This is a genomic window from Cupriavidus sp. 05N40 (assembly GCF_056397305.1).
Genome location: NZ_JBFTND010000062.1, coordinates 1 through 40,674, shown reverse-complemented (window position 1 = coordinate 40,674; position 40,674 = coordinate 1). Strand labels below are relative to the sequence as shown.

The window sequence follows — 40,674 nt, the reverse complement described above, 5'->3', positions numbered from 1 at the left end:
GGCTTGGTATAGCCTTGCTCGGTCAGCGCGCGCAGGATGCGCGCGTCGAGTCCAAAGCTGTCGAAGGTGATCTCGGGGGTGGTCTGGCCGGTGGTCGCGGCGGTCTCGGTGGTCGTAGTCGTCATGGTTTCCGTGTCTTGCAGGAGGCGAACCCGGCGCCAGCGGACACGCGTCTTGAACCGAGCGGGGAAGATCTGCGCGTGGATTTCGGGGCGCGGCCGGGCAGCGTGACTGCCGCCGCTTGCCGTGCACTGCCAGTGCCTTTCGCGGGGAATTCCGCCGCGAGATCAATAGCTCATGTAAATCAAAGACTTAGATTGTAGCATCAGAGCCGCTCCGATGGGTAGTACGGGTGTGGCGCCCAAGGCAGTTTAAGCGCGACTGATTTCAGGCTGATGTCAGGCGGGCCTGGCCGTGCGGGTGCACACGGCAGTACCGCAAACGCCCCACGCGCGCCGCGCCAGGCCGGCTCCCCGCCCTTCGCTCCGTTTCTTCGCCCCGTTTCCTCGCCTCGTCCGCCATTGTTTGCCATTGTTTGCCATTTTTAAATTTCAAACGTATACAAATGCTTACGCGTGTCCTATGCTGGGTTCAGCGCATCACTTCCAGGCCGCCCCCAATGCAAACCGTCTCCGTCCGCATTCCCGAAGAAGACCTCGCCTGGCTGGGAAACCTCCGGTTGCCCGGCACCAGCAGCCCCAGCGACAAGATCCGCGCGCTGCTGGCCGATGCGCGCCGGCGTGCCGAGGGATCGTCGGACTACATCGGCTGCCTGTCGCTGCTGCGCGACCAGGTGCGCCCGCTGCTCGACGCTGCGCAAGCCCTGGAACTGGATCACCAACTGCATTCGGAAATCGTCCCGACGCTGGCCATGCAACTGCCCGAACTGATGGCCAGCCTGATCGCCGGCGTGCCGGCCGGCGACCAGGCGCCCGCGCAGGCGCGCGAACTGGAAGCCCGCCTGACCGCGCGCGCCATGCGCATGCTGCTCGGCATGCTGCGCCTGGCCGTGACCCAGCGCACGCCGGCCTACGATCCGGCCGTACTGGACGCCTATATCCCGGAAGTGTTAGAACTGGCAACATTGATCAGGAGCGCGCGCCCGGCCGGCTAGAACCAGTCCGCCTCGACGCTCGCCGCGGCGAGGCGCCCAATCGATGCACCGAGGAACCACACCATGACGACAGAAGGCCTGGGTAACCGAGTGAAGCGACTGCTGACCGCCAATGTCCACGCGCTGGTCAGCTCGCTGGAAAGCCGCACGCCGCAAGCCGTGCTCGAGCAATACCTGCGCGAGTTCGACGAAGTCATCGCCCAGGCCCGCATCGGCCTCGGCCAGCACGAAGCGGCCAAGCACCAGGCCGCCAAGGCCATCGCGCGCGTCAACAACGAGATCGAGAAGCTCGACGAGCAGGTCAGCGTCGCGCTCGACCGCGGCGACGAAGCGGCCGCACGCGCAGGCACCTCGCGCCAGATCGACCTCGAAGACCAGCTCGGCACGCTCAACGCCGGCCTGCAGGAAGCCGTGGAAAAATCGGCAGCGACGGAATCCGACCTGCTCGGCCTGCGCGCCAAGCGCGCCGAGATGGAGCAGGCCCTGGCCGCGATGGTGGCCGCACGCGTCGCGGCCGGCGTCACGGCTGGCGGCGCGGCCGCCAACGCCGGCAGCAGCGCCGCCGGCAACGCGGCCGTCCGCGCCGGGCAGCTCGAACAAGGCTTCAACCGCACCATGACCAGCGCCACCGGCATCGCCGGGCTGGGCACCGGCGGCTCGGACGCAGACCCCTCGCTGCTCAAGCGGCTCGAGACCTTGCACAAGGAACAGCGCATCAGCGAAAGACTGGAGCGCCTCAAGGCGGCGACGGCCGGGCAGGCGGGGCGCGGCGGCAACCCCGCCTGAGCCGCGCGGCAGCCGCCGCCGCGCCCGCCGCCCCTGACCGATTCATCACAACAAGAAGCCAAAATGAATCAGCTGTTATTGCCGGGCAATGCCCCGTTCGTAGTAGCGATTGGCCTGATGGTGGTGATTGGCTTGCTGGAGGCCCTGGCCGTATTGCTGGGCCTGGGCCTGTCCGAGCACGCCGATAATTTCCTCGTCACCCATTTCGCGCTCGACCACGCCGATGCCACCGGCTCGGATGCAGGGGTCATCGGCCAGTTCCTCGGCTGGCTGCATGTGGGGCGGGTGCCGCTGCTGATGCTGGTCGTGCTGTTCCTGACGGGGTTCGCCATCGCCGGCCTGATCCTGCAGTGGATGCTGGCGGCCCTGGCCGGCCACATGCTGCCGGTACCGGTGGCGGTGGCGCTGGCCACGCTCGGCGCGCTGCCCTTCGTCAGGAAAGCCGGCAGCGTGGTGGCGCGCTATTTCCCGCAGGACGAATCCTCCGCGGTGTCCGAACTGGATTTCGTCGGCCGCATCGCGCAGATCACGGCCGGCGAGGCCTCCGCCGGCACGCCCGCCGAGGCGCGCCTGGTCGACGAATACGGACAACCCCACTACATCCGCGTGGAGCCGGACGAGCCCGCGCAGCGCCTGCCACGCGGCGAGAGCGTGCTGGTGGTGGCGCGCGTCTCGGCCACCTTGTACCGTGTCATCGCCAACCCGCGGCCGGACCTGCTCTAGCGCCGCGCAGCCCTCGCCTTCTCGCTGTCCCACGGTCTTTCCATGAACTAAGGGAGTGTCAAAACCAAAATGGATTCCATCATCTTCTGGGGTGTCATCGGGCTGGCCGGGGTGATCGGCCTGTGCATCGTCGGCCTGATCTTCTCGCGCCTGTACACGCGCGCTTCCGCGGAACGCGCCTTCGTGCGCACCGGCCTCGGCGGGCAGAAGGTCATCATGAGCGGCGGCGCCATCGTGCTGCCGGTGTTCCATGAAATCATCCCGATCAACATGAACACGCTCAAGCTCGAGGTCAGCCGCGCCTCGCGCGACAGCCTGATCACCAAGGACCGCATGCGGGTCGACGTGGTGGTGGCCTTCTTCGTGCGCGTCAAGCCCACCGTGGAAGGCGTCTCCACCGCCGCGCAGACCTTGGGCCAGCGCACGCTCGCGCCGGAGAGCCTGCGCGCGCTCGTGGACGACAAGTTCGTCGACGCGCTGCGCTCCACCGCCGCCCAGATGAGCATGCAGGACCTGCAGGATGCACGCGAGCAGTTCGTGCAGGGCGTGCAGAATACGGTGGCCGAAGACCTCACCAAGAACGGCCTGGAACTGGAGAGCGTGTCGCTCACCAACTTCAACCAGACCTCGAAGGAATTCTTCGATCCCAACAACGCCTTCGATGCCGAGGGCCTGACCAAGCTGACGCAGGAAACCGAGCGCCGCCGCAAGGAGCGCAACGAGGTGGAGCAGGACACCGAAGTCGCCGTGCGCGAGAAGAACCGCGACGCGCTGGCCAAGAAGCTGGCGATCGAGCAGCAGGAATCGTTCATGAAGCTCGAGCAGGAGCAGCAGGTCAAGACCCGCACCGCCGAGCAGAATGCGCGCATCGCATCGTATGAGGCCGAGCGGCGACAGGAAGCCGAGCAAAGCCGCATCACGGCCGAGCGCCAGGTCCAGGAATCCGAGATCCAGCGCGAGCAAGCCGTGCGCACGCGCAAGGTGGAAGCCGAGCGCGACGTGCGGGTCAAGGAGATCGAGCAGCAGCGCGTCACCCAGATGGCCGCCATCGAGCAGGCCAAGGTCACGGAAATCGCCGCGCAGGAAAAGGCCATCGTGATCGCCGCCAAGTCCGAAGCGCAATCGCAGGCGCAGTCGCGCGCCAACGAGGCGCTGGCCGAGGCGGTCAAGGCCGAGCAGATGGTGGAGACCACGCGCCGCACCGCCGAAGCCGACCGGGCCAAGCAGGTCGCGCTGATCGAAGCGGCACAGGAAGCCGAGACCCAGGCCGTGCACGTGACCACGCAGGCGCGCGCCGAGCGCGAAGCCGCGCAGATGCAGGCCACCGCCATCGTCGAACTCGCCGAGGCCGCGCGCAAGAAGGGGCTGGCCGAAGCCGAGGCGCAGCATGCGCTCAACGACGCCATCAACGCGCTGTCTTCGGACCAGACCAGCCTCAAGTTCAAGCTCGCGCTGCTGCAGGCACTGCCTGCCGTGATCGAGCAGAGCGTGGAGCCGATGAAGGCCATCGACGGCATCAAGATCATCCAGGTCGACGGCCTCAATCGGGGCGGCGTCGCAGTGCCGGGAGATGCCGGCAACGGCGGGGGCAATGCCGGCAACGGCGGCAGCAACCTTGCGGAGCAGGCGATGTCCGCGGCCCTCTCCTACCGCGCCCACGCGCCGCTGATCGATTCGCTGCTGAAGGAAGTCGGCTTGTCCGGCGGCACGCTGCAGGGCCTGGTGCCCGGCCTCGCCGCCGGCTCGCCGGATGGCGGGAACGCCCAGGTCTTCCCGCTCCCGCATGCCGCCGCGCATGCCAACGGCACGCCGCGCGCCGATTCCTGAGCGCGACCGCCTGGCAAGCGCCCACAGGCGAGAGAGGCCGCCGGACAAGACAGCCGGCGGCCTCCTTCACTCCCGGCCGGCAACCTTCCCGCCGGCCAGTCCAGGCATCGGCCCTCAGTCGCCCTTGATGCCGTTGTCCTGGATCACCTTGCCCCACTTCTTGTAGTCGTTGCGCATGCGCGTGGCCAGTTGCTCGGGCGGCATGTAGGCCGCGACCGTGCCCGCGCCCAGCATCTTCTCCTGCACCACCGGATCGGCCAGCGCCGCCTTGAGTTCGGCCGACAGCTTCGCGACCACGTCCTTGGGCGTGCCGGCGGGCGCCAGCAGGCCACCCCAGGCGGTGGCTTCGAAGCCGGGGAAGCCCTGCTCCGCCACCGTCTTCACATCGGGCGTGAAACTCACGCGCTTGGCCGAGCCGACTGCGATCGGGCGCAGCTTGCCGGCCTTGATATGCGGCAGCGCCGCGATCATGTCGGAGAACATCATCGGCACCTGGCCGGCCAGCAGGTCGGAGATCGCCGGCGCGCTGCCCTTGTACGGCACGTGCTGCACGTCGAAATGCCCGAGGCTCTTGAGCAGCTCGGTCGAGAGGTGGCCAAAGCTGCCGTTGCCCGCGCTGGTGTAGTTCATCGCACCGGGCCTGGCCTTGGCGCGCGCGATGTATTGCTGCAGGTCCGTCACGTCGGGCAAGGCTTGCGGGTTGACCACCATGACGATAGGCAGGTCATAGGCAGCGCCGATCGGCGTGAAGTCCTTGAAGATGTCGTAGCCCTTGCGCGCGATCAGGTGCGGCGCCAGCAGTGTCGGCGTGGCCAGCACCATCAGCGTGTAGCCGTCGGGCGCGCTCTTGGCTACCCCTTCCGCGCCGATCGTGCCGGATGCGCCCGGGCGGTTGTCCACCAGCACCGTCTGCTTGAGCGATTCGCCGATCTTCTGGCCGATGATGCGCGCGGCGGTGTCGGTGGGCCCGCCCGGCGGGAATGGCACCACCAGCCGGATCGGCTTGGACGGGTAGGCCTGGGCGAATGCCTGCGATGCGCACAGCGGCAAGGCGGCTGCCAGGATGATCGCGCCCGCGCGGCGCGTGAAAGTACGGCGGCTTGTCTTCTGCATGATGAGTATGAAACGTGATCCGGCAATGACGCGGCCGGCTCCACAGCCCGCGCACGCGTCGGCCACCCGGCAAACCAAGGGGAACGACAGGACAAGGCTTCGATGGTCTCCTCCGCGGCCGGTCATGGCCGGTCGCCATTCTTGATGGCCGGCGGGCGCATGCCTGCCCGTTTCCCCGGGGTGTGGCCGCCGGGAGCCTCAGGGAATCAGAGCGCCAGCGGACCGGCGCGGAACAGCCGTGCATCCATCACGCGCAGGTCGCTGGCCACCGCGATCTCGGTGGCGCACTGGTCGAGCACGTCGCGCTGCAGATCGATGCCGGGCGCAATCTCGATCAGCGTCAGGCACTCCGCGCCGATCGCGTCGGGCCGCATCTCGAACACCGCGCGCTCGGTGATGTAGAGCACGGGCACGCCCATCGACGCCACATAGGGCCCGTTGAAGCTCAGGTGGGAGACGTGGGGCACGATCTTCTTGACGCGCCCTTCGCGCACGATGCGCAGCGCCCCATTCTCGACGCTCACCTCGAGCCCGCCCGCCGTGAGCGTGCCGACGAAGACCACGGCCTTGGCGCTCTGCGTGATATTGATGAAGCCGCCGACGCCGGCGATCAGCGCTTCGGCACCTTCGCCGAACTTGCTCACGTTGACGTTGCCGTGCCCGTCCAGCTCGGCCAGGCCGAGGATGGCCAGATCGATGCCGCCGCCCTCGTAGAAATCGAATTGCGCGGGCTGGTCGATCACGGCCTCCGGATACGCCGATGCGCCGAAGCTCAGCCCGTCCGCCGGCGTGCCGCCGATCGGACCGGCTTCCACGGTGAGCGTGAAGCCATCGAGGCCGGCCCCGGATGCCAGCATGCCGACAGCCGCCGGCATGCCCACGCCGAGATTGACCACGCGCGGCTGGCGACGCGCCAGCTCCAGCGCAGCGCGCCGCTGCACGATGGTGCGCGCGTCGAGCGCGACATCGGCTTGCGCGGCATGCTCGCCGGCCGCTTCGGCTTCCTCGCCCCGCCACGGCGTCACGTAGGCGGGGTTGAACGCCTCCGCGAAGGTCATCTGGTGATGCGCGGGGTCCTGGCTGACGACGACGTAGTCCACCAGGATGCCGGGCACGTGGATGGCCTGCAGGTTGTCGTGATGGTCCACCAGCGACTCCACCTGCGCGATCACGATGCCGCCGGAGTTGTGGGCGGCCTGCGCCAGCGACAGCAGTTCGTGGTGAAAGGCCTCGCGATGCGTGCTCAGGTTGCCGCGGCTGTCCGCGGCCGTGCAGCGGATCAGGGCGCAGTCGATGCGAAAGCTCGGGTAGAAGAGATATTCGTCGCCGCGGAATTCGATCGCTTCGACCCAGTTCGCGCGGTTCTCCGCGATGGCCTGCTGCCCGCCGCGGTTGATGGCGCCGCCATGGTAGCGACTGTCCTGCGCCGTGCGCGGATCGACGAAGGTATGCAGGCCGATCTTGCTCATCACGCCGGGCTTGCCGCCCGCGATGGCGCGGTACAGGTGCGTCAGCACGCCCTGCGGCAGGTTGTAGCCCTCGCACTGCTCGGCCATGGCGAGCGCGGCCAGCCGCGTGGCGGAACGCCAGTGCCCGCCGACGATGCGGCCCGTCATGCCGGCATTGCCGAAGTGGTTGACGCCGCGCGCGCCGCGGTCGCCCTGCCCGGCCGAGTACACCAGCGTCAGGTCGCGCGGCAGCCCGCACTCCAGGAAACGCTGCTCGAGCGCGCTGGTCACAGCCTCCGCATGGCCCGCGCCCACGAAACCGGCGCTGGCCACGGTCCACTGCGATTGCACGAGCGCAGCAGCCTGCTGCGCGCTGATGACCTTCATGGCTGTCTCCGTCTGTTCTTCCAGTCCGTTCTGTGCCGGACCGCATTCCGCGAACAAATGTTCGCAAAACGCATATCATACGGAGGCATGTCCGTATCGCGCAAGTGCGCTCAGGGCAATAAAATCCCCCGTTTCGATCGTTCCCCATCCACAAGCAGCCCATGAACCGTGCAAGAGCGGCAGACGAGGTCCCCGCGGCCGACCCGCAAGAAAAGAGCGAGTTGCTCGATTCCCTGACCAAGGGCCTGGCGCTGCTGCGCCTGTTCGCCTCCGGCGCGGGCAGCCTCACCATGCAAGAGGTGGCCGAACAGCTCGATGTTACCCGTGCCGCCGCACGCCGCCTGTTGCTGACGCTGCAGCACAACGGATACCTGGCGCAGGACGGGCGTGAGTTCTCCATCACGCCGCGCGTGATGGACCTGGGCTACGCCTATTTCGCCTCGATGGACCTGCCGCGCCTGGCCGGACCCTATCTGAAGGCGCTCGCCGAGCAGGCCGGTGAAACCTGTTCGCTCGGCGTGCTCGATGGCGAATCGGTGGCGCTGGTGGCGCGCGAGGAGCCGCAGCAGATACTGCGCGTGGACATGGGAGTCGGGCGCCGCATGCCCGCCTATGCGCACTCGCTCGGGCGCGTGCTGCTAGGCGGCCTGGACGACGAGGCGCTCGATGCGTACCTCGCCACCGCCCAGCTGCGCAAGCTCACCCCGTTTACCGTCAGCTCGCGCACCGCGCTGGCGCGCACCCTCAGGCAGGTGCGCAGCCATGGCTACTGCACGCTGATCAGCGAGCTCGTGGATGGCTACGCCGGCATCTCCGTGCCGCTGCGCGCGGCCTCCGGCAAGGTGGTGGCGGGCGTGGGCTTCAGCATGGTGCTGGGCAGCCGCGACGAGGCCCATCTCGTGCGGCACTACCTGCCGGCGCTGCAGCGCGCGGCGCAGGAAATCGAAGCGGTGCTGCGCAGGAGCTGACCCGGCGAACCACGGCTGTCGTCGCGCACGATCCGGGCAGCAGCACCGCGCTGTCACCCGGCAAGCCCGCACACCGCATCGGGCGGGATCACCGCCCGCCCACATGGCGGCCGGGCACTACCGCCGCCGGACATGCGCCCTCGATGCGCCTTCACTGCTGGCGCTCCACCATTGCCGCCAGCACTGTCTGCAGCGGCACGGTGCCCTTGCGCGTGTCTGCCTGCGCCGCCTCGAAGTCGATCCAGCCGGCGTTGAAGCCATCGAGCATCTGCGCGCGCGGCACCGGGTTGTTCATGCCCTGCGCGCGGAACAGCGCTTCCCACGAGGCACGCGGAACAACCTGCGCCTTGACCTCACGGCCCAGGAGTGTCGAGAGCGCGGCGGCAATCTCCAGCGGAGCGATGCGGCGCGGCCCTTCCAGCTCCACGACCCGGCGCCCTTCCCAGGATTGCTGCAGCAACTCCGCCGCGACGCGGCCCACATCGGCCGTCGCCACCATCGGCACCGGCTTGTCCAGCGGCTGCAGGTAGCTGGCGAGCACACCGTGAGCAAGCGCCGGCTCGATGTCCCACAGTGTGTTTTCCATGAACCAGCCTGCGCGCACGAAGGCAACCGGCACCGGCAGCGTGCCCAGCTCGCGCTCCATGTGGGACAGCTGCTGCAACAGGTTCGGCTGGGTTGCCTGCGCGCCGATGGTCGACAGGCAGACCACGCGCCGCGGCCGGGCGGCCAGCAGCGCCTGGCGCAATGCCGTCACGATCGCACGCGACTCGGACAGGTCGGCGCAGGGATCGAAGTTCGGCGGCAGCAGCACGAACACCGCCTCGGTGCCCGTGAAGGCACGCTGCAGAGCCTGCGCATCACTCATCTCGGCGAGCGCGACCTCGCAGCCCTGCGCGGCCCATTCGGCACCCTTGTGCGCCGAGCGCACCACCGCGCGCACATCCCTGCCAGCGGACAACAGCGCACGCGCCACCACACCACCCACCTTCCCGGTAATCCCAGTCACAGCAAACATCGTCATCTCCAGTCGGTCGCGGCACGCGCCGCGGTGACCGAATTGTGGTTTCCGCCGGGGAATTTAGCGATAACATGCCTGTCACTTGATTGATGACTGCGAGGCATCGATGAGCTTCGACGAGCGGATCCTGGACGGCATCGGCGTGCTGCTGGCGGTGGTCGACAACGGCGGCTTCGCGCGCGCCTCCGAGGCGCTGGACATGACGCAATCCGGCGTCAGCCGCGCCATCGCGCGGCTCGAAGCCCGGCTCGGCATCCGCCTGTTCGACCGCACCACGCGCACCGTCGCGCTCACCGACGATGGCCGCCGCTTCTACGAAGACATGCTGCCGCTGCTCGCGCAACTCGAGGAAACCACCGCCTCCGCGGGCAAAGGCGTGAGCGTGGTGCGCGGCCGCTTGCGCGTCAACATGGACCCGCTCTTCTCGCGTCTCGTGATCGCCCCGCGCCTCGGCGCATTCGTCGAAGACCACCCCGACCTCACGCTCGACCTGGTCACGCGCGACAACCTCGGCGACATGATCGGCGACGGTTTCGACCTGGCCTTCCGCTTCGGCTTTCCGCGCGCCTCCACGCTGGTCGCGCGCAAGCTGCTCGACATCCCGGTGCTGACCGTGGCTGCGCCCTCGTACCTCAAGCGGCATGGCGCGCCGCAGACGCCGTCTGACCTCGAGAGCGGCGCCCACGCCTGCATCCACTTCCGGGATCCGGAGACAGGCCGGCCCTTCCAGTGGGAATTCCATCGCGGCGATGAACGCATCCTCATCCAGGCCAGGGGGCGGCTGACGGTCAACGATGTCGGCACCATGCACAGCGTCTGCATGGCCGGCCACGGCATCGCGCAGGTGCTCCAGCTCGGCGCCGAGAGCCTGCTGGCTGACGGCCGGCTCGTGCCGGTGCTCACCGACTGGCCCGACGAGCGCTTTCCGCTGTACGCGCTCTATCCCTCGCGGCATCACCTGCCCGCCAAGGTACGGGCCTTCATCGATTTCGTCGCGGCGCTGTGCGTGCGCTAGCCGGCTGCAGGCGCGGCGGGCGGCATAATCGACACAACCGGCGTTAAGTCCCACGCCGCTCAAGAAGGAAGAAGACGTGCCATTCATCATTGCCGGCCTCGCGCTGATCGGGGCCCTCATCTACGGCGCGGTCCGGCTCTACGCAGCCGTGGCCGCCATGTACGGCTCGCTGGCCGGCACGGCGGCGGTTGCCACCGGCGTGGCGCTGCTGGCCGCGCTGGCCGCCAGCCTGCTGCGCCGCTACCGCGCCATCCACGGAAAGAAGATCAACGGCGAACGCGTCGTGTCCCTGGCCGGCCCGTGGGGCAGCATCCGCATCGACGCCGAGAACAAGCGCGGCTATCTCGACCTGGGCGGGCGGCAAGCGAAATTCCTGTTCGCCGATATCGCCGGCGCCAAGGCGGCGGACATCGGCGGCAGGTGGACGGTCGGCCTGGCGCTGGAGCACCACGCGCAAGCCAGCTGGGAGTTACCGATGGCGAGCCGCAAGGAAGCGCTGCGGTGGGAGAAGATCATCGGGCTGGCGGCGGCCCAGCAGCTTTAGGCGTCGAAGGCGGATGGCGGAAGGCGCGAGCGCACTGCGCATGCCCGCCGCCGTTCACCCTGCTTGCCCAGGCCTGGCTTCTCCATCGCGGCCTTTTCCTGCCGCATCGCTTGCGCCGCGTACTTCGCGTACGTCGCGCCATCCGTGTAGCGGATCTCCATGTGGGAGCGCGCCAGCGATTCCGCTTAGTCCGGCACCTCCATCGCCGTTCCGGCGTAGCCCAGAAAGCCCCGTGTTTCACGCGGAATAGACGGGTATTTCGGCGCGTTCGTGCGTTGACCCACGCAAATTGCCTACCTTATGATCGGCCCGCATGGCTGTCGAATGGCGCCATGCATCCCGGTCTCAACAAGTAGCAGCAGTGGCCAAGGTCCAATTCACGGCAAAGCAAGCAGACGAGCACGACCTTCCCGAAGGCGAGCCCGCAGCCAGCGATGCCAACTCTCGTATTCGCTTGCGCAAGCTTCCCCGGCAACGTTCCTGCCTGAGCGTTCGCGCGATCGGTGACGCCGATCGATGTCCCCTGCAAGGGATGACTGCCCAGGCACGCGAAACGCACCCCATCGGATATTCCGCACAAGCCCGCGCCGCACGCACGGCCCGCTGCCTTCGGGCAGCGCAGCGGCGCTGGGCGAGATATCACTGCTACGCGTGCGCCGCGCTCATCGATATCTGGCTTCCTCGCATTCCGGGAAATACAAACGGTATTTCACGGAATGTCCCGGGACATTCCCGGCCAAGATAAGAATTCACTGACAATGCCTCCCCCATACAGATCCGAAATAGACGGACTAAGAGCGCTCGCCGTCTTAAGTGTCATCCTCTTCCATGCCGGCATCGAGCGAGCTTCCGGAGGATTTGTCGGCGTCGACGTCTTCTTTGTCATATCGGGATACCTCATCACCTCCCTGGTACTCAAGGAAGCAGGGGAAGGAACATTTTCCTTACGCGCGTTCTATGAGCGCCGCATTCGCCGGCTGCTGCCGCCGCTTATCCCGGTATTCTTTCTCACATGGGGATGCGCATTCTTCCTGCTGAATGCCACCCAGTTCAAGAGTTTCAGCAAGAGCGCATATGCCGCGCTCGGCTTTGCCTCCAACTGGTATTTCCTGTCTACGGTCGGATATTTCGAAGGCCCCGGGGAATTCACGCCGTTGCTGCATACATGGTCCCTGGCCATCGAGGAACAGTTCTATTTCCTCTTCCCCTGCATCTTGTTGCTGCTGCTCAAGATGAAGGGCAAGTGGCTGGCCTTCGGCGTGGCGCTGGCGGGCTTGCTCTCCTTCGCTTATGCCTGCACCCTCATCGGAGACGGGCTGGTCGACACGGCCTTCTACAGCTCCCTGTCGCGCTTCTGGGAATTGCTGACAGGTGCCCTGCTCGCAACCGTTGTCGTCTCCGGGCCGCGCCGCGCCATCGTGGCCGACACGATGGAGTTGGCGGGCGTGGCGATGATCATCGCACCCGTCTTGATGTACACGGACAGCACGCCATTCCCGGGCGCGTTCGCCCTGCCGCCGACCATCGGCGCCGCCTTGATCATCGCGGCGTTCGGGCGTGGCCGCCTCGTGGCACCGATGCTGAAATCACGGCCCATGGCCGGGATCGGCCTGATTTCGTATGGCCTGTACCTGTGGCACTGGCCGATTCTCGTCTTCGCACGCACGGCAAAGCCGTCGGACGACAACAAGTTCATCTTCGCCAGCCTGTTGGCAACGCTGCTGTGTGCCGTCATTTCCTACCACTACGTCGAGAAACCCATACGGACGAAAGCCGCTGCTCCCGCGACGAAGGATGTCTACGCGCTTTTCCTGGCTTTCACCACGTCGATGCTGGTGGTGGTGGCGATTGGCGCGAGTCCGTTCGTCAAGGATTATCGCTACAGCGCATTTGCCCAGATCCGCAAGGCCCTGTATTCCGGCGGCAAGGCGCAGGTCATCGCCCATATCGAGGATGAGGAAGCCTACTACCTCGACACGTTGAATCTCAACTACGACGGCGAATCGGGAGACTATGATCCCGCTCAGGACAGCCGCTGGACATGCAGCTATGACTACGACAACAGCCCGGAACGGATCCTTCGCTGCCTGACCTCGCAGGCAAAAAGGCATAACGTCCTTGTCATGGGCGACAGCGTTGGCCGCGATACCTTGCACGCCTTGCAGCGAGGATTCCCGGCGCTGAATTTCATCATGCTGCATCAATCCTCGTGCCCGCCCGGGGACCGTCCCAAGCGGGTCGGCGGCGTCATGTGCTTCCCCGACTCCGCCGACCTTCTCGCCCAGCTGAAGAAGCGCATCCACATCGATGCGATCGTGATCAATTTCAGCTACGTCCCCGAGAACTGGGAAAACGTCGAGCCGGGCCTGGTCGCGGCGAAGACGGTGACGGACGACGTGGTCATGCTCGGCGTGTCGCCCATGTTCTACCTGCCGATCTCCCGGTACATCAAGTCGTTGCCGAAGAACGTCCCCATACCGCAGACGATCCCGGAGGCCGACACCAGCCTGACGCGCTGGAACTATCACGATATCGCGCATGAGGCGCAGTCGATGGCAGCCCGGCATGGCATCGCCTTCGTCGGTGTCACGGATATGTTCTGCCCATCGCAGCAATGCAGGCTCTGGATAAACGGTCGGCACGACAAGCCTCTTTTTATCGATCAGGAACACCTGACCAACGAAGGCATCGACGTATTTGCGCGCTTCCTGGAATCGCAACCGGTGCTGGCCAGGGCGCTCGAGCGGGCAAGCTAGGCGAGCGCTGATCTTCGCGCAATGGAAAAAAGAAAAGGCCCCACAGCAAGCTGTGGGGCCTTTCAACATTGGTGGGCCTCCCGTGAGTCGAACACGGCACCAACGGATTATGAGTCCGCTGCTCTAACCAGGCATGAGCTAGAGGCCCTGGAAAGTCAGACCGGCGCGCTGAGCGCGCTCCGGTCAGCTACCTTCGAGGAAACTCTTCAGCTTGTCGGAGCGGCTCGGGTGGCGCAGCTTGCGCAGCGCCTTGGCTTCGATCTGGCGAATACGCTCGCGGGTGACGTCGAACTGCTTGCCGACTTCCTCCAGCGTGTGGTCCGTGCTCATTTCGATGCCGAAGCGCATGCGCAGCACCTTGGCTTCGCGCGGCGTGAGCGAGTCCAGCACGTCCTTGACGACGTCGCGCATGGAACCGTGCAGCGCCGCTTCGGCCGGGGCCAGCGTGTTGGTGTCTTCGATGAAGTCGCCCAGATGGGAGTCGTCGTCGTCACCGATCGGCGTTTCCATGGAGATCGGTTCCTTCGCGATCTTCATGATCTTGCGGATCTTGTCTTCCGGCATCTCCATCTTCTCGGCCAGCGTTGCCGGATCCGGCTCGTTGCCGGTTTCCTGCAGGATCTGACGCGAGATGCGGTTCATCTTGTTGATCGTTTCGATCATGTGCACCGGAATACGGATGGTGCGCGCCTGGTCGGCGATCGAACGGGTGATGGCCTGGCGGATCCACCACGTGGCGTACGTGGAGAACTTGTAGCCGCGACGGTATTCGAACTTGTCCACCGCCTTCATCAGGCCGATGTTGCCTTCCTGGATCAGGTCGAGGAACTGCAGGCCGCGGTTGGTGTACTTCTTGGCGATCGAGATCACGAGACGCAGGTTGGCCTCGGTCATTTCACGCTTGGCTTCGCGGGCGCGCTTCTCGCCTTCGGACATCTTGCGGTTGACGTCCTTCAGTTCCTTGAGCGGCAGCACCACGCGCGCCTGCAGGTCGATCAGCTTCTGCTGCAGTTCGTGCACGGCCGGCACGTTGCGCTCGACGATGGTGCTGTAGCCCTTGCCGTCGTCGATGATGGTCTGGATCCAGTCGAGGTTGGTCTCGTTGCCCGGGAAACGGGCGACGAAGTCCGCGCGCGGCATGCCGCACTTGTCGACCACGATCTTGAGGATGGAGCGCTCGAACTTGCGCACTTCGTCCACCTGGCCACGCAGCGTGTCGCACAGGCGCTCGACATTGCGCGCGGTGAAGCGGATGCTCATCAGCTCGGCMTGGATGGCTTCCTGGGCCTTGACGTAGGCCTTGGACTTGTAGCCTTCCTTCTCGAACGAGCGGCGCATCTTGTCGAACTGCTCGGCGATGACGCGGAATTTCTCCAGCGCGGCCTGCTTCAGTTCTTCGAGCTGGCGTGCCGAAGCGGCCAGGCCGCCGGCGTCGTCGTCCTCGTCGTCCTCGGACTCTTCGTCGTCGGACTCCAGGTCTTCCTCCTCGGCGGCGGCAGCGGCTGCCACCGGCGCGGGGGCGGCGGGAACGTCATCGGCGTTGGGATCGATCAGGCCATCGACGAATTCGTCGATCTTGATCTCGTCGCTGGCAACGCGCTCGGCCAGGGCCAGGATTTCGGAAATGGTGACCGGGCAAGCCGAGATCGCCATGACCATGTCCTTCAGGCCGGCTTCGATACGCTTGGCGATTTCGATTTCGCCTTCGCGCGTGAGCAGCTCCACGGTACCCATTTCGCGCATGTACATGCGCACGGGATCCGTGGTGCGGCCGAATTCGGAGTCCACGGTGGACAGCGCCGCTTCGGCTTCTTCCTCCGCTTCTTCCTCGCTGGTGGCCGACGGTGCGTTGTCGTTGAGCAGCAGGGTTTCCGCGTCGGGCGCCTGTTCGTAGACAGCGATGCCAATGTCGTTGAGCGTGGCGACCAGGGTGTCGATCGTTTCCGAATCGACCATGTCGTCCGGAAGGTGATCGTTGATTTCCGCGTAGGTCAGGTAACCGCGCGACTTGCCCAGCTTGATCAGCGCCTTGAGCTTCTGGCGGCGAGCTTCGAGTTCTTCCTCGGTGCCCTGCTGGGTCGAGGCGAACTCCTTGAGCAGGGCCTTTTCCTTGGCCTTGCGGTCACGGGCCTTCTGCTTTTCGGTCTTGGGCGCCGCAGCAGGTGCTGCTGCGGGCATATCATCTTCGTAAAGCTCTTCAGTCACGTCGTCTGTGGTGCTGTCGTCGTGCTGCATGCCGGCCTTGGGCTTGCGGCCACGCTTCTTCGGCTCCGGCTTGACTGCCGGAGCGGCGGGACGCTCGGATGCAACGGGGGCGGAAGTGGTGGCAGGTGCCGGGGCCTCCGACTCGGGGGCGGCCGACTTGGCGCCTCCGGTCTTGGCACTGGCTGCTGCCGCTCGCTTGCTCTCGACTTCGGTAATCTGCTGTTTCGCCACGGTGATACTCTTGCCTTTCACTGGTACAGATGCGGCGTACTTGCCGCTTGTATTGGCGCTATCGCCGCTCTCGCGTGCCGAAGTCGAGGGCCTCAAATTTTCGGATATGCGGGTTCCGGAGGAAGTGCTCGCAGCGGGCGCCTTGGCGCTCCGAGCGGTCTTAGCTGGCACAGGCTGGGCGGGCGTCTTGACTGACGCGGCTGACGTCGCAGCCGCCGTTGATTTCACGGACGCCTTGCCGCTCCCCGCTTGGGGAGCTTTAGTGGAAACCTTTTCGGTTGCTTTGGCCTTTGCCATTGGCACGCTCACTTTCACCAGAACTGGAGAGAAAGATTTCGCTATCCAAACCGACTATTGTAGCACGTTGCAGCTAGCCGGCTTCCCATCAGGTGAGGTTTTCACCTGAAAAATCAAGGCTTAAGCTCAAAACGACCAGGCCAAGCCTTCACTTGTTCCTAATGCATCCACCGCCACGCCCGCTTCGGCGCACCTCGCCGGGCAGGCCTGGCGGCGCCTATCCCAGCTGCCGCCGGCGGTTGATCTCGCTGACCAGCCAGCGCATGCGGCTCTTGGCGGCCTCATCGGCCGTGCCCGCGATCACCGCCGCCTGCAGGCCATCGAGCTCGCGCCGCAGCGGCTCCGCCAGCAGCTTCGCGATGGCCGCGTCGAACTCCTGCTCGGCGGGCTCCTCTTCGATCTCTTCGCGCAGCACGGCCGCGCGCACATTGGCATAGACCTCGGCGTAGGGCGACTGCGCCAGATGCTCGCTGAAGGCCGCGAAGTTCACTTCGCCACGCAACTCGTCGCAAGCGGACACCAGATGCGCGAGGACTTCGGCGCCGGCCTGCTCGTCTTCCAGCAACAGTGCGCGGCTGTCGGCGTCGAGCCGGGCCGAGAGCTGCGGGTAGCACATCAGCAGCTGCAACACGCGCTGCTCGAGCCCCGTGGGCGCCTGACGCTTGGTGCGGGGCCGCGGCTGCGCGAACCGGCCTACCCGCGCCGGGTCGCTGGCCAGGCCGCAGACCGCCTCGATCTCGGCCGGCGTGGTGCCGGTGGCATCGGCCAGCTCGCGCACGATCTGCAGGCGCAGGCCCCCGGCCGGCATGGCCTGCAACAGCGGCTTGGCCTCATACTGGGCGCGGGCGCGGCCTTCTGGCTGGCGCAGGTCCTGCCCCTCGGCAACCACCTGCAGCAAGAAGCGCGACAGCGGCATGGCGTCGCGCACCTGGGCAGCGAAGGCATCGGTCCCCTGTTCGCGCACATAACTGTCCGGATCGTGTTCGGCCGGCAGGAACAGGAAGCGGATGGTCTTGTTGTCCGCCACGTAAGGCAGGCAGGCTTCCAGGGCGCGCCGCGCGGCCCGGCGCCCCGCGGCATCGCCGTCAAACGAGAAGACCACCGCGTCGGTCTGGCGCAGCAGCTTCTGTACGTGCACTGCCGTGCACGCGGTGCCCAGCGTGGCAACCGCGTTGGYAAAGCCCAGCTGGGCCAGCGCGACCACATCCATATAGCCTTCGACCACCAGAACGTAGCCGGTTTCCCGGATCGCATGGCGCGCCTCGAACAAGCCATAGAGCTCGGTGCCCTTGCTGAACAGCGGCGTTTCGGGCGAATTCAGGTACTTGGGCTCGCCCTGCCCCATCACCCGCCCACCAAAGCCGATGACCTGGCCCTTGGTGTTGCGAATGGGGAACATGATGCGGTCGCGGAAGCGGTCGTAGCGGCGCGGCTTGCCGTCGGCATCGCGTTTTTCGCTGCTTTCGATCAGCAGGCCAGCCTCCACCAGCGGCCCCGCGATGGCGTCGTCGCGGTAGCTGCCGAATACGGCTTCCAGCCCCTGCCAGTCATCCGGCGCATAGCCGAGGCCGAAGTGCGCGGCGATCTCGCCGGTCAGCCCGCGGCCCTTCAGGTACTGGACCGCCTGGGGCGCGCCGCGCAACTGCTTGCGGTAGAACTCGGTGGCGCGCGTCATGGCGTCCGACAGCGCCAGCGAACGTGCCTGCTGCTCGGCGCGCTGGGCCGGCGGCAGGCGATCGCGCTCCTCCGGCACCGACAGGCCGACCGATTGCGCCAGCTCGCGCACGGCATCCGGATAGCCCTGGCCGGAGTATTCCATCAGGAAGCCGATGGCCGAGCCATGCGCGCCGCAGCCGAAGCAGTGATAGAACTGCTTGGTCGGCGACACCGTGAACGACGGCGACTTCTCGTTGTGAAAGGGACACAGCCCCATGAAATTGGCGCCGCCCTTCTTCAGCTGCACGTATTTGCCCACCACGTCGACAATGTCGACACGGTTGAGCAGGTCCTGAATGAAGGATTGCGGAATCACCCGGCTGTTCGTCCTTGTGCCGAACCGCCCGTCGGGAGCGGGCGGCGGCGATATGATGGCGATGAAAAGCGTGACCGGAACTGCGCTTTCCCGGCCCTTAACTCTATATTGTAGTGCAGACGCAAYGGATTGCAGGGAGCTCCGGCGAGGGGTAGTGGCCCGAATGCGACGCAAGACATACTTTTGCAGCGCATCGATGAGCGGCCGCCCGTCGCCCCGGGGCAGCATGCATTGCCGCTCAGCGCGGGGCCAGCGCGGCCTTGACCAGGCCGGAAACCGCCGTCATGTCGGCGCGGCCTGCCAGGCGGGGCTTGAGCACGGCCATCACCTTGCCCATATCCTGCGGGCCGGCCGCGCCGCTCTCGGCCACGGCCTTCTGCACTTCGGCGGCCACTTCGGCGTCGGACAGGGCCGCGGGCATATAGGCCTTGAGCACTTCCACCTCGGCGCTTTCCTTGTCCGCGAGATCGGTGCGGCCGGCTTGCGTGAACTGGGTGATGGAGTCCTTGCGCTGCTTGATCAGCTTGTCGATCACGGCCTGCACGGCGGCATCGTCGAGCTCGATACGCTCATCCACTTCCTTTTGCTTGATGGCGGCCAGCAGCAGGCGGATGGTACCGAGGCGCTCGGACTCGCGGGCACGCATGGCGGCCTTCATGTCATCGCTGATACGGGCTTTGAGGGACATGGCAATCTTCCAGATAGAGTGATGCGGGACGGGGGCGACCGGGGAACACGGCCTGCCGCGCGGCCGCCAATGCAAAAACCCGCCGGGGCCTTGCCCGCAGCGGGTTCTGACGCAGATGCGAAGGTACGGTCAGTACAGCTTCTTCGGCAGCATCTGGCTGCGGATGCGCTTGTAGTGGCGCTTCTCGGCAGCGGCCTTCTTGCGCTTGCGCTCGGCCGTCGGCTTTTCGTAAAACTCGCGAGCCCGCAACTCGGTAATCAACCCATTCTTTTCGATGGTGCGCTTGAAACGGCGCATGGCGACTTCAAACGGCTCATTGTCTTTAAGGCGGATGGTAGTCATGTGCTGAAATATGTAGCAGCGGTTAAACGGTACTGCGAGGTTTTTGCGAAAGCGCAAAGTTTAGCACAGGGGTTGTCAAGTCCGCATTGCAGGAAATCGCAGGGCGCAGCCTAGGCAGCGCCCTGTCCCGCGGCCCGTGCGATTTCCGCAACAGACTGGCCTGCGGCCACCCCGGATGCCCACGCCCACTGGAAGTTGTAGCCGCCCAGCCATCCGGTCACGTCGACCACTTCGCCGATGAAATAGAGATTGGGCACGGTACGCGCCATCATCGAGCTCGACGACAAGCCGCGGGTGTCCACGCCGCCAAGCGTCACCTCGGCCTTGCGGTAGCCCTCGGTCCCGGACGGCACCAGTTGCCAGCCGTTGAGCGCCGCGCCGAGCCGGCGCAGGGACTTGTCGGGCATGTCGTGCAGCGGCTGGGCGCCGTTCAGGCCGGCCGCCGCGCACCAGGCGTCGGCCAGCCGCGCCGGCAGGCGCTCGGCCAGGAGGTTGGCCAGGTGCTTGCGGCTGCTGCCCTTGTGCTCCAGCAGCCAGTCGCTCGCATCGTTGCCGTCGAACAGATCGATGGTGATGGGCGTACCCGGCCGCCAGAAACTGGAAATCTGCAGCACGGCGGGGCCGGACAGGCCACGGTGCGTCCACAGCAGGTCTTCGCGGAAGGCGCCGGCGGCCTTGCCGCCGCCGGAGGCGATGTCCACCTCCATCGAAACGCCGGCCAGCGGCGCGAACGGCGCCCAGCCCTGCCCGTCGAAGGTCAGCGGCACCAGCGCGGGGCGCGTCTCGACCATGCCGAGGCCGAACTGGCGGGCGATCCGGTAGCCCAGGTCGGTGGCGCCGATCTTGGGAATCGACAGGCCACCGGTCGCCACCACCAGCGCGCCGGCCCGGATCGGCCCCTGCGTGGTCATCACCAGGAAATCGTCGCCTTCGCGGCGCACCTCCTCGACGCTGCAACCGGTGCGCCAGGCCACGTCGCCAGCCCCGCATTCGGCGCCCAGCATGTCGATCACCTGCTCGGCGCTGTCGTTGCAGAACAGCTGGCCGCGGTGTTTTTCGTGCCAGTCGATCTCATGGCGGCGCATCAGGCCGAGGAAATCCTGCGGCGTGTAGCGCGCCAGCGCCGAGCGGCAAAAGTGCGGATTGCCAGACAGATAATTGGCCGGGCCAGCCTGCAGGTTGGTGAAGTTGCAGCGCCCGCCGCCGGAGATGCGGATCTTCTCCGCCAGCTTCGTGGCGTGGTCGACCAGCACCACGTTGGCGCCGCCCTGCCCCGCCACCGCGGCGCACATCATGCCCGCGGCCCCGGCGCCGAGCACCGCCACGTCGAAGCGCCCGGCGCGCGCGCTACCCTGCCCGGCTCCCGTGGTCTGCCTGCTGCTCATGTCCATCCTGCCTGCTGAAGAAGCGGCGATTGTAGCGAAAAGCGGGGCCAGCGCCGCTGTGCTACCCTGCTGGCCTTGCGCCAGGCCACCGCCCACACGGGCCGCGGCCTGCGCCAACCCCTTGATTTGCCGGCCCCGCCCGAGGCCGGCCCGGCGCTTCCCATGCTTGTCCTCGGCATCGAATCCTCCTGCGACGAAACCGGCCTGGCCCTCTACGACACCGGGGCCGGCCTGCTCTCCCACGCACTCCATTCGCAGATCGCCATGCATCGCGACTACGGCGGCGTGGTGCCCGAACTCGCCTCGCGCGACCACATCCGCCGGGTGCTGCCGCTGCTGCAGCAGATCCTCGGCGAGGCCGGGCGCACCCGCGCCGACATCGACGCGATCGCGTTCACGCAGGGACCCGGCCTGGCCGGCGCGCTGCTGGTAGGGGCATCGGTCGCCAATGCGCTGGGCTTCGCACTCAATGTGCCGATGCTCGGCGTGCACCATCTCGAAGGCCACCTGCTGTCGCCGCTGCTGACGCGCGATCCGCCGCCCTTCCCCTTCGTTGCCTTGCTGGTGTCCGGCGGGCACACGCAACTGATGGAGGTGCGCGGCATCGGCGACTACACGCTGCTGGGAGAAACGCTGGACGACGCCGCCGGCGAAGCCTTCGACAAGACCGCCAAGCTGCTCGGCCTGAACTATCCGGGCGGGCCCGAGGTATCGCGGCTGGCCGAATTCGGCACGCCCGGCGCCTTCGCGCTGCCGCGGCCGATGCTGCATTCGGGCAACCTGGATTTTTCCTTTGCCGGACTCAAGACGGCGGTGCTGACGCAAACCCGCAAGCTCGGCAATGTGTGCGAGCAGGACCGCGCCAACCTGGCGCGCTCGTTCGTCGACGCCATCGTCGACGTGCTGGCCGCCAAGTCGATGGCCGCGCTCAAGCAGACCGGGCACCGCAGGCTGGTGGTGGCCGGCGGCGTGGGCGCCAACCGGCAGTTGCGCGAGCGGCTGAACCAGCTCGCCGCGCAGAAGAAGATCGAGGTGCATTACCCCGACCTGGCGTTCTGCACCGACAACGGCGCGATGATCGCCTTCGCCGGCGCGATGCGCCTGCAGGCCGCGCCGCAGCTGGCGCAGCGCGACTACAGCTATGGCGTGACGCCGCGCTGGGAACTGTCGGATATCCGGCTGCCGGCCTAGCGCCCGGCAGGTCCGGCGGACCGCATGCTGCCTGCGCCCGCCGGCAGCATGCAGACGATCAGGCGACCCGCTTGTCCCGCTCGATCACGGCGTAGGCGCTGTGATTGTGGATGGATTCGAAATTCTCCGCCTCGAGCACGTACGCCACGATGCGCTCGTCCGCATTGAGGCGCATGGCGATGTCGCGCACTAGGTCCTCGACGAACTTCGGATTTTCATAGGCGCGCTCGGTGACGAACTTCTCGTCCGGGCGCTTGAGCAGGCCCCACAGCTCGCACGAGGCTTCTTCCTCGGCCATGCGCACCAGCGCCTCGACCGGCAGGTCGCCCGCCAGCTCGACATTCATGGTGATGTGCGAACGCTGGTTGTGCGCACCGTACTGCGAGATCTTCTTGGAGCACGGGCACAGGCTGGTGACCGGCACCAATGCCTTCAGCGATACCTTGGCGGCGCCGTTGCGCACTTCGCCGACCAGGGTGACCTCATAGTCCATCAGCGATTGCACGCCCGATACCGGCGCGACCTTGTTGATGAAATACGGGAAGGTGACTTCGATGCGGCCGGCCTCGGCCTCGAGCTTGAGCAGCATCTTGTCGAGCAGCCTGCGGAAGGTGGCCGGTTCGAGCGGCTCGCGCTCTTCCTCGAGCAAGGCCACGAAGCGCGACATATGCGTGCCCTTCTGGTCGGCGGGCAGGTGCACGTCGAGATTGAAGGTGCCAACGGTGGCCTGCACGCCAGCCGGCGTCTTCAGCGACAGGGGATAACGCACGCCTTTCACGCCGACCCGCTGGATGGGGATCTGGCGGGTGTCGAGGCTCGACTGCACGTCGGGCATCACGAAGGCGGGATTGATGTCATTCATACCGGATTCCTAGGTTTCCTCTACGGTCGCGGCATTTTTCGCAGACAACACTGCCGCGCAACGAGTGTGAAACCGCGGGCGACGGCAACCCATGCCTCCCGCAGCTGCGAACACAGAACGTGGGATTCTAAGTGAAATCGCCCGGGGCTGCCCGGGCGGAGACGATACCCGCACACGGAGCGCGGGGATGCGCAGGGGGATCAGCGCGCGGCAAGCGCACGCCCGCCGGCAGCGGGCATGCGGGGCAGGATCAGGCCGCGCGCGTGGCGACCGTCGCCGCGGCCAGGTTGAAGCGTTCGCGCACCGAGTGCTCGATGCCGGCAGCGTCCAGCCCGCACTGCGAGAGCAGGAAGGCGGGGTCGCCGTGGTCGACGAAGCGGTCGGGCAGGCCGAGCTGCAGCACCGGCACCGCGACACCGGCAGCGGCCAGCGCTTCGAGCACCGCGCTGCCCGCACCGCCCATCACGCAGCCTTCTTCGACGGTGACGAGATAGTCGTGCTCGCGCGCCAGCTTCTTCACCAGCTCTTCATCGAGCGGCTTGACGAAGCGCATGTTGGCCACCGAAGCGTCGAGCGCCTCGGCCGCGCCCAGCGCAGGATGCAGCATCGAGCCGAAGGCCAGGATGGCCACGCGCTGGCCGGCGCGCGCGCCGCCAGTGCGGCGCATCTCGCCCTTGCCCACCGGCAGTGCGGTCAGTGCCGCCTCGGTCGCCACGCCGGCGCCCGCGCCGCGCGGATAGCGCACGGCGGTCGGACAATCCTGCTGGAACGCGGTGGTCAGCAGCTGGCGGCATTCGTTCTCGTCGGCCGGCGTCATCACCATCATGTTGGGGATGCAGCGCAGGAAGGCGATATCGTAGGCACCCGCGTGGGTGGCGCCGTCGGCGCCGACCAGGCCCGCGCGGTCCAGCGCGAACACCACCGGCAGGTTCTGCAGCGCCACGTCGTGGATCAGCTGGTCGTAGCCGCGCTGCAGGAACGTCGAATAGATCGCCACCACGGGGTGCAGGCCCTCGCAGGCCAGGCCGCCGGCGAACGTCACCGCGTGCTGCTCGGCGATGCCCACGTCGTAGTAGCGGTCCGGGAAGCGCTTCTCGAACTCGACCATGCCCGAGCCTTCGCGCATGGCCGGCGTCACCGCCACCAGGCGCGAATCGGCCGCGGCCATGTCGCACAGCCAGTCGCCGAACACCTGGGTGTAGGTCTTGCGCGCCGGCTTGGCCGACGGGCGGATGCCTTCGGCCGGATTGAACTTGCCCGGGCCGTGGTACAGGATCGGGTCGGCCTCGGCCAGCTTGTAGCCCTGGCCCTTCTTGGTGACCACGTGCAGGAACTGCGGGCCGCCCCCTTCGAGGGCGCGCTGGCGGATGTTCTGCAGCGTCGGCACCAGCGACTCGAGGTCATGGCCGTCGATCGGGCCGATGTAGTTGAAGCCGAACTCTTCGAACATCGTCGCCGGCACCATCATGCCCTTGGCGTGTTCCTCGAAGCGCTTGGCGAATTCCAGCACCGGCGGCGCCACCGACAGCACGCGTTCGATATGCTTCTTGGTCGAGGCATAGAACTGGCCGCTCATCAGGCGCGCGAGGTGGCGGTTGAGCATGCCGACCGGGGGCGAGATCGACATGTCGTTGTCGTTGAGCACCACCAGCAGCGGCAGGTCCTTGTAGACGCCCGCATTGTTCATGGCTTCGAAGGCCATGCCCGCGGTCATCGCGCCGTCGCCGATCACGGCGATCGCTACGCGCTTCTCGCCCTGCGTGCGCGCGCCCAGCGCCATGCCGAGCGCGGCCGAGATCGAGGTCGAGGAATGGGCGGTGCCGAAGGTGTCGTATTCGCTTTCCGAGCGGCGCGGGAAGCCCGAGATGCCACCCCACTGGCGCAGCGAATGCATGCGGTCGCGCCGTCCGGTCAGGATCTTGTGCGGGTAGCTTTGGTGGCCGACGTCCCATACCACGCGGTCCTCGGGGGTGTCGAACACATAGTGCAGGGCGATGGTCAGCTCGACCGTGCCGAGATTGGACGACAGGTGGCCGCCGGTCTGCGACACGGATTCGAGCACGTAGGCGCGGAGTTCATCGGCCAGCGTCTGGAGCTGGCGCCGGTCCAGCCTGCGGAGGGCGGCGGGGTCTTCTATGGTTTTGAGCAGTGCGTAGGTCATAATGTCCGTTCGGCGGCCGGATTCTTGTGCCCGGTTATCGGTTTTCTGCTTATCAGTTCAATTCGAGCGCAGCACGATCAGATCGGCCAGTTCGCCCAGGCGTTTGGCGCGCGCGCCGAACACCGCCAGCGCCTCGTGCGCCGAGGCGCGCAATTTCGCTGCCAGCTCGCGGGCGGGCTCGAGGCCCATCAGCGAGACATAGGTCGGCTTGTCGTTGGCGGCATCCTTGCCGGCGGTCTTGCCCAGCGTGGCGGTATCCGCAGTCACGTCGAGGATATCGTCCACCACCTGGAACGCCAGCCCAACAGCCGCGGCATAACGGTCGAGCGCGGCCAGGCCGGCTTCGTCCACCTTGCCGCAATAGGCGCCCATGCGCACGCTGGCGCGCAACAGGGCACCGGTCTTCATGCGGTGCATCGCTTCGAGTTCATCCAGCGACATGGCCAGGCCGACGTGCTGCAGGTCGATTGCCTGCCCGCCCGCCATGCCGACCGAGCCGGAGGCCCGGGCCAGTTCCGCCACCAGGCGCATGCGCGCGGCAGCATCGAGCGAGGCCAGCGAAGCCGATTCGGCCAGGACCATGAACGCCTGGGTCTGCAGCGCGTCGCCTACCAGCAGCGCCGTCGCCTCATCATAGGCCTTGTGCACGGTGGGACGCCCGCGACGCAGGTCGTCGTCGTCCATGCAAGGCATGTCGTCATGCACCAGCGAATACGCGTGGATCATCTCCACCGCGCAGGCCGCGGCATCGCAGGCCTCGGGTGTGGCACCAGCCACTTCGCCGGCAGCGTGCACCAGCAACGGCCGTACTCGCTTGCCGCCGCCGAGCACAGCATACCGCATCGCGTCATGCAGCTTGCCGGGCACGGTATCGACGGCGGGCAGCTCGGCCTCGAGCGCCGTTTCGGTCCTGGCGCCCCGGGCGCGCATCCAGCCGGCGAAATCGCCGGCGTCGAGATTCTGCCTGGATTCGCTCATTCCTGCTCTCCCGCCATCGTGGCCTCGGCCGGGGCGGACTTCAGTACATCGCCCTCCAGCACCTTGACCTGCTGTTCCACGCGCTCGAGCGTCTGCTGGCAATACCTCACCAGCTCCGCGCCGCGCTTGTACGCCGCCAACGAATCTTCCAGCGGCAGTGCCCCGCCTTCCATGCTGGCCACCAGTGCCTCCAGTTCGGCCATGGCGGCCTCATAGGATGCGGGCGTCGCGGTGGCGGACCGCTGGTCGGCCGAGGCCGGATCGGCCTGGGCCGGGGAGCTCGTAGTCTTGGGCATTGCGGACATTGAATCTGGGGAAGCTGGGATTTTACGCCAAAGCGCGAGATTGGCCCCATCCATGCATGCGTGTGTGCATGGCGTTGCCGGAAAGTGACTTGTGCGCTTGGGTCGTCTTTCCGAATGCGCCCGCAACCGCACCCCCATGACGACCCGGGTCGACTTTTTCGCTAAAAAGGCAAAATAATCAGTCCCTTAACATTTTGGCTCGGGTACAATCCGCGGTTCGTCAGCGCGATCTCAACTCCACGGCCGGGAAGCAGGCCTGGGCGCGACTGACTGTCTTTCCCAAATCGATTTCTTTCGATGGTTGGGTTGTTCACTGCTTTCGCCTGTCATAGGGAGTGGGGATAATGTCCAATCTCAGCACCGCGCTGAAACTGGTGCCGGCTGATTCGCAACTGCCCGTCAACGTCTACTTCGACGAGGCGCTGCATCAACAAGAACTGGAACTGCTGTTCAAGAAGGGCCCCGGCTACGTCGGCCATGAACTGATGGTCCCCGAAGCAGGCGACTACCAGGCGCTCGCCGCCGAGGAAGAGGGCCGCATCCTGGTCCGCAACCCGGATGGAATCGAGCTCCTGTCCAATGTCTGCCGCCACCGGCAGGCCATCATGCTCAACGGCCGCGGCAATACGCCGAACATCGTCTGCCCGCTGCATCGCTGGACCTACGACCTGAAGGGCGAACTGCTCGGCGCGCCGCATTTCGACAAGCAGCCGTGCGTGCACCTGAACCGCTCGCCGCTGCAGAACTGGAACGGGCTGCTGTTCGAAGGCCAGCGCGACGTGCGCGCCGACCTCGCCCGCCTGGGCGTGGCCGAAGACCTGGACTTCGACGGCTACATGCTCGACCACGTCGAGATCCACGAGTGCGACTACAACTGGAAGACCTTCATCGAGGTCTATCTGGAGGACTATCACGTCGTGCCGTTCCACCCGGGCCTGGGCAGCTTCGTTTCCTGCGACGACCTGAGCTGGGAGTTCGGCGACTGGCACAGCGTCCAGACGGTGGGACTGCACGCCGGGCTCAAGCGCCCGGGCAGCCCGACGTACCAGAAATGGCACGAGGCGGTGCTGCGCTTCAACAACGGCGTGTTGCCGAAGTACGGCGCGATCTGGCTGACCTACTACCCCAACATCATGGTGGAGTGGTACCCGCATGTGCTGGTGGTTTCGACGCTGCATCCGCTCGGACCGAACAAGACGCGCAATGTGGTGGAGTTCTACTACCCCGAGGAAATCGTGCTGTTCGAGCGCGAATTCGTCGAGGCCGAGCGCGCGGCCTACATGGAAACGTGCGTGGAAGACGACGAGATCGCCGAGCGCATGGATGCGGGCCGCAAGGCTTTGCTCAGGCGCGGGGTCAGCGAAACCGGCCCGTACCAGTCCCCCATGGAAGACGGCATGCAGCACTTCCATGAATGGTATCGCCGCGCCATGTCCTTCCAGGACTGATCGCCTGGCGGCCGCCACCGTGGCAAAAGCCCCAAAACCGATGAAACGGACCGCCCCGGCGGTCCGTTTTGCCTTTGTTGCGGTGCACTCGCACTGATACAATCGCCCATCCGGTGTGCGCCCGACGCCTCGCCGGCGCGCGCCGGCCCTTCGCCTGCGCGAAGCCTTTCGCGGGCGCGGCCTCCTGTTCTCGCCGGGGGCCGGGTCCGCGCGCTGTTCATTCCTCCTTTTCGCCCCCGCCATGCAATCGCTCTGGATGCTGTTCGCCGCCTTCGCCTTTTCCTTGATGGGGGTGGGCGTCAAGCTGGCGTCCGAGCTGTACACCACGGGCGAGATCGTGTTCTACCGCAGCCTGGTGAGCGTGATCATCATGTGGGTGGTGCTGTCATCGTCGGGCGTCTCGGTACGCACGCCGCACATGGTCATGCATATCAAGCGCAGCCTGTTCGGCGTGACCGCGCTGCTGCTGTGGTTCACCTCGATCACGCTGCTGCCGCTGGCCACGGCGATGACGCTGAACTACATGTCGCCGGTATGGATCGCCCTGATCCTGGGCGCCGGCGCCGCGCTGACCGGCACCGGCGGCGCCGACCGCAAGCTGATCGGCGCCATCCTGATGTCCTTCGCCGGCGTGCTGTGCCTGCTGCAACCGTCGGTGGGCCACGATCAGCTCACCGGCGGCCTGATCGGCCTGATCTCCGGCATCTTCACCGCGCTGGCCTATGTGGAAGTGCGCCAGCTCGGTCAGCTGGGCGAGCCCGAGGGCCGCATCGTGTTCTATTTCTCCGCGGTGGGCATGGTGGTCGGGCTGGCCTGGATGCTGTTCAGCGGCCACAGCGCGCATAGCTGGCACGGCGCGGGCCTGCTGCTGGGGATCGGCGTGCTCGCCACCCTGGGCCAGACCGCCATGACGCGCGCCTACAAGCGCGGCAACACGCTGCTTACCGCCAACCTGCAATACGCCGGCATCGTGTTTTCCAGCCTGTGGGGCATGCTGGTCTGGAGCGACAAGCTCAACTGGCTGTCGTGGCTGGGCATGGCCCTCATTATCGCCAGCGGCATCGTCACCACCCTGACGCGCGCGCGGGAGGGTTCCAACCAGCAGCCCACGCGCAATACCCCGGTCAAGTCGGCGGAGGCCGAAGTCCACCCCGAGGTGTAGCATCCAACGTGGCGCGCCGTGCCCGTCCCGCGTCGCGCCAGAGTGCTTTCACAACCAGAGGCTATTCCATGTTCACCACCCTGATTTCCAGCCAGGACCTGCGCGCGCTGCGCGAAGACAGCGGCCGCCACAGCGTCGTGATCGACTGCAGCTTCGACCTGGCAAACCCGGCCGCCGGCCGCGAGTCCTACCATGCCGGCCACCTGCCGGGCGCCTTCTACCTGCACCTGGACAATGAACTGTCCGGCGAGAAGACCGGCAGCAACGGCCGCCATCCCCTGCCCGACCCCAACGCGCTGACCGCGCGCCTGCGCGTGCTCGGCGTCAACGAAGACAGCCAGGTGATTGCCTACGACGCCCAGGGCGGCATGTATGCGGCGCGCCTGTGGTGGCTGCTGCGCTGGCTGGGACATGAGGCGGTGGCGGTGCTGGACGGCGGCAAGAACGCGTGGGTGGCAGCCGGCCTGCCGCTGGAAGCGGGCAGCACGCCCGAGCCCGCGACGGCGGGCACGCTCACCGGCAAGGCATCGCTGGCGGCAACGGTGGACGCGAACCTGGTGCTTGCCAATATCGACGAGCGGGGCCGGCTGGTGGTGGACGCCCGCGCGCCCGACCGCTTCCGCGGCGAGAACGAGACCCTGGATCCGGTCGGCGGACATATTCCCGGCGCGGCCAACCGGTTCTTCAAGGACAACCTGCTGGCCGACGGCAGCTTCAAGTCCGCCGCCGCGCTGCGGCAGGAATTCACGCAGGTGCTCGGCGCCAGGCCGGCCAGCGAGGCCGTCATGCAGTGCGGCTCCGGCGTGACCGCCTGCCACAACCTGCTGGCGCTGGAAGTGGCGGGCCTGCGCGGCGCCGCCCTGTACCCGGGCTCCTGGAGCGAATGGTGCGCCGATCCGGCCAGGCCGGTGGCGAGCGGCGCGTAGTTCCTTAACGGACCGACGCCACCGCGCCGGCGTGGCGGTGGCCATGCCCCTCGTGCACGCCGTTGGTGATGAAGACGATGGCGCAGATGCCGGTTGCCACCAGCACCACCTGGATGATCGATTCGCGCCAGCGCGGCTTGCGCTGCATCTGCGGCATCAGGTCGCTCACCGCGATGTAGACGAAGCTGCTTGACGCGATCACCAGCACGTAGGGAATCCAGCCGCTCATCTGGTCCAGCAGGTAGTAGCCCACCAGGCCGCCGGCGATGGCCGCCAGGCTGGACAGCAAGTTGAACGCGAAGGCGCGCGCCTTGGAAAAGCCGGCATTGAGCAGCACGATGAAATCGCCCACTTCCTGCGGGATTTCATGGGCGGCGATGGCCAGCGCGGTGACCAGGCCGATATGCGGGTCGGCCAGGAAGGCCGCGGCGATCACGATGCCGTCGGCGAAGTTGTGGAAGGTATCGCCGACCAGGATGGTCAGGCCGCTGCGCCCGGCTTCCTCGCGGTCATGGCCGTGGTGATGGTGGTGCCCGTCGCCCTCGTGATGGTGCGAGTGGCGCAGCAGCGCGATCTTCTCCAGCAGGAAGAAGCCCAGCAAGCCGGCCAGCAGCGTGCCGAACAGGGCACGCGGATCGGCCCCCGACTCGAACGCCTCGGGCAGGGAATGCAGCAAGGCGGTAGCCAGCAGCACCCCGACCGAGAAGCTCACCATGCGCTCCACCACGCGCGAGGCCACCGTCAGCGACAGCAGGGCCGCCCCGAAGATACTGCCCACCCCCGAAATCGTGGCAGCTAGCAGGATGTAGACAAGGGTGGAATCGATGATGGGCTCCAGGGATCGGCTATGCGCCCCCTGGGGAGCCGCATCGATCTCAAACGCAACAGTGTTGCAAGAAACGAAGCCCGCATTGTACGTAGATTGGCGCCGACTTTGCAAATGCGTCGTACGGCGCCCCGCGCGGCGCCTAGACGCCGCGCTGCTTGAACCAGGTCAGGCAGTGTTGCCAGCCGTCCCTGGCATCGGCCTCGCGGTAGCTTGGCCGGTAGTCGGCATTGAAGGCATGCCCGGCATCCGGATAGACCACGAAGACCGACGCACGGGCGTTGGGATTGTCCGTCGCCGCCAGGGCCGCCTTCATCCTGGCCACGTGTTCCTGCGTGATGCCGGTATCCTTGCCGCCGTACAAGCCCAGCACGGGCACCTCGAGTTCGGCTGCCAGGTCGGACGGGTTCTTCGGCTTGAGCGGGTTCGGCTCGCCTACCAGCTGGCCATACCAGGCCACGGCGGCCTTCAGTTGCTTGCTGTGCGCGGCATACAGCCAGGTGATGCGCCCGCCCCAGCAGAAGCCGGTGATGGCCAGGCGGCTGGTATTGCCGCCATTGGCGGCGGCCCAGGCCACGGCTGCATCGAGATCGCCCACGGCCTGCTCGTCGGGCACCTTGGAGACCAGCTTGGCCTGCAGTTCCTGGATGGTGCCGAAACTGGCCGGATCTCCCTGGCGCGCAAACAGCTCGGGCGCGATGGCGAGGTAGCCCAGCTTGGCGAAGCGCCGGCAGATGTCGGCGATATGCTCGTGCACGCCGAAGATCTCGCTGACCACCAGCACCACCGGCAGGTTGGTCTTGCCCTCCGGCTGGGCGCGGTAGGCAGGCATCTGGAAGCCGCCCGAGGCGATGGTGACCTCGCCGGCGGTCAGCCCGGCGAAGTCGGTCTTGATGGCCTGCGCCATCACCGGCAGGGCGGCCGCGGCAAACGCCGAACCCAGTGCCGTCTTGACGAACGTCCGGCGGTCGAAGGACTGGCCGGGTACAAGGCTTTCCACTTCTGGCTTCAGCATGCGGTCTCCTGCTTGGAGAGTGGGCGGGAGACCGATTCTAAGCAAACATGGCGTGAAACGCACGCGGCGGGGCAAGAGGGCTGTCGCCCCCCGTCAGTGGAGCTTGACGCGCGGGCTGGTCTTGCTGCGCAGCCAGTGGGTGACGGTGTCCAGCCCCATGCGCACGGCGCCGTGCAGCGCCAGCACATGCATGCGGTACAGCGAGCTGTACATCACCCGCGCCATCAGGCCCTCGATGAACATCGAGCCGCCGATCAGCCCGCCCATCAGGCTGCCGACCGCGCTGAAGTGCCCGAGCGACACCAGCGAGCCCAGGTCCTTGAACTGGAACGCGGGCAGCGGCTTGCCCTCGATGCGTGCGCGCAGCGCGCCGAAGAGGAAGGTGGCCTGCTGGTGCGCGGCCTGGGCGCGCGGCGGCACGGCCGTCTGCTTCTCCGGCCACGGGCAGCTGGCGCAGTCGCCGAAGGCGAAGATATCGGGATCCCCCTCGCTTTGCAGCGTGGGCTTGACCACGATCTGCCCCATCCGGCTGACCGGCAGGCCGAGACTGGCCAGCACCGGCGGCGCAGTGATGCCGGCGGCCCACACCGTCAGGTCGGCGTCGATGCGCTTGCCGCTGGCGGTCAGCACCGCATTCGCGGTGACCTCGGTGACGCGCTCGGCGGTGAAGACATCGATGCCCAGCTTGTGCAGCAATYTGGTGGTTTCGCTGGAGACGCGCTCGGACAGCGCAGGCAGGATGCGCRGGCCGGCCTCGATCACGTGGATGCGCACGTCGCGGCGCGGATCGAGTTGGTGCAGGCCGTAGGCGCTGAGCACGTGCGCGGTATTGCGCAGCTCCGCGGAGAGCTCGACGCCGGTTGCGCCGGCCCCGATGATGGCCACGTCCACGCGTGGCCGCCCGTCCTCGCCGACGCGTCCGCGCGCGTTCTGCGCGCGCACGCAGGCCGCGATCAGCCGGCGGCGGAAGCGCTCGGCCTGGGCCACGGTATCGAGGGCGATGGCGTTGTCGGCGGCGCCCGGCACGCCGAAGAAATGCGTGACGCAACCGATCGCCAGCACCAGGGTGTCATAGGGCAATTCGCGCGCGGGCAGCAGCTCCATGCCATCGAGATCGACGCAGGCGGCCACCGAGATGGTCTTGCGCGACCGGTCGACCCCGGTTAGCTCGCCCTGCTGGAACTGGCGAGCGGTCCACCAGCACCACCTGCGCTGCCCCGCTCTTGCCGAGCTTGTCGCCCAGCCGCGTCACCAGTTCCAGCCCGCCTGCGCCTCCTCCCACTACGATGATGCGATGCGCCCTCTCTGTGCTCATGATCTACCCAGTGTCGTCGAAATGCTTATAGCCGCAGGGCCAGACGCGCGTCGGCCGGCATGGCTTTTCGCCAGTTTGCTGCACAGCAGCACGACTGGCAAGACGCCATTCACCGATTCAGCGGTCGCTTCAATCGAAACCAGAATGCAGGAATACCACCGCGCCGGCAATGCCGGCGCGCAGCCCATGTGTTGGGAAAAGCGCAGAGGCGGGAGCAGGCGCAGCGCTTAGTGCGCTTCCTCCCAGTTGCTGCCGCTGCCCACCTCGGCCACCAGCGGCACGCGCAGCTCCGTCACGCCGCACATCAGTTCCGGCAGCTTGACCTTGACCAGCTCCAGTTCGGCCTCGGGCACTTCCAGCACCAGTTCGTCGTGCACCTGCATGACCTGGCGCGTACCGAGCCCGTCGCGCTCCAGCCAGCCCTGCACGGCGATCATCGACAGCTTGATCAGGTCGGCCGCGGTGCCCTGCATCGGCGCGTTGATGGCCGCGCGCTCGGCGCCCTGGCGGCGCGGGCCGTTGCCGCCGTTGATGTCGGGCAGCCACAGGCGGCGGCCGAACACGGTCTCGACGAAGCCCTGTTCGCGCGCGGTCTGGCGTGTCTCCTCCATATAGCGCGCCACGCCCGGATAGCGCATGAAGTAGCGGTCGATGTAATGCTTGGCGGCCTCGCGCTCGATGCCGAGGTTGCTGGCCAGGCCGAACGCGCTCATGCCGTAGATCAGGCCGAAGTTGATGACCTTGGCGTAGCGGCGCTGCTCGCTGTTGACGGCGGCCTGTTCCACGCCGAAGATCTCCGCCGCGGTGGCGCGGTGCACGTCGGCGCCTTCGGCGAAGGCGCGCAACAAGTTCTCGTCGCCCGAGATATGGGCCATGATGCGCAGTTCGATCTGCGAGTAGTCGGCGGAGACGATCACGTTGCCGGGGCCGGCGATGAAGGCCTCGCGGATGCGCCGTCCTTCCTCCGTGCGCACGGGAATGTTCTGCAGGTTCGGCTCGGTTGACGCGAGCCGGCCCGTCACCGCGGTGGCCTGCCCGTAGCTGGTGTGCACGCGGCCCGTGGACGCGTTGACCATCTTCGGCAGCTTGTCGGTGTAGGTCGACTTGAGCTTGGCCAGGCCGCGGTAGTCCAGCAGCAGCTTGGGCAGCGGGTAGTCCTCGGCCAGCTTCTGCAATACCTCTTCGTCGGTGGACGGCGCGCCGCTGGCGGTCTTCTTGACCACCGGCAGCTTCATCTGGCCGAACAGGATCTCGCCGATCTGCTTGGGCGAGCCGAGGTTGAACGGCTGGCCGGCGGCCTCGTAAGCGGCCTTTTCCAGCTCCAGCATGCGCTGGCCGAGTTGCGCGCTCTGCGCGCCCAGGCGCTCCGCATCGATCAGCACGCCGTTGCGCTCGATCTTCTGCAGCACCACCGAGACCGGCATCTCGATCTGCTCGTAGACGTAGTGCAGCCCGCGCAAGGCTTCCACCTGCGGGTACATATTGCCGTGCAGGCGCAGCGTGACGTCGGCATCCTCGGCAGCGTACTCGGTGGCGCGCGCGATATCGATCTGGTCGAAGCAGATCTGGCTCGCGCCCTTGCCGCACACTTCTTCGTAGGTGATGGTCTTGAGGCCGAGCACGCGCTCGGCCAGGCTGTCCATGCCGTGGTTGCGGTGCGATGCCAGCACGTAGCTTTGCAGCATGGTGTCGTGCGCGACGCCGCGCAGCGCGATGCCGTGGTTGGCGAACACGTGCACGTCGTACTTCAGGTGCTGGCCGAGCTTGGCGCGCGCGGGGTCCTCCAGCCACTTGCGCATGCGTTCGAGCACGAACTCGCGCGCCAGCTGCCCGCGCGCTTCCAGGCCGGCCACGTCGGGACCGACGTGGGCCACGGGGATATAGACGGCCTCGCCCGGCTCGATCGACATCGAGATGCCGACCAGCTGTGCCTGCATCGGATCAAGTGAAGTGGTCTCGGTATCGATGGCCACCAGCGGCGCGGTTTCCACGCGGCGCATGAAGGCCTCCAGCGCGGCTTGCGTGGTGATGGCCTCGTAGCGGATCTGGGCCGGCGCCGGCGCGGCATCGAACAGGCCGCCCTGGGCCGGGCCCTCGGCCGCGCCGGGCACCGTGCCGTTGCCGGCCGGCAGCGGCTCGCCGGCGCGCGCGCGCGCCTGGGCCCGTGGATTGGGCAGGCTCTCGCCGGCGGCTTCGCGCAGCCAGGTCTTGAAGCCGTAGCGCCCGAAGAACTCGACCAGCTTGTCCTTGTCCTCGCCCGCATCCTTGAGCTGGTGGAAATCGGACAACGCGCTCTTCAGGTCGCAGTCAAGCTTGACCGTCACCAGCTCGCGCGCCTTGGGCAGCCATTCCAGCGTATTGCGCAGGTTCTCGCCCACCACGCCCTTGATGCCTGCGGCATTGGCCATGATGTCGTCGAGCGTGCCGTACTCGGCCAGCCATTTGACAGCGGTCTTGGGACCCACCTTGGGCACGCCGGGCACATTGTCCACGGCGTCGCCGATCAGCGAGAGATAGTCGACGATGCGCTGCGGCGGCACGCCGAACTTGGCCACCACGCCCGGCGGGTCCAGGATCTCGCCGCTCATGGTGTTGACCAGCGTGACATGCTCGTCCACCAGCTGGGCGAGGTCCTTGTCCCCGGTGGAAACCACCGTGCGCATGCCCTGCGCGGTAGCCTCCCGCGCCAGCGTGCCGATCACGTCGTCGGCCTCTACGCCCTCCACCACCACGATCGGCCAGCCCAGCGCGCGCACCGCGGCGTGGATCGGCTCGATCTGCCTGGCCAGGTCCTCGGGCATCGACGGGCGATGCTCCTTGTAGGCGGGATAAAGGTCGTCGCGGAAGGTCTTGCCCTTGGCGTCGAACACGCAGGCGCTATACTCTGCCGGGAAATCGTTGCGCAGCTTGCGCAGCATATTGATCATGCCGTAGATTGCCCCTGTGGGCAGCCCTTCCGCGTTCCTCAGGTCCGGCAGGGCGTGATACGCGCGATACAGATAGCTCGACCCATCGACGAGCAAGAGTGTTTTTGGACTATCCGACATTCCCATGGACTCAAAATTGACTGGTGCCGCCGCAGGCGGTGCGAATGCCGCTCCCAGCACCGGCGCGGCCGACGCCGCAGACCCGGCTGCGGCCCTGAAGCAGGCCGCGCAAGGCAGCATTACCACTGCGGCCGATATGGACGTGAACGTGACGGTCAGCGCCGCTTCCGATGGCCCGGGCGATACCGCTCCCGCTGCCGCCGGCATTCGCGCCAACCCGCGCAAGATGATTCCCAGCCTGCGCGCGCTGGCCGACGAAGATCGCGCAACGGCAAAGAAGGCGCGCGCCTCGTGGCAAATGTTCACGATTATGGCAGAGTTCATCGAGGCGACCGAGTACCTCTCGGAGATCCGCCCGGCCGTGTCGATCTATGGCAGCGCACGCCTGCGCGAGGACTCGCCCTACTACCAGCGCACCATCGAGATCGCGCGCCTGTTCTCGGACGCCGGCTTCGCGGTGATCTCGGGCGGCGGCCCCGGCATCATGGAGGCGGCCAACAAGGGCGCCCATGCCGGCAAATCGGCCAGCGTCGGACTGAACATCGAGCTTCCGCACGAGCAGCAAGGCAATCCCTACCAGGACATCGCCATGCGCTTTCGCCACTTCTTCACGCGCAAGGTGACCTTCGTCAAGAACTCCGACGCCTTCATCGTGATGCCGGGCGGCTTCGGCACGCTCGACGAACTGGCCGAAGTGCTGACCCTGGTGCAGACCGGCAAGTCGCGCGCGGTGCCGGTGGTGCTGTTCGGCAGCCGCTTCTGGAAGGGCCTGCTCGACTGGTTCCGCTTCACGCTGCTGCCGATGGGCCTGATCGCCGAACACGACCTCGACCTGATGAAGATCGTGGACGAACCGCATGAAGTGCTCGAAGCGGTATATGAATACTACGAGCAGCGCGGCGGCGACAACCCGATTCCGCCCAAGGAAGAAATGTTCTACCTGTAGGTTCCGCCCGGCACGGCGCGTGCCAGGGTGCCCGGCGGGTCACCGCAGGGGCCCGGCACGGGCAGGAATTGCTAGAATGGAAGCCTGACACACTGCCAAAGCCCGGCGTCGCCGGGCTGCAGCGCCATTCGCGATGCAGCATGCCTGACTGCTGGATCGCACAGGAGCCTTGAATGACCTCCCCCTCCCTCCTGGCCGCCGCGAACGCGGAAGAGCCGGAGCCGTTTCCCGCATCCGCGCGGGTGCTGGCATTCACAGCACTGCTGGCGCTCGGCGCACCTTTCGCTGCGTTTGCGCAACAAGGCACCGAGCAGGTCGGCGGCGCCCTGACCCAGCAAGAGCTGAACCAGATCAACAACAGCCCGATTGCGCCGCCCGCCAAGACCCAGCTCAACAAGCCGCGCGAGCCGAGCTTCCAGCTCAACGAGCCGGACGGCACGCAGATCCGGGAATACCGCAACAAGGGCCAGGCCACGGATATCGAGGTCAAGTCCGGGGTGGGCACCAAGTACCAGATGAGCAAACCGGAAGACAGCTCGCCGAAGATCCGCGACCGCGACATGAACCGCGTGCCGTCGGTCAACGTGCTGCAATTCTGAGACTTGCCCGGGGCCGGATGGCACAATCCGGCCGGTGGGTATCGCAGCCGGGCCGTGAAACCTGAACAGGGATTCCGGCGCTGGCTGCCTGACCCGGTTCCGATTTCCGTTTTTTTCGCTTTCCCACGACCCCGCCAGAGTACCGCTGCGGGGCCGCGCCGGCGCTTCCGGCATCCATGCCGCGGCGATGCGCAGGCTTTTGCGCCCGCCGCCATCCGATTCGATTCACACAAAGAGTATGGCCGTATTCACCACGGTCTCGCCGGACGAGATCGCCAGTTGGCTGCTTGACTACGACCTGGGCAAGATGCGCGACCTGCGCGGCATTGCCTCGGGCATCGAGAACAGCAATTTCTTCCTGACCATGGAACAGGACGGCAGCACGCGCGAGTACGTGCTGACCATCTTCGAGCGGCTGACTTTCGAGCAGCTGCCCTACTACCTGCACCTGATGGCTCACCTGGCCACGCAAGGCATCCGCGTGCCGGCCCCGATCCCGGGCCGCGACGGCGAAATCCTGCGCGCGCTCAAGGGCAAGCCGGCCACCATCGTCACGCGCTTGCCGGGCAGCTCGCAGCTGGCGCCCGCGGCAGGGCACTGCGCCGAGGTGGGCGACATGCTGGCCCGCATGCACCTGGCCGGCCAGAGCTACCCGCGCCAGCAACCCAACCTGCGCAGCCTGCCCTGGTGGCAGCAGACCGAAGCCGAGATCCTGCCCTTCCTGGATGCCGGACAGCGCACGCTGCTGCAGCAGGAACTGGCCCACCAGGCCGCCTTTTTTCACGGCACCGACTACGCCGCGCTGCCGGGCGGCCCCTGCCACTGCGACCTGTTCCGCGACAATGCGCTGTTCGAGGTCGACCGGCAAGGCCACGACAAGCTGGGCGGCTTCTTCGACTTCTACTTCGCCGGCAACGACAAGTGGCTGTTCGACCTGGCCGTCACCGTCAACGACTGGTGCATCGACCTGGCCAGCGGCACGCTGGACGACGCCCGTGCCCAGGCGCTGCTGCGGGCCTATCATGCGGTAAGGCCGCTTGGGCCGGTCGAGGCGGCGCGCTGGCGCGACATGCTGCGCGCGGGTGCGCTGCGCTTCTGGGTATCGCGCCTTTGGGACTTCTACCTGCCGCGCGAAGCCGACATGCTGCAGCCTCACGACCCGACCCATTTCGAACGCATCCTGCGCCGGCGCATCGAAGCCGCCGCACTGCCCTGGACCTGAGCGCCATGCAATTACTGGAAGTTTCCGCCAAGGAAGGTTATGTCTGGTTCCGCCAGGGTGTCTGGCTGTTCCGCAAGAACCCGCTCGCCTTCCTGATGCTGCTGTTCATCTACCTCATCGCCGCGCAGCTGGCCGTGTTCGTGCCGCTGATCGGCATCATCGCGCTGCTGGTGATCACCCCGGGCTTGTCGGTCGGCATCATGACCGCCTGCCGCGAAGTGATCCAGAACAAGCGGGTACTACCCACCGTCCTGCTAGCGGGGTTCCGCGGCAACGGCAAGCTGGCCAGCCGCAACCTGCTGGTGCTCGGCGGCATCTACGCCGGGCTGGTGTTCGTGCTGAGCCTGATCGCCGGCAGCCTGGTCGACATCAGCACGTTGCTGCCGATCCTGCTCAAGGAGGAGGCGCCTTCGGCCGACGCAGTGCGCCAGCTTTACTTCGCGCTGATGATCGGCGCCGCGCTGTACACGCCGATCGCCATGCTGTTCTGGTTCGCGCCGCTGCTGACAGCGTGGCACAACGTGCCGCCGGTCAAGGCGCTGTTCTTCAGCTGGACCGCGTGCTGGCGCAACCGCGGCGCGTTCTTCGCCTACGCCGTGGTGTTCGCGGTGCTGCTGGTGGCGATCCCGTTCTTCCTCGAGGCGGTGTTCGGCGCGTTTGGCGCGGAGGCCCTGCTCTCCTTCCTGGTCACGCCGTATTCGCTGCTGATGCTGGCGATCATGTACTGCTCGTTCTACGCGACCTACCGCGGCTGCTTCAACGTGGTGCCCGAGAACTCCACCGGCAACGTGGACGCCGCTGCCTGAACGCATGCGGGGCCCCGGCCCCGCATGCCTGCACTGCCCACCGCTATGCCCCCGGCGCCGCCGGCAGGCCGAACAGCCGCGCGGCATTGCGGTCCGGCGCGTCGCGCAGCGGACCCAGCCATTCCCACACCATGCGCTGCAGCGCGCCGTAGCCGGGCCCCGCCTCGTGGTTGGTCCATGGCCAGTCCGATCCCCATAGCAGCCCCTGCTCTCCCAGGCAATCGTGCCAGTCGGCCACCAGGCCGCGCAGGTCCGCCGCCGCCACGCGGTATGGCGCGCTCAGTTTGACGCAGACCTGGCGCTGGCTGCGCCACTGCCGCGCGCAGGCCAGCATCGGCGCATCGCGCGCCGCGCCGGCGGCAGGCTTGCCGAAGTGATCCAGCACCAGCGCAATCGGCACCGGCGGCAGCCATGACTGCACTTCGGGCAGGCGGCCGGGATCGGTATGCAGCTCCAGGTGCCAGCCGAGCGCATGCGCGGCTTCGAGCAGAGCCGGCCAGCGCGCATCGCGCCAGCCCGCATCGTCATGGCGCCCCACCATGTTCCAGCGCAGGCCGCGCACGCCAAGCGCATGCAGCCGCGCCAGCTCCGCGGCGCACGCTTCAGGCCCCAGCACGCAGACCCCGCGCAGCGCCGCCGACGCCGCCAGCGCCGCCTCCAGTTCGCTGTTGTCGCTGCCGAAGAAGCTTGGCTGCACCACCACGCCGGCGCGCACCCCGTGCGCGGCCGCGATGGCCTGCCATTGCGCCAGGCTGGCGCCGTAGGCGGGCCGGTAGCGTGCGCCGCCCACCGCGGGCGCGCCGGTGGAGAACACGTGGAAATGGGTATCGATCTCGAACATGTTTCGCTGGCTGATGGCGCCGGGGTGGCCTGGCCGGAATGCCTGGTGTCCGCCTGGCGCCGTGTCCCGCCGTCAAACCCGTTGACAGCGCACAGCCTCCATTCTAAGCTCTACTCCTATAGATGACTAGATCTCCGATGAC

General features: G+C 66.8%; 34 protein-coding genes, 1 tRNA gene and 1 pseudogene. 17 read left to right on the top strand and 19 right to left on the bottom strand.

From position 1 onward, the window contains the following. Positions 1-619 precede the first annotated feature (619 nt). The 4 genes from AC1DO7_RS16535 (at position 620) to AC1DO7_RS16520 (ending at position 4,450) form a co-directional block, all read left to right on the top strand. A complete protein-coding gene (locus AC1DO7_RS16535; protein WP_441613108.1) occupies positions 620-1,114 on the top strand; it encodes a hypothetical protein in 495 nt (164 codons plus the stop codon). Between the two features lie 63 nt (positions 1,115-1,177). Then, a complete protein-coding gene (locus AC1DO7_RS16530; RefSeq protein ID WP_441613109.1) occupies positions 1,178-1,900 on the top strand; it encodes a PspA/IM30 family protein in 723 nt (240 codons plus the stop codon). Positions 1,901-1,963: 63 nt separating this feature from the next. After that, entirely contained in the window at positions 1,964-2,623 is a 660-nt protein-coding gene (locus AC1DO7_RS16525) for a YqiJ family protein (RefSeq protein ID WP_441613110.1), read from the top strand. Between the two features lie 69 nt (positions 2,624-2,692). Next, positions 2,693-4,450 (top strand): flotillin family protein, encoded by a 1,758-nt coding sequence (locus AC1DO7_RS16520; protein ID WP_441613111.1) that lies wholly within the window; start codon positions 2,693-2,695, stop codon positions 4,448-4,450. A gap of 114 nt (positions 4,451-4,564) precedes the next feature. On the opposite strand, the gene AC1DO7_RS16515 is transcribed toward AC1DO7_RS16520, so the two are convergent. Further along, positions 4,565-5,563 carry a Bug family tripartite tricarboxylate transporter substrate binding protein gene (locus AC1DO7_RS16515; protein WP_441613112.1) on the bottom strand — a complete coding sequence of 333 codons (999 nt, stop codon included), beginning with the start codon at positions 5,561-5,563 and terminating at the stop codon, positions 4,565-4,567. Positions 5,564-5,769: 206 nt separating this feature from the next. Then, positions 5,770-7,398 carry an acyl CoA:acetate/3-ketoacid CoA transferase gene (locus AC1DO7_RS16510; protein ID WP_441613113.1) on the bottom strand — a complete coding sequence of 543 codons (1,629 nt, stop codon included), beginning with the start codon at positions 7,396-7,398 and terminating at the stop codon, positions 5,770-5,772. A 161-nt stretch (positions 7,399-7,559) separates the two neighbouring features. On the opposite strand from AC1DO7_RS16510, the gene AC1DO7_RS16505 reads away from it, so the two are divergent. Then, positions 7,560-8,366, top strand: coding sequence for an IclR family transcriptional regulator domain-containing protein (locus AC1DO7_RS16505; protein WP_441613114.1), 807 nt, complete (start codon positions 7,560-7,562; stop codon positions 8,364-8,366). A 151-nt stretch (positions 8,367-8,517) separates the two neighbouring features. Here AC1DO7_RS16505 and AC1DO7_RS16500 read toward each other — a convergent pair whose 3' ends face one another. Then, complete coding sequence (locus AC1DO7_RS16500; protein ID WP_441613115.1) at positions 8,518-9,384, bottom strand: NmrA family NAD(P)-binding protein; 867 nt, start codon at positions 9,382-9,384, stop codon at positions 8,518-8,520. A gap of 109 nt (positions 9,385-9,493) precedes the next feature. On the opposite strand from AC1DO7_RS16500, the gene AC1DO7_RS16495 reads away from it, so the two are divergent. Continuing rightward, the gene (locus AC1DO7_RS16495; protein WP_441613116.1) at positions 9,494-10,402 is read left to right on the top strand and encodes a LysR family transcriptional regulator; all 909 of its coding nucleotides are present in this window, start codon (positions 9,494-9,496) and stop codon (positions 10,400-10,402) included. Positions 10,403-10,478: 76 nt separating this feature from the next. After that, positions 10,479-10,946 carry a hypothetical protein gene (locus AC1DO7_RS16490; RefSeq protein ID WP_441613117.1) on the top strand — a complete coding sequence of 156 codons (468 nt, stop codon included), beginning with the start codon at positions 10,479-10,481 and terminating at the stop codon, positions 10,944-10,946. Here AC1DO7_RS16490 and AC1DO7_RS16485 read toward each other — a convergent pair. Continuing rightward, the gene (locus tag AC1DO7_RS16485; protein ID WP_441613118.1) at positions 10,943-11,107 is read right to left on the bottom strand and encodes a hypothetical protein; all 165 of its coding nucleotides are present in this window, start codon (positions 11,105-11,107) and stop codon (positions 10,943-10,945) included. The genes AC1DO7_RS16490 and AC1DO7_RS16485 overlap by 4 nt on opposite strands. Positions 11,108-11,704: 597 nt before the next feature. Between AC1DO7_RS16485 and AC1DO7_RS16480 the strand changes: the two genes are divergently transcribed. Next, entirely contained in the window at positions 11,705-13,702 is a 1,998-nt protein-coding gene (locus tag AC1DO7_RS16480; RefSeq protein WP_441613120.1) for an acyltransferase family protein, read from the top strand. A gap of 69 nt (positions 13,703-13,771) precedes the next feature. Here the strand turns inward: AC1DO7_RS16480 and AC1DO7_RS16475 are convergent. After that, positions 13,772-13,850, bottom strand: a tRNA-Ile gene (locus tag AC1DO7_RS16475). Between the two features lie 35 nt (positions 13,851-13,885). Continuing rightward, positions 13,886-16,159, bottom strand: a complete 2,274-nt coding sequence (gene rpoD / locus AC1DO7_RS16470; protein WP_477116333.1) for an RNA polymerase sigma factor RpoD — start codon at positions 16,157-16,159, stop codon at positions 13,886-13,888. Between rpoD and AC1DO7_RS16465 the strand changes: the two genes are divergently transcribed. After that, the gene (locus AC1DO7_RS16465) at positions 16,149-16,544 is read left to right on the top strand and encodes a hypothetical protein (RefSeq protein WP_441613122.1); all 396 of its coding nucleotides are present in this window, start codon (positions 16,149-16,151) and stop codon (positions 16,542-16,544) included. The two genes, rpoD and AC1DO7_RS16465, sit on opposite strands and share 11 nt — an antisense overlap. Before the next feature lie 108 nt (positions 16,545-16,652). Here AC1DO7_RS16465 and dnaG read toward each other — a convergent pair whose 3' ends face one another. The 4 genes from dnaG to AC1DO7_RS16445 all read right to left on the bottom strand — a co-directional run bounded on the left by dnaG (position 16,653) and on the right by AC1DO7_RS16445 (position 20,882). Next, the gene (gene dnaG, locus AC1DO7_RS16460) at positions 16,653-18,467 is read right to left on the bottom strand and encodes a DNA primase (RefSeq protein ID WP_477116332.1); all 1,815 of its coding nucleotides are present in this window, start codon (positions 18,465-18,467) and stop codon (positions 16,653-16,655) included. A gap of 238 nt (positions 18,468-18,705) precedes the next feature. After that, positions 18,706-19,155 (bottom strand): GatB/YqeY domain-containing protein, encoded by a 450-nt coding sequence (locus AC1DO7_RS16455; RefSeq protein ID WP_441613124.1) that lies wholly within the window; start codon positions 19,153-19,155, stop codon positions 18,706-18,708. A gap of 129 nt (positions 19,156-19,284) precedes the next feature. Further along, positions 19,285-19,497, bottom strand: coding sequence for a 30S ribosomal protein S21 (gene rpsU / locus AC1DO7_RS16450; RefSeq protein WP_017226050.1), 213 nt, complete (start codon positions 19,495-19,497; stop codon positions 19,285-19,287). Positions 19,498-19,607: 110 nt separating this feature from the next. After that, positions 19,608-20,882, bottom strand: coding sequence for a BaiN/RdsA family NAD(P)/FAD-dependent oxidoreductase (locus tag AC1DO7_RS16445; protein ID WP_441613125.1), 1,275 nt, complete (start codon positions 20,880-20,882; stop codon positions 19,608-19,610). Between the two features lie 162 nt (positions 20,883-21,044). On the opposite strand from AC1DO7_RS16445, the gene tsaD reads away from it, so the two are divergent. Beyond that, positions 21,045-22,073, top strand: coding sequence for a tRNA (adenosine(37)-N6)-threonylcarbamoyltransferase complex transferase subunit TsaD (gene tsaD, locus AC1DO7_RS16440; RefSeq protein WP_441613126.1), 1,029 nt, complete (start codon positions 21,045-21,047; stop codon positions 22,071-22,073). A 58-nt stretch (positions 22,074-22,131) separates the two neighbouring features. Here the strand turns inward: tsaD and folE2 are convergent, their stop codons facing one another. The 4 genes from folE2 to AC1DO7_RS16420 form a co-directional block, all read right to left on the bottom strand. Continuing rightward, the gene (gene folE2, locus AC1DO7_RS16435) at positions 22,132-22,935 is read right to left on the bottom strand and encodes a GTP cyclohydrolase FolE2 (protein ID WP_441613127.1); all 804 of its coding nucleotides are present in this window, start codon (positions 22,933-22,935) and stop codon (positions 22,132-22,134) included. 250 nt (positions 22,936-23,185) lie between these two features. Then, positions 23,186-25,096 carry a 1-deoxy-D-xylulose-5-phosphate synthase gene (gene dxs, locus AC1DO7_RS16430; protein ID WP_441613128.1) on the bottom strand — a complete coding sequence of 637 codons (1,911 nt, stop codon included), beginning with the start codon at positions 25,094-25,096 and terminating at the stop codon, positions 23,186-23,188. 57 nt (positions 25,097-25,153) lie between these two features. Next, the gene (locus AC1DO7_RS16425) at positions 25,154-26,074 is read right to left on the bottom strand and encodes a polyprenyl synthetase family protein (protein ID WP_441613129.1); all 921 of its coding nucleotides are present in this window, start codon (positions 26,072-26,074) and stop codon (positions 25,154-25,156) included. Next, positions 26,071-26,370, bottom strand: coding sequence for an exodeoxyribonuclease VII small subunit (locus tag AC1DO7_RS16420; RefSeq protein ID WP_441613130.1), 300 nt, complete (start codon positions 26,368-26,370; stop codon positions 26,071-26,073). Before AC1DO7_RS16420 ends, AC1DO7_RS16425 begins: the two co-directional genes overlap by 4 nt. 353 nt (positions 26,371-26,723) lie before the next feature. On the opposite strand from AC1DO7_RS16420, the gene AC1DO7_RS16415 reads away from it, so the two are divergent. From AC1DO7_RS16415 to AC1DO7_RS16405, 3 genes are all read left to right on the top strand, one after another. Further along, on the top strand, positions 26,724-27,827 hold the full coding sequence (locus AC1DO7_RS16415; protein WP_441643183.1) for an aromatic ring-hydroxylating oxygenase subunit alpha: 1,104 nt from the start codon (positions 26,724-26,726) through the stop codon (positions 27,825-27,827). A 241-nt stretch (positions 27,828-28,068) separates the two neighbouring features. After that, positions 28,069-28,989 carry a DMT family transporter gene (locus AC1DO7_RS16410; protein WP_441613132.1) on the top strand — a complete coding sequence of 307 codons (921 nt, stop codon included), beginning with the start codon at positions 28,069-28,071 and terminating at the stop codon, positions 28,987-28,989. A gap of 68 nt (positions 28,990-29,057) precedes the next feature. Then, positions 29,058-29,915, top strand: coding sequence for a sulfurtransferase (locus tag AC1DO7_RS16405; RefSeq protein WP_441613133.1), 858 nt, complete (start codon positions 29,058-29,060; stop codon positions 29,913-29,915). Between the two features lie 4 nt (positions 29,916-29,919). On the opposite strand, the gene AC1DO7_RS16400 is transcribed toward AC1DO7_RS16405, so the two are convergent. The 4 genes and pseudogenes from AC1DO7_RS16400 to polA all read right to left on the bottom strand — a co-directional run bounded on the left by AC1DO7_RS16400 (position 29,920) and on the right by polA (position 36,118). After that, a complete protein-coding gene (locus AC1DO7_RS16400) occupies positions 29,920-30,753 on the bottom strand; it encodes a ZIP family metal transporter (protein WP_441613322.1) in 834 nt (277 codons plus the stop codon). Between the two features lie 130 nt (positions 30,754-30,883). Then, positions 30,884-31,756, bottom strand: a complete 873-nt coding sequence (locus tag AC1DO7_RS16395) for a dienelactone hydrolase family protein (protein WP_441613134.1) — start codon at positions 31,754-31,756, stop codon at positions 30,884-30,886. A 93-nt stretch (positions 31,757-31,849) separates the two neighbouring features. Next, a pseudogene (locus AC1DO7_RS16390) lies at positions 31,850-33,071 on the bottom strand (NAD(P)/FAD-dependent oxidoreductase). A 227-nt stretch (positions 33,072-33,298) separates the two neighbouring features. After that, positions 33,299-36,118, bottom strand: coding sequence for a DNA polymerase I (gene polA / locus AC1DO7_RS16385; RefSeq protein ID WP_441613136.1), 2,820 nt, complete (start codon positions 36,116-36,118; stop codon positions 33,299-33,301). 4 nt (positions 36,119-36,122) lie between these two features. Between polA and AC1DO7_RS16380 the strand changes: the two genes are divergently transcribed. The 4 genes from AC1DO7_RS16380 to AC1DO7_RS16365 all read left to right on the top strand — a co-directional run bounded on the left by AC1DO7_RS16380 (position 36,123) and on the right by AC1DO7_RS16365 (position 39,691). Beyond that, a complete protein-coding gene (locus AC1DO7_RS16380) occupies positions 36,123-37,064 on the top strand; it encodes an LOG family protein (protein ID WP_441613137.1) in 942 nt (313 codons plus the stop codon). A gap of 173 nt (positions 37,065-37,237) precedes the next feature. Next, on the top strand, positions 37,238-37,663 hold the full coding sequence (locus AC1DO7_RS16375) for a DUF2782 domain-containing protein (RefSeq protein ID WP_441613138.1): 426 nt from the start codon (positions 37,238-37,240) through the stop codon (positions 37,661-37,663). A gap of 238 nt (positions 37,664-37,901) precedes the next feature. Further along, a complete protein-coding gene (locus tag AC1DO7_RS16370; protein ID WP_441613139.1) occupies positions 37,902-38,885 on the top strand; it encodes a homoserine kinase in 984 nt (327 codons plus the stop codon). Positions 38,886-38,890: 5 nt separating this feature from the next. After that, the gene (locus tag AC1DO7_RS16365) at positions 38,891-39,691 is read left to right on the top strand and encodes a BPSS1780 family membrane protein (RefSeq protein WP_441613140.1); all 801 of its coding nucleotides are present in this window, start codon (positions 38,891-38,893) and stop codon (positions 39,689-39,691) included. A gap of 43 nt (positions 39,692-39,734) precedes the next feature. Here the strand turns inward: AC1DO7_RS16365 and AC1DO7_RS16360 are convergent, their stop codons facing one another. Next, positions 39,735-40,532 (bottom strand): amidohydrolase family protein, encoded by a 798-nt coding sequence (locus AC1DO7_RS16360; protein ID WP_441613142.1) that lies wholly within the window; start codon positions 40,530-40,532, stop codon positions 39,735-39,737. Positions 40,533-40,674: the final 142 nt, after the last annotated feature.

Coding starts and splice junctions, on each gene's coding strand:
- AC1DO7_RS16375 (WP_441613138.1), top strand. CDS start 37,238: ATGACCTCCCCCTCCCTCCTGGCCGCCGCGAACGCGGAAGAGCCGGAG.
- AC1DO7_RS16530 (WP_441613109.1), top strand. CDS start 1,178: ATGACGACAGAAGGCCTGGGTAACCGAGTGAAGCGACTGCTGACCGCC.
- AC1DO7_RS16380 (WP_441613137.1), top strand. CDS start 36,123: ATGGACTCAAAATTGACTGGTGCCGCCGCAGGCGGTGCGAATGCCGCT.
- AC1DO7_RS16360 (WP_441613142.1), bottom strand. CDS start 40,532: ATGTTCGAGATCGATACCCATTTCCACGTGTTCTCCACCGGCGCGCCC.
- AC1DO7_RS16425 (WP_441613129.1), bottom strand. CDS start 26,074: ATGAGCGAATCCAGGCAGAATCTCGACGCCGGCGATTTCGCCGGCTGG.
- AC1DO7_RS16395 (WP_441613134.1), bottom strand. CDS start 31,756: ATGCTGAAGCCAGAAGTGGAAAGCCTTGTACCCGGCCAGTCCTTCGAC.
- AC1DO7_RS16520 (WP_441613111.1), top strand. CDS start 2,693: ATGGATTCCATCATCTTCTGGGGTGTCATCGGGCTGGCCGGGGTGATC.
- AC1DO7_RS16500 (WP_441613115.1), bottom strand. CDS start 9,384: ATGTTTGCTGTGACTGGGATTACCGGGAAGGTGGGTGGTGTGGTGGCG.
- AC1DO7_RS16515 (WP_441613112.1), bottom strand. CDS start 5,563: ATGCAGAAGACAAGCCGCCGTACTTTCACGCGCCGCGCGGGCGCGATC.
- polA (WP_441613136.1), bottom strand. CDS start 36,118: ATGTCGGATAGTCCAAAAACACTCTTGCTCGTCGATGGGTCGAGCTAT.
- AC1DO7_RS16510 (WP_441613113.1), bottom strand. CDS start 7,398: ATGAAGGTCATCAGCGCGCAGCAGGCTGCTGCGCTCGTGCAATCGCAG.
- AC1DO7_RS16410 (WP_441613132.1), top strand. CDS start 28,069: ATGCAATCGCTCTGGATGCTGTTCGCCGCCTTCGCCTTTTCCTTGATG.
- AC1DO7_RS16480 (WP_441613120.1), top strand. CDS start 11,705: ATGCCTCCCCCATACAGATCCGAAATAGACGGACTAAGAGCGCTCGCC.
- AC1DO7_RS16420 (WP_441613130.1), bottom strand. CDS start 26,370: ATGCCCAAGACTACGAGCTCCCCGGCCCAGGCCGATCCGGCCTCGGCC.
- folE2 (WP_441613127.1), bottom strand. CDS start 22,935: ATGAATGACATCAATCCCGCCTTCGTGATGCCCGACGTGCAGTCGAGC.
- AC1DO7_RS16525 (WP_441613110.1), top strand. CDS start 1,964: ATGAATCAGCTGTTATTGCCGGGCAATGCCCCGTTCGTAGTAGCGATT.
- AC1DO7_RS16445 (WP_441613125.1), bottom strand. CDS start 20,882: ATGAGCAGCAGGCAGACCACGGGAGCCGGGCAGGGTAGCGCGCGCGCC.
- AC1DO7_RS16505 (WP_441613114.1), top strand. CDS start 7,560: ATGAACCGTGCAAGAGCGGCAGACGAGGTCCCCGCGGCCGACCCGCAA.
- AC1DO7_RS16365 (WP_441613140.1), top strand. CDS start 38,891: ATGCAATTACTGGAAGTTTCCGCCAAGGAAGGTTATGTCTGGTTCCGC.
- tsaD (WP_441613126.1), top strand. CDS start 21,045: ATGCTTGTCCTCGGCATCGAATCCTCCTGCGACGAAACCGGCCTGGCC.
- AC1DO7_RS16485 (WP_441613118.1), bottom strand. CDS start 11,107: ATGGAGATCCGCTACACGGATGGCGCGACGTACGCGAAGTACGCGGCG.
- dxs (WP_441613128.1), bottom strand. CDS start 25,096: ATGACCTACGCACTGCTCAAAACCATAGAAGACCCCGCCGCCCTCCGC.
- rpsU (WP_017226050.1), bottom strand. CDS start 19,497: ATGACTACCATCCGCCTTAAAGACAATGAGCCGTTTGAAGTCGCCATG.
- AC1DO7_RS16415 (WP_441643183.1), top strand. CDS start 26,724: ATGTCCAATCTCAGCACCGCGCTGAAACTGGTGCCGGCTGATTCGCAA.
- AC1DO7_RS16405 (WP_441613133.1), top strand. CDS start 29,058: ATGTTCACCACCCTGATTTCCAGCCAGGACCTGCGCGCGCTGCGCGAA.
- AC1DO7_RS16495 (WP_441613116.1), top strand. CDS start 9,494: ATGAGCTTCGACGAGCGGATCCTGGACGGCATCGGCGTGCTGCTGGCG.
- AC1DO7_RS16370 (WP_441613139.1), top strand. CDS start 37,902: ATGGCCGTATTCACCACGGTCTCGCCGGACGAGATCGCCAGTTGGCTG.
- AC1DO7_RS16535 (WP_441613108.1), top strand. CDS start 620: ATGCAAACCGTCTCCGTCCGCATTCCCGAAGAAGACCTCGCCTGGCTG.
- AC1DO7_RS16455 (WP_441613124.1), bottom strand. CDS start 19,155: ATGTCCCTCAAAGCCCGTATCAGCGATGACATGAAGGCCGCCATGCGT.